This is a genomic window from Pseudomonas sp. EpS/L25 (assembly GCF_001512295.1).
In the GTDB taxonomy this organism is placed as follows: domain Bacteria; phylum Pseudomonadota; class Gammaproteobacteria; order Pseudomonadales; family Pseudomonadaceae; genus Chryseomonas.
In genome coordinates this window covers 746,263-802,942 of the sequence record NZ_LNUP01000002.1, presented here as the reverse complement: position 1 = coordinate 802,942, position 56,680 = coordinate 746,263, and the positions used below count along the sequence as shown (strand labels likewise).

Sequence of the window (56,680 nt, the reverse complement as noted above, 5' to 3'; positions counted from 1 at the left end):
TACCTGGAAGGCGGCAAGCGCGTGTCCTACGGTGCCCGCGCCCTGGTCAAGGGTGGCCTGAATTCCCTGCCGAAAATGGTCTTCCCCGGTGGCGCCCTGATCGGCTGCGACCTGGGCACCCTCAATCCGGCCAAGATCAAGGGCAGCCACACGGCGATGAAGTCCGGCATGCTCGCCGCCGACGCCATCGTCGCCGCCCTGGCGGCCGGGCGCGAAGGTGACGAACTCCAGGGCTACGTCGATGGCTTCAAGGGCAGTTGGCTGCAGGAAGAACTCCATGCCAGCCGCAACTTCGGCCCGGCCATGCACAAGTTCGGTCCGCTGCTCGGCCCGGCCTTCGCCTTCGTCGAACACAACCTGCTGGGTGGCGCCCTGCCCTTCACCCTGCACGACCGGCGCATGGACCATACCTGCCTGAAGAAGGCCGACGAGGCGCCGCGCATCGCCTATCCCAAGCCGGATGGCAAGCTGAGCTTCGACAAGCTGTCCTCGGTGTTCCTCTCCAACACCAACCACGAGGAAGACCAGCCGGTTCACCTGAAGCTCAGGGCCCCTTCGATCCCCATCGCCCAGAACCTGCCGCTGTACGACGAACCCGCCCAGCGCTATTGCCCGGCCGGGGTCTACGAGGTGGTCCGCGACGGCGGCGAGCCGCGCTTCCAGATCAATGCCCAGAACTGCGTGCACTGCAAGACCTGCGACATCAAGGACCCGGCGCAGAACATCACCTGGGTGGCACCCGAGGGCAGCGGCGGACCCAACTACCCCAATATGTAAGCCACCCCAAAGGCCCCTCGAGGTAATGCCGATCAGTCAAGCCTTCACCTGGGATGTCGGAGTGCAACGGTGAAGCAGGGATCTGGCTCAAGGAATGTTATCGCGGCCATGGGCCGCTCCTACACAGGCATGATGTATGTACCTGTAGGAGCGGCCGCATCGGCGGACCGCCATGGCCGCGATATGAGCGCTAAAGGTCCAGCTGGTGTTTCATGAAAAGGGGCCGGCATGCTCCCTCGGGCCTTTTTTCATTCGGCAGGCGCGACGGGAAAGAAGACGCCGCGACTCCAGAGGCCGAGCCAGGCCTGCCCCTCATGGGAACCCTGCTCGACCCTGTCCATCAACCGGTAGAAGACCGCCCGGTTGAGCCGCGCGTCCAGCCCGCCGCGCACCCGCAGATAGGGCGCCGGCTGGTCATCGTGTGTCTCGAAGCGCAGCGGATGCTCGGCACCGGCGGCAATCCGGTCGCCCACATTGGTGAGGAAATCCAGGGTCTGCTCGACACCGCTGCCACGCCATTCGACGTCCACGGCGATGAAGGGCACGTCTTCCACCTGGATGCCCACGCACTCCACTGGCGTCACCAGCACGTAGCGCTCGGGATCACGGCGCAGGATGGTGGAGAACAGTCGCACCATGGCCGGCCGGGTGATGGGCGTACCCTGGTGATACCAGGTTCCGTCGCGGGCGATGCGCATGTCGATGTCGCCACAGAACGGCGGATGCCAGAGCTCCACGGGCGGCAGGCGACCCTCTCCGGTGGCTGGCAATTGCGCCAGCAGATTCCGTGTCACGTCAACCTGGCTCACACTCTTCTCCTCTAGGGTGGTGTTTCAGAAGTTCGCGCAAGAATTGGCGAGTGATTTTTTTGCTCGGGCCAGGCGCCGCGACGAGTCATGGCAGGGCTATGGCGAGGAGTGGCAACGCCGCCCGGGCAAAAAAAGCGCCGCCAAAATTGTGCAGTTAACGTCTGAAACACCACACTAGCGACCGCTCAACCCCAGGAGGCGTTGGGCGTATTCGTTGAACGCTGGTCCGAACAGTTCTTCCGGGCGCTCGTCATAGAACGTCAAGAAGCCGCCACGGCTGCGAATACTGGCCGTATCCACCAGACGGAAGGTGGCGACCTCCACCAACATCATCTGCACCGAACTGCGATCGCGACCTACCCGGCCGATGTCGTCCTGGTCCTCGAACTCTTCCCAGGTACCGATGCGGTCGTCCGCGCCGGCGAAACGGGTATAGAGCAGGTAATGGGCGCCCAGTTGCCGCGCCTTGGCCATGGCGTCGTCGAAGCCCTCGGGCTTGTCCGCCCGTCTCACCCGCGGAAAGTACTCCACGAAGCCCTTGAAGGCCTCCTCTGCCACCACGTTCGGACGGGCGTAGGGGTGCCCGATGGGGACGAAGGCACCTTGGGCTATATAGATGTAGGAGTCGGCCTGCAGCCGAAAGTTGTTCAGCCGCTGGGTCCTGCTGTGATCGAGCAGTCCGGCATCGCGCAGGTGATACTCGACGCCCGACGCCATGTCGCTGACGTTCATGCAGCCGCCCAGACAGGCCAGCACGGTGGAGATGACCAGCAAACGCAGATTAACCATGGAAACAGAGCCCCTGTCCGGCGCCAAGATGCCGTCAATACAGGGGCCTTAGCAGCTTTCGCGCCAGCTATCAGCCACCGATGATCTTCATCACCGTCACCCCACCGGAAAAGGCCACCTCCTGCTTGTCGCCAAGTGCCTTGACCAACAGCCGCTGCAGCGCTGGCAGGGCCAGGTGGCGCGGCTTGTCCAGCAGGTCGCCGACGTAGTGGCGGTTGCTCGACGACAGGCAGCCGTGCAGCCAGCCGGTGGACGACAGGCGCAGCCGCGAGCAGGTACGGCAAAAGGGTACGCTCTCGTTGGCGATGATGCCGAAGTGACCACCGCCTTCCACGCGGTAGCGCAGGGCGGTGGAATCCACGGGCGCATCGGCCTGCACATAGGCATGGCGCGAACCGATGATGTCCAGCAACTCGGCCAGGGGCACCAGCTGGTTGTTGAAGGTCCTGGGATCCTTCGCCAGGTGTCCCATGCGCATCAGCTCGATGAACCTGAGTTCGAAGCCACGTTCCAGGCAATAGTCCAGCAACGGCAGGACCTGGTCGAGATTCTGCCCGCGCAGCGGCACCATGTTGAGCTTGATCTTCAGGCCGGCGGCATGGGCCGCCTCGAGGCCGGCCAGCACCGTCGCCAGATCGCCACCGCGCGCCAGGCGCGGGAAGGCCTCGGCGTCGAGGGTGTCCAAGGACACGTTCAGCCGGCGGATGCCATGGTCGATGAGGAAGTCCAGCTTGCGCGGCAGCAACTGGCCGTTGGTGGTCAGGCTGATGTCCTTGAGACCGAGCTGGGAAACGCGGGCGAGAAAGGGCTCCAGGCGCGGCGTTACCAGGGGCTCGCCGCCGGTGATGCGTAGACGCTCGATGCCCGCGGCATCGATGAGGTATTCCACGCCACGGGCCATGGTTTCGGCGCTGAGTTCGTCCTGCGCGGCCACCAGTCGCTTGCCGTTGGGCACGCAATACGTACAGGCATAGTTGCAGGCCGCCGTGAGGCTGATCCGCAGGTTGCGAAACGCCCTACCCTGGCGGTCGACGATCATCGTTGGGGACTCCACTGCTACGAGAGAAAAGGGATTGATCGGCGTCCCTCGCCTCTATCGGACCCTGGCTCTGCACGAAAAGTGTCTGCGCTCAGTGATGCGTCGTTGAAAAAGGCTTCGGAATGCTCATTTACCGCTTGTAAACCCGAGCGCGGGTCCGATCCGCTTCCTCAGCCTTTTTCGCCTCGCCTGACCTTCGCTCGGCGACTTTTTCGTATAGAGCCTAGTGCGGTGTTTCAGAAGTTATCTACACAATTTTGGCGGCGCTTTTTCGGCCCTGGCGGTGTTGCCACTCCTCGCCATAGCCCTGCTATGACTCGTCTCGGCGCCTAGCCAGGACCCAAAAATCACTCGCCAATTCTTGCGCGAACTTCTGAAACACCACACTAGGATCGGACAGGCGTTTCGACGTCTCGCTTGCGGCGGTTGCCCATGCGCACGCCGATGTCCATGAGGAACTGGAAAAAACCTTCCTGATCCTCCAGCACGTCGCGCCAGAAGGGCGAATGGTAAAGGGCCACGGCGCCGTGCACCAGCGCCCAGGCGGCGCAGTAGTGGAAATAGGGGGGCACGTCTTCCAGCTTGCCTTCGTCGATTCGCCCTTCGATCAGGCTGGTCAGCCGCTGGAAGTTGGAGGTACGGATGCTATGCAGTTGCTCGACCAACTCGGGCACCTGGCGCGTCTTGACCACCTTTTCCTCGAGCCGGTCGAACAGCCGGTAGCGCTGCGGATCGCTCATGCGGAACTCGAAATAGGCGCGGGAGAGCGCCTCGCGATCACGGGCGACGTTGTCCGACTGGAACAGCTCGGCCAGGTCCCTTTCGTAATCCAGCATCAGCCGCAGATAGATCTCGGCCTTCGAGTTGAAGTGCTTGTAGATGGTACCTTTGCCGATGCCGACGGCCTCGGCGATCATTTCGACGGTGACGCTGTCTTCACCTTCACTGAGGAAGAGTTGCAGCGCGGTATCGAGAATTTCCTGCTCACGGCGACGGAACTCGCGGACCTTGCGGGATTCTTTCTGCATAGCAGCCCACTTGTTGTTTTCAAAGGGATAGGGCCTCGAACCACCGGCTACCCCTCGGCTTACCGGCACTTCGTCACACCTTGGGCGAGCTCGACCGACGGGATCGGTGAACAGCGCCGGCGCGCCCCTTATTATGCCCCATCACACCCAGATTGTACGGATCGAGTCAATGTCTTCCTGGAAGCACGAGTTCCCCCAGGCGTATGCCATGCGCTACCTCAATCATGCGGCCGTGGCGCCCTGGCCCAAGCGCGCGGCCCAGGCCGTCACCGAGTTCGCCGCCGAGAACTGCCAGTACGGCGCGCGCAACTATCCGACCTGGCTTGGGCTGGAACAGCGCCTGCGCGAGCGCCTGACACGCCTGCTCAATGCCCCGGCGAGCAGCGACATCGCCCTGGTGAAGAATACCTCCGAAGCGCTCTCCTTCGTCGCCTTCGGCCTGGACTGGCAGAGCGGCGACCAGGTGGTGATCAGCGACGAGGAATTCCCGTCCAACCGGATCGTCTGGGAGGCCCTGGCGCGCTTCGGCGTCGAGGTGGTGGAGGTCACCCTGGGGGAAACGCCCGAAGCCAACCTGCTGGCGGCCTGCGGCCCGCGGACCCGCCTGATGGCCATCAGCGCCGTGCAATACGCCAGCGGCCTGCGCCTGGACCTGCCCGCCCTTGGCCAGGGCTGCGAGGCCAGGGGCGTGCTGCTGTGCGTCGACGCCATCCAGCAGCTGGGTGCCCTGCCCTTCGACGTCCAGGCCTGCAACTGCGCCTTCGCCATGGCCGACGGCCACAAGTGGATGCTCGGCCCGGAAGGGCTGGGCGTCTTCTACTGCCGCGCCGACCTGCGCGAACAACTGCAGTTGCACGAATACGGCTGGCACATGCTGGATAACGCCGGTGACTACAGCCAGCGCGACTGGCAACCGGCGAAGACGGCCATGCGCTTCGAATGCGGCAGCCCCAACATGCTTGGAGCGGTGGCGCTGGAGGCCAGCCTGTCGCTGCTGGAAGATGCCGGCATGACCCAGATAGGCCAGGAGCTACTAGCACGGGTCGAATTGCTGGACAGCGACATCCGCGCACTGCCTGGCGCGGTGCTGCACTCGCCGGTGGACGAAGCACGACGCTCCGGCATCCTCACCTTCTCCCTCGAAGGCTGGGACAACCGCCAGCTGTTCGAGCGCCTGAAGACCGCCGATGTCATCTGCGCCCAGCGCGGACCGGGCATCCGACTGTCGCCGCATTTCTACACCAGCGAGCCTGTACTGGAGCAGACGCTGGACCTGATCCGGGCCCTGGCCCGCTTCTGAACGGGCCGAAAGGCACGAGATAGCCAGTGTCGCGGCAGGGCTATTCCAAAACTGTTTAAAAAATGTCCAGTCAAGACTGGACCTTTGCCCAGGCTGACCAATACTCAGGTGACTGGTCGCGCCGACCCCCGCGGCGCGAGCCAGGGAGGCGGCTCTCCGTCTAGGTGAACCGTTGGTCCGGCCCGGGTATCCCAGGATACCCGGGCCATTTTTTTGCCTAGAGCGACGCGCGGGGAAACAGCCGACGAAAGTTGGCGGTGGTCTGCTCGGCGAGGGTCTCGAGGGTGACGCCGCGGACGTCGGCCAGACACTGGGCCACCTCCACCACGAATTGCGGCAGGTTGGCCTTGCCCCGATGCGGCACGGGCGCCAGGTAAGGTGAATCCGTTTCCACCAGCAGGCGATCGGCCGGCACCTGGCGCGCCACCTCGCGCAACTCGGCGGCGTTGCGGAAGGTCAGGATGCCCGAGAAGGAGATGTAGAAGCCTAGGTCCAGCGCCGCCTTAGCCGTCGCCCAGTCCTCGGTGAAGCAGTGCAGTACCCCGGCGCCAGGTAGCTCGGCGGCGGCCAGCATCGCCAGGGTATCGGCCCGCGCCTCGCGGGTGTGGATCACCAGGGGCAGCGCCGTGCGCCGAGCCGCTTCGAGGTGCAGGGCGAAGGAGCGCTGCTGGATCTCGGCGGTATCCGGTTGGTAGTGGTAGTCGAGTCCGGTCTCGCCGATGGCGGCAACGCGGGGATGAGCCAGTCGCTCCAGCAGCCAGTCGAGATCGATGGGGCTGCCCTGGGCGGCATCCAGCGGGTGGATACCCACCGCGCAATGGACATCGGCATACCGCTCGGCCAGGGCCTGCACGGTGGGCGCGTTGTTGGCATCGACGCCGATGCAGAGGAACTGGCTGACGCCACGGGCGCGCGCTGCGTCCAGCGCTGCGTCCAGGGAGCCATCGTGAAGGGAAAGATCGAGTCGATCCAGGTGACAGTGGGAGTCGACGAAATGCACGGGAAACTAGCCTTGAATCACAGAGAACGTCCCCGCCCCGAACGGGACGGCGGCTGATCACATGGTATGGGTGGGACGGTCCGACTTCAGGGAGCCGGCCAGATAGGTTTCTATCTTGTTGCGTGCCGTGTTGTCGCCATCGTTGAACTGGACGCCGACACCGGCCGCCCGATTGCCCTGAGCGCCCTTGGGCGTGATCCACACCACCTTGCCGGCGACCGGGATCTTGTCCGGTTCGTCCATCAGGTTCAGCAACATGAAGACCTCGTCGCCCAGCTTGTAGGTCTTGCCGGTCGGGATGAACAGGCCACCGTTGCGGATGAAGGGCATGTAGGCGGCGTAGAGCACCGACTTGTCCTTGATGGTGAGCGACAGGATGCCATTACGCGGACTCAGGTTCTGCGGCAAACTCATGAAGTTCTCTCGAGACGGGCGATACGGGCGAGCGGATCGCTAGCGGCCAGGCACCAGGCCAGCCCAGCGGATCAACAGCGACTCCAGCAACAATACGCGGTTGAGGTTGGCTTTGCCCAGCACCTTCTGCCGCTCGGCGTGCAGCCACTCCTGTACGGCCAGGACCTCGGTCGCCGTGGTCTTCTCCGCTAGATAGCCGAGCACCTTGGCCATGTCCGGCGCCGCTTCCGCATCCGCCCCACCCCATTGCTGGCGCAGCACGCCATGGGTCCATTCGCAGAACCAGTCCAGCAGCAGTGGCAGGGGCACGGCGTTCCAGCTCTCGGCCAACTGACTGGGCGCGGCCTGGCGCTTGAGCAGCCGCTTGACCCCGTCCACCACCAGGGCGCGCCGGGCGAGCACCTCTTCGCCATGCAGGCGTAGCGCCGCCAGTGGCGAACCGCCGGCCAGCACGAGCAGTTGCGTGCGTATCTCTTCATCGAGCTCCGGCAGGCGTTCAGCCAGCCAGGCGAGACTCGCCGCCCGCGTCGGAACGGGGCAGGCCTGCTGCACGCAGCGGCTGCGCACGGTGGGCAGCAGCCGGCTCGGCTGGTGACTGACCAGCAGCAGCACGGTGGCGCCCGAGGGCTCCTCCAGACTCTTGAGCAGGGCGTTGGCGGCGTTGAGATTCATCGCCTCGACCGGCTCCAGCAGGATCAGCTTGCGCCCGCCCAGTTGCGCGGTCTGGGTGACGAAGTCCACCAGCGCACGAATCTGGTCGACCCGAATCGGCTTCTCGGCCTCTTCCGGCTGGATCACGCAGTAATCCGGATGGGTGCCGGCCTTGAGCAGTGCGCAGGCCTTGCATTGACCACAGGGCGCTGCGCCCTGCGGTGACTGACACAGCAGCAGTTGGGCCAGGCGTTCAGCCAGGTCGCGCTTGCCGATGCCTCGCGGACCGTGCAACAGATAGGCATGGGGATGCTGGCGCCGGGGCCAGATCCGCGCCCAGAGCTCCTCCTGCCAGGGATAGACGTTAGCCACCGGGCGTCGGCTCCAGGTTCGCCACCAGCGCCCGCAGATCGGCCTGTACCTCGGCCAGGGGGCGGGAGGCATCGATGATGCGATAGCGCTGCGGCACCGCCTGGGCGCGCTCCAGGTAGGTCTGGCGCACGGCCTCGAAGAAGGCCCGCTGCTCCTGCTCGAAGCGGTCCAGGGCGCCACGACGGGCAGCCCGGGCCAGACCGATCTCCACCGGCAGATCGAACACCAGGGTCAGGTCGGGTTGCAGATCGCCGAGCACGAAGGCTTCCAGGGTGGCGATACGGGCCGTGGGGACGCCACGACCACCGCCCTGATAGGCATAGGTCGCATCGACGAAGCGGTCGCACAGCACCAGGGCACCGCGCGCCAACGCCGGACGAACGACCTGGGCCAGGTGCTGGGCCCGCGCGGCGAACATCAGCAGCAGCTCGGTATCCACCGCCATGGGTTCGGCGGCCGGGGCCAGCAGGATCTCGCGGATGCGCTCGGCCAGGGGCGTACCGCCGGGCTCGCGGGTCAGGACCACCTCGCGCCCGGCAGCGCCCAGCAACTCCGCCAGATAGTCGCGGTTGGTACTCTTGCCGGCGCCCTCAGGGCCTTCGAGGGTGATGAACAGGCCGTTTCCCGTCATGGCGTTTCCTTGGTTTCAGGCGTCTGGGGCGCGGGACTGGAGCGGTAATCGGCGCGCCGCTTGAGCTGGAAGTCACGCACCGCCTGATTGTGCTCGTCGAGTGACTTGGAAAAGACGTGGCTGCCATCGCCCCGGGCCACGAAGTAGAGGCTGTCGCCGTCCTTGGGATGCAGGGCGGCATGGATGGCTTCCCGCCCGGGCATGGCGATGGGCGTGGGCGGCAACCCCGCATTCAGATAGGTATTGTAGGGCGACGGTTCGCGCAGGTCGGCGCGGGTGATGCGTCCATTGTAGCGCTCGCCCATGCCATAGATCACGGTGGGATCGGTCTGCAGCAGCATCCCGGCCGCCAGACGGCGAACGAAGACTCCGGCGATCTCGTCGCGCTCCTCGGGTACGCCGGTTTCCTTCTCCACCAGCGAGGCCATGATCAGGGCCTGGTAGGCGTCCTGGTAGGGAACCGCGGGATCACGCTCCTGCCATTCCTTATCGAGCACAGCCTGGAGGCGCTGGTTGGCCTGGCGCAGCAAGTCCGATTCGCGCTGGCCCTTCACGTAGCGATAGGTGTCGGGGAAGAAGCGTCCCTCGGGGTGTTGGCCATCCAGGCCCAGGCGCTTCATCAGGGCGGCATCGTCCAGGTCGGCGGTATCGTGCTCCAGCTTGGGCTGCCGCGCCAGGGCGGCGCGGACCTGGCGGAAATTCCAGCCTTCCACCAGGGTGACGCCGTATTGCACGACCTCGCCCTTGCGCCACAGGGCCAAGAGATCCTGCACCGTCATACCGGGCGTCAGGCGATACTCACCGCTGTGCAGCGTCTGGTCGGCGAGGTTGAAGTTCCAGTATTGGCGTAACCAGAAGGCGCCCTTCAGGACCCCCTCCTGTTCCAGGCGCAGCAGGCTGCCGCCCGGAGTGGCACTCTTGCCGATCTCGAACAATTGCTCGCCTTCGACCTTCAGCGGCTGGACCAGCGCCTGGTGTTGGCGCCAGCCGGCGAGGATCACCAGCAGGCCGCCGACTGCCAGCAACGCCGTCAGCAGAGCTCTCGCCTTGCGCATCGGCTATTCCAGAATCTCGTTTATCGAACCTTGCAGTTTACGGGTCAGCGGCCCCACGGACCAGTTCGCGGCTGCGTACCGGCGCACGGGCCAGATACCGAACTGGCTGTTGCACAGGAAAACTTCATCGGCCTGTACCAGATCGTCCAGGGAGACCGGCAGGATCTCGGCCCCGAGGCCTTCCCGAGCGGCGATGTCCAGGATCAGACCGCGCATCACCCCAGCCACGCCACAGCGGTCGAGCGCCGGAGTCAGCAGCCGGCCGGCGTGGACCAGGAACAGGTTGCTGAACACGCCTTCGATCGGTCGGCCCTCCTGGTCCAGCATCAGACCCTCGGCATAGCCGGTACCGCGCCACTCGGCGCGGGCCAGTACCTGTTCGAGCCGATTGAGGTGCTTGAGCCCGGCCAGCAGCGGCTGATGGGCCAGGCGCGTCGAGCAGGGATAGAGGGCGATGCCTTCGTTCGCATGGGCCGCGGGATAGGCCGGCACGGGCGAGGCCAGCAACAGCCGTCGCACCTCGGGCTCGGCCGGCGGGGCGTAACCACGCAAGCCATCACCGCGGGTGAGCAGCAACTTGGCGACGCCCTCCCCCAGCAGCGCCGCGTAGGCGCGGATCTCGGCGTCCAGTTGGACGATGTCGCAGGGAATACACAGCCGTTGGCATCCCGCGGCCAGCCGCTGCAGATGGCGCTCCAGCAGCCGGGGCTGGCCCCGGCACACAGCGATGGTCTCGAACAGCCCATCGCCATAGGCCAGACCCCGGTCGCGCTGCAGACCGGCACCCAGCGGCTGGCCGTTGAGCCAGTCCTGGATCAAGCGTGGAAACGCCGGAACACCAGACTGCCGTTGGTGCCACCAAAGCCGAACGAGTTGGACAGGGCCACTTCAATGGGCCGCTGCCGCGCCTCATGGGGCACGAAGTCCAGATCGCAGCCGTCGCTGGGATTGTCCAGGTTGATGGTGGGCGGTGCCACCTGGTCGCGCAGGGCGAGCACCGTGAAGATGGCTTCCACCGCACCCGCGGCACCCAGCAGGTGACCGGTCATGGACTTGGTGGAGCTCACGCTCAGGCGTCTGGCCTGGTCGCCGAACACCTGCTTGAGGGCAGCCACTTCGGCCAGGTCACCCGCCGGCGTGGAGGTGCCGTGGGCGTTGACATAGTCGACCGCTTCGGGCGCGATACCGGCATCCTTGAGGGTCGCTCTCATGCAGCGGGCAGCGCCGGCACCGTCTTCCGGCGGTGCAGTCATGTGGAAGGCGTCCGCGCTCATGCCGAAGCCGATCAGCTCGGCATAGATGCGGGCACCACGCGCCTTGGCGTACTCGTACTCTTCCAGCACCAGGGCACCGGCGCCGTCGGACAGCACGAAACCGTCACGGTCGCGATCCCAGGGACGGCTGGCGCGGGTCGGATCGTCATTGCGGGTCGACAGGGCGCGGGCGGCACCGAAGCCCCCCAGCCCCAGCCCCGAGGTCGCCATTTCCGAACCGCCGGCCACCATTACATCGGCTTCACCGTAGGCGATGTTGCGCGCAGCCATGCCGATGCAGTGCGTCGCCGTGGTACAGGCGGTGGCGATGGCATAGTTGGGACCCTGCAGACCCAGGTGGATCGACAGGAAACCGGACACCATGTTGATGATGGAGCCCGGTACGAAAAAGGGAGAAATGCGGCGTGGACCCTGTTCGAGCAGCGACTGGCAATTCGTCTCGATGTTGGTCAGGCCACCGATGCCCGAACCCATGGCGACGCCGATGCGTTCGCGATTGGCTTCGTTGACTTCGATGCCGCTGTCACGCATGGCCTGGAAGCTGGCAGCGAGACCGTATTGGATGAACAGATCCAGCTTGCGGGCTTCCTTCGCGGACAGATACTGCTCCACGTCGAATCCCTTGACCGATCCGCCGATCCGCGTGCTGAAGGCAGAGACGTCCATATGCTCGATCGGCGCAATGCCACTGCGGCCGGCAAGGATGCCTTCCCAGCTGCTGGCTACGTCCGCGCCAAGCGGCGATACCATGCCCATACCCGTGATCACGACACGTCTACGCGACACACCCAACTCCTCTTGTCCTTCCGGGGCGGCCACCCCTCTTGAAAAAAGCCGATTCCAACGAGTTGAACCCTGGACCTAAAGAAAAGCCGCACGCCCTACAGGACGTGCGGCTTTTTATGTCCGAAACTGGCGACTACTTATTGCTGGTGAGCAACGATGTAGTCGATAGCTTCCTGGACGGTGGTGATCTTCTCAGCCTGCTCGTCCGGGATTTCGGTCTCGAATTCCTCTTCCAGAGCCATCACCAGTTCGACGGTGTCAAGGGAGTCGGCGCCCAGATCCTCGACGAAGGAAGCGCTGTTGGTAACTTCCTCTTCCTTCACGCCGAGCTGCTCAGCGACGATCTTCTTAACGCGTTCTTCGATGGTGCTCATACCGTGTTCTCACTCCTAAAGGAAAAATCCGCACAACGGATTGCGCGTAAGTGTATAGAAAGGGATTTCCGTATTTCAAGCTGACGCGACATCAAGACGTATGCGCGGCCATTGCTGGTCCGACAGTTTACCAGCTTAGCGCAATAGCCGCGCGGGGGTAACGCCGGTCAGCTCATGTACATTCCGCCGTTCACGGGGATCGTGGCGCCAGTCACATAGGCCGCCCCCTCACCCGCCAGGAAGCCGACCACCTTGGCGATTTCGTCGGCCTGCCCGAGGCGACCGGCAGGAATCTGGGTCAACAGCGCTTCGCGCTGGGCTTCCGGCAGCTCACGGGTCATGTCGGTGTCGATGAAGCCAGGGGCCACCGCGTTGACGGTGATGTTGCGCGAACCCACCTCGCGGGCCAAGGCCCGGGTGAAGCCCTCGAGACCGGCCTTGGCGGCAGCGTAGTTGGCCTGACCGGCGTTGCCCATGGCCCCAACCACCGAGCCGATGCTGACGATGCGACCCCAGCGGCCCTTGGTCATGCCCTTGAGCACGGCCTTGGACAGGCGGAACAGACTGTTGAGATTGGTATCGATCACATCGAACCACTCATCGTCCTTCATCCGCAGCATCAGGTTGTCGCGGGTGATACCGGCATTGTTGACCAGGATCGACGGCGCGCCGAACTGCGCCTGGACCTGCTCGAGGGCGGCCGCGACGGAGGCGCTGTCGGACACGTTGAGCACCAGCCCGGTGCCTTCGATGCCGTTGGCCTTGAGCGACTCGGCGATGCGCTGGGCGCCCGCCTCGCTGGTCGCGGTGCCGATCACGGTGGCGCCGAGCCGACCCAGTTCCAGGGCGATGGCTTGACCGATACCACGGGTGGCGCCCGTGACCAGGGCGACCTTACCTTGCAGACTCATCTCGTTTTCCTCGATTCAAAAAGCCGCGCGCGCGGCGGCGAAGGCGTCGGGGGTGTCCAGGGCCAGCGTTTCCACGCCCTTGACGCATCTCTTGTTCAGGCCGGCCAGCACCTTGCCAGGGCCACACTCAACCAGGTGGGTGACGCCCTGGGCGGCCAGGTACTGTACGGACTCGACCCAGCGCACCGGGCTGTACAGCTGGGCCAACAGATCCTGTTGCAGGCTGGCCAGGTCGGTGTTCACGCCGGCATTGACGTTCTGCACCACCGGAATCTCCGGTTGAGTCCAGGTACAGCCACGCACGTCCTCGGCGAAGCGCTCGGCCGCCGGACGCATCAGTTCGCAGTGGGAGGGCACGCTCACCGGCAGGGCGACGGCGCGCTTGGCGCCCAGCGCCTTGCAGGCTTCGATGGCACGCTCCACGGCAGCCGCGGCACCGGCAATCACCACCTGACCCGGCGCATTGAAATTGACGGCGCTCACCACTTCGCCCTGCGCGGCTTCGGCGCAGGCCGCCTGGACCTGGGCATCTTCCAGGCCGAGGATGGCGGCCATGCCGCCCTGCCCGGCCGGCACGGCCTGCTGCATCAGCTCACCACGACGCGCCACCAGGCGTACCGCGTCGGCGAACGGCAGGCTGCCCGCCGCGACCAGCGCGGAGTACTCGCCCAGGCTATGGCCGGCGACGTAGGCAGGCTTGGCGCCCCCCTCGGCCAGCCACAGCCGCCACAGCGCGATGGAGGCAGTCAGGATGGCGGGCTGGGTACGGTCGGTCCGATTGAGCGACTCCTGCGGGCCCTGCTGGGTCAGCGCCCAGAGATCGTAGCCGAGCACGGCGGAAGCTTCCGCGAAGGTTTCGCCGATCAGCGCATGGTGCGCGGCCAGTTCGCCCAGCATGCCCAGGGCTTGGGAACCCTGGCCGGGAAAGACGAAAGCGAGAGAGGCAGACATAGGCAGGTCTCTTGTGGGTCCATTGCTGGCGAAAACGCTGTTCCGCCACGGATAGACTGAGATGTCGGTGTCGACCGGTCGGTCACACCGCTTTCAGGGCCGCCAAGTTTAACCGGATACGTCGCGGGAGATCAGTCTCCACATCGCGCAGCGCCCGCTCGATGGCCTGAACGAGACCGACTTCGCTCGCTGCGCCGTGGCTCTTCACCACCACGGCGTTCAAGCCCAGAAAGCTCGCCCCGTTGCGCAGCTCCGGGTCCCAGTGGCGAAAACGCCGGGCCAGCCAAGGCTGCAGCAGCCGACGTTCCAGCCAGGAGGCTCGTCCGGAGCCCTCCACCACCAGGCGCAGCAGGGCCTCGCCGGACTTGAGCACCGCATTGCCGGTGAAACCGTCGCAGACCACCACGTCAGCGACGCCATCATAAAGATCGCTGCCCTCGACGAAGCCGATGAAATCGAAGGCCTGGCTCTGAGCGAGTCGCCGCGCCGCTTCCTGGATCACCGGCGTTCCCTTGCCCGGCTCGCGACCGACATTGAGCAAGGCGACCCGCGGCCTGGCGAGACCGCGCGCCTGGGCCGCGCCGGCGCCCAGGTAGGCGAACTGCACCAGCTGTTCGGCGGAGGTATCGAGATTCGCACCCAGGTCGAGCAGCAGCGACTGGTGAGTTCCCCTGCCAGGTAAGGCCGACATCATGGCGGGTCGATCGATATCCGGCAGCGTTCCCAGGATGAGCCGCGCCAGCGCCATCCAGGCGCCGGTGTTGCCGGCGCTCAGGCAGCCGTGGGCGCGCCCCTGCTGGACGGCTTCCAGGGCGGCATGCATGGAGGTACGGGTACGACTGCGCACGACACTGGCTGGCCGCTCATCGGGACCGACGGCGGAGTCGACGTATTCGAACTGCAGACGAGTGGCGAGTGAAGCGTGAGGGGACCAGGCCGACAGGGCGTCGCGCTGACCACAGAGCAGAAGATTTAACGCGGGGAAACGCTCGAGAGCGCTTATTGCAGCAGGAACAATGCAGCGGGGACCGAAGTCCCCGCCCATTGCATCGATCGCGACGACGGTTTCGATCGAGGATTACTCGTCGGACCCCTTGTCGATCACCTTGCGACCGCGGTAGAAACCGTCGGGCGACACGTGGTGGCGCAGGTGAACTTCACCGGTGCTCTTTTCCACGGACAGAGCGTTCGCTTCGAGGGCGTCGTGCGAACGACGCATGTCGCGAGCGGAACGGGATTTTTTGTTCTGCTGAACAGCCATGATTTAACTCCTAAACGTTTGGGTCACGCTTCAACTGCGCAAGTACACTGAACGGGTTGGGTCGCTTTTCCTCGTCCGCCGGCTCTTCGGGCGCCTCGAAACCTTCCGGATGCTGGCAAGCACCTTCTGGATGCACGGGGATGATCGGCAGAGCGAGCAGCAGCTCCTCTTCGACCAGGCTGTGCAGGTCCAGGGGCTCTTCACCAACCTCCAGGGCATCGTAACCCTGTGGCAAGGCATCGGCCGACTTCCCTTCCCAGAGCACGGCGAAATCGAATTCGCTGCTAATGGGAAGCACTGCCGGCTCCAGACAACGCTGGCAAATCATCTCGACCTTGGTATCCAGGACACCGTGGATGACGAATTGCTTTTGTTGATCACGCCCGAAGTCGAGGACGACGGCAACCGCGCCTTCGGACTTCACGAGCTGCTCGCCGACACGCCGCATGTTCGCGAGAGGCAGCTCACCCTTGAGGGTTACGCCGCGATCCGCCAATTTGCGAGGATCGACCTGAGGTGGAATTGGCCCATTCAACATAAGCGCGCCATTATAGGGACGGCCTTACGGCTGTCAAAGGAAATTAACCCCGAAGCGACTCCGACCGACCTTTGGTCGACCTCGCCCGAGAACAGACTGATGCCTCTTATTCTACTCGCTTCCAGCTCGCCTTACCGCCGCCAATTGCTGGAAAGGCTCGGCCTACCCTTCAGTCATCGGTCGCCTGACATCGATGAAACACCGCTACCCAGTGAGAGCCCCAGAGCGCTGGTGGAGCGCCTGGCTCGGGCCAAGGCCGCCGCCTTGGGCGATCAACCGGAAGCCACTCTCATCATCGGCTCGGATCAGGCCACCGCCATCGACGGCGAAATCCTGGGCAAACCTCTGAGTCACGAGCGCGCCCACCAACAACTGGCCAGGGCGAGCGGTCGCACGCTGGTGTTCCATACCGGACTGGCCGTGCTGGACCGCCGAACGGGCCAATGCCGGAGCGACGTCGTGGATTTCCAGGTGCGCTTTCGCCAACTGGATGGTGCGACCATCGACCGCTACCTGCTGGCGGAACAACCCTATGACTGCGCCGGCAGCTTCAAGGCCGAGGGCCTGGGCATCGCCCTCTTCGAGTCGATGCAGGGGGATGACCCGACCAGCCTGATCGGCCTCCCCCTCATCCGCCTGGCGGCGCTGTTGCGCGAAGCCGGCCTGCAAGTGCCCTAGATCACCTGCAGCGGCATCCGCTCAGCGCAGCGTCGGCCCCTGCCAGCCCATGTAGAGCGCGAGCCGCTCGGCGACGCTGGCCCCGAGGCGCTTGGCGAAGCGATCGAAGGGCGAATCTTCCTGGGTGAAATCCACCAGGCGCTCTTCCTTGACCACATCCCGCGCCACGTAGCTGGCGCTGCCGAGGCCATCGATCAGCCCCAGGGACAGTGCCTGCTCGCCGGACCAGACCAGCCCGGAGAACAGCTCTGGATGCCCCTCGACCTTGAGCCGATCACCACGGCCCTTCTTGACGCTGTCGATGAACTGCTGGTGGGTGGTATCCAGCACCTGTTGCCAGAAGCGGGTTTCCTCGGGCTTCTGCGGCTGGAAGGGATCGAGGAAGGCCTTGTGTTCGCCGGAGGTGTAGACCCGGCGCTCCACGCCCAGCTTCTCCATGGTGCCGACGAAGCCGAAGGAAGCCGCGGTCACGCCGATGGAGCCGACCAGGCTGGCCTTGTCGGCATAGATGGCATCGGCGGCACTGGCCACGTAGTAGGCCCCCGAGGCGCCCAGGTCGGTGATCACCGCGTAGAGCTTGATGTCGGGATGCAGCCCACGCAGCCGCTTGATCTCGTCATAGATGTAGCCGGATTGCACCGGACTGCCGCCCGGACTGTTGATGCGCAGCACCACGCCTCGGGTATTGCTGTCGTCGAAGGCCTTGCGCAACGCCGTCACCACGTTGTCGGCACTGGCCTTTTCGTCGTCGGCGATCACGCCCTTGAGCTCGATGAGCGCGGTGTGGGCGCCCGACTCGGTCACCCCGCCCTTCTTGCCCAGCGACAGCAAGGGCGTGAACAGCACCAGCATGAGAATCAGGTAGGCGAAGGTGAGCAGCTTGAAAAAGATGCCCCAACGCCGCGCCCGCCGCTGCTCCTGCACGCTGGCGAGCACGGTCTTCTCGATCAGGGCCCAGGTCTTGTCGTCAGAGGGACGCACCTGCCCGCGCTCTTCTTTCCATTCATCAGCCATGCCCGACTTCTCTCCTGACCACATCGTTATCACCCAGCCATAGCGCCAGGTCCGCGAAAGCTTCGATCACCAACCGCGGCGCGAAATCCCTCAGCACCTCGGCCGGTTGAGCACCATAGCCGGCACCCACTGCATCGACCCCGGCGCGCCGGGCCATCTCCAGGTCGAACACCGCATCCCCCACCAGCAGGGCCCGCACCGGCGCCACGCGGCAGTGGGCGAGGATTTCCCGCACCATCTGCGGATCGGGCTTGCCGGCGGCCTCGTCGGCACAACGGGTGATGTCGAAGAAATCGCTCAAACCGTGCTGCTGCAGCGAACGAGCGAGGCCCCGCCGACTCTTTCCGGTCGCCACGGCCAGCTGATAGCCCTGGGCGCGAAAACGCTGCAGTCCGCTGAGCACCCCGGGAAACAGCGGCGAGGGCGTCTGCTCACGGCGGACGAATTCGGCACTGTAGGCATCGCGGAAGCCCTCTATCTGTGCCTGGGTCACAAGGTGCGGATAGAGGGTCTGGATCGCCGCGACCAGCTCCAGGCCGATGATGCCCTTGATGGCCACGTCGCTGCGCGGCGGCAGCCCTAGCTGCTCGGCCGCTGCGTGCATCACCTCGACGATGCGGCCGATGGAGTCGGCCAGGGTGCCGTCCCAGTCGAAGATCAGCAGCTGGTAATCAGGCATCCAGACGCTCCAGCGTCTGACTCCAGGTGCTATCGACCGGCGCCTCCAGGCGTAGCTCGCCGCCGTCGGGCAGGGGAATCACCAGGCTCGCCGAATGCAGGAACAGGCGCTTGCCGCCCAGCTCGCGAATCTCCTGGGAGAAGTCTTCGTCGCCATACTTGGGATCGCCGGCGATGGCATGACCGGCATGGCGGGCGTGGACGCGAATCTGGTGGGTCCGCCCGGTCACCGGACGCGCCTCCACCAGGGTGGCGAACTCGCCGTAGCGGCGCAGCACACGGAATTCGGTGAGCGCCTCCTTGCCCTCGTCGTTGACCTCGACCATGCGCTCGCCGGATCTGAGGGTGTTCTTCAGCAGCGGGGCATTGATCTTCTTCTTGGCCGCCGGCCAATGGCCGCGCACCAGGGCGTGATAGCGCTTGTCGACACCGTCGCCGCGCAGGGCTTCGTGCAGGAAGCGCAGCATGCTGCGCTTCTTGGCGATCATCAGCAGCCCGGAGGTATCCCGATCAAGGCGATGGACCAGTTCGATATCCGGCGCCTCGGGCCGCAATTGGCGGAAGACTTCGATGACCCCGCCGGAAAGGCCGCTGCCACCGTGCACGGCGATGCCCGCCGGCTTGTTGATGACGATGAGGGCCTTGTCCTCGTGGACGACGGAGTCCTCCAGGCGCTCGAGCAGCCCCTTGGCCAGGGGTGCCGGCTCGTCGGGCTCGGACAGCCGCAGCGGCGGCACACGGATCCGGTCGCCAGCCTGCAGGCGGTAATCGGGCTTGATGCGCCCCTTGTTCACCCGCACTTCGCCCTTGCGCAGGATGCGATAGATGAGGGTCTTGGGCGCGCCCTTGAGTTGGGTACGCAGGAAGTTGTCGATGCGCTGACCGGCATAGTCGGCGGGCACATCGAGCAGTTGAACGCCAGTGCTGGGAGAAGGAGGCTTAGTCATCGCTGGATGATAGCAATTTTCCCTGATTTGAAGCACTTAAAGCTTGCTGCTATAGTCCGGAGGCGGTTATCAGTCCTGTCTGGATGGCACCGCTCGCGAGGCCGTCGATTCCGCCCGCGGAATAGAAGCTGCAAATGCAATAGTCACTGGACGTCTGGCCGTCCAGCGGATCGCCGATTCTACCCAAGGGGGTGAGTGGCGATCCGCGATCCGCCTGGTAACCAAGGCAGCGGCACCCAGGGTGCCAGCTGTAAAACGACAACCGCTCCGGACCTTGCGGGCGGCACCTGATTACTGAAGATTGTGTGCAGGATGGAGATGCACAACCAGCGTATCGCGTAGCCTGACAGTACGCCTGCAGCCCGCTTCGCGCCCAGCTTCGGCCAAGGTGACGATCGCAGGTGGAAGCCTCAAGGCCAACGGCCGATGCTCCAACCGAGCGACACCTGACACGAATCCAGCGACGACCCGGCTGCCCGAGCCTTTCGGCTGTCACGCCCGCACCATGCCTGGTTGATTCCTCCTCCTGTGGAGCTGCAAAGGCAGTCGCTCGAGCGCCTGCAGGAGACGTAGTCGCGGCACGCCCCCGGGCCTGCTGCTGGACACGAAGGCCGGTTTCACCCGGCTTCGATACGACCCCCGCGCACCCTTCTTTCGAATCCTGTTGCCACCACGCGGACCGAGAGCCTGGAACGTAGTGGTATTACATGAAAAGAATGCTCATCAACGCGACCCAGCCCGAGGAATTGCGGGTTGCCCTGGTCGACGGTCAACGCCTGTTCGACCTGGACATCGAGTCCGGCGCCCGCGAACAGAAGAAGGCCAACATCTACAAAGGTCGCATCACCCGCATCGAACCCAGCCTGGAAGCCGCCTTCGTCGACTTCGGCGCCGATCGCCACGGCTTCCTCCCGCTGAAGGAAATCTCCCGGGAATACTTCAAGAAGAACCCGGAAGGCCGCGTCAACATCAAGGAAGTGCTCTCCGAAGGCCAGGAAGTAGTCGTCCAGGTCGAAAAGGAAGAGCGCGGCAACAAGGGTGCCGCCCTGACCACCTTCATCAGCCTCGCCGGTCGCTACCTGGTGCTGATGCCCAACAATCCCCGCGCGGGCGGCATCTCCCGCCGCATCGAGGGTGAAGAGCGCAACGAACTGCGCGAAGCCCTGAACGGCCTGGACGCTCCCGGCGACATGGGCCTGATCGTACGCACCGCCGGCCTGGGCCGCAGCACCGAGGAACTGCAGTGGGACCTCGATTACCTGCTGCAACTCTGGTCCGCGATCACCGAAGCCTCGGGCGAGCGCAAGGGTCCCTTCCTGATCTATCAGGAAAGCAACGTCATCATTCGCGCCATCCGCGACTACCTGCGCCAGGACATCGGCGAGGTCCTGGTCGACAGCGTCGAAGCACAGGAAGAAGCCCTGAGCTTCATCCGCCAGGTGATGCCGCAGTACGCCAGCAAGATCAAGCTGTACCAGGACAGCGTCCCGCTGTTCAATCGCTTCCAGATCGAAAGCCAGATCGAGACCGCCTTCCAGCGCGAAGTGAAGCTGCCCTCGGGCGGCTCCATCGTCATCGATCCCACCGAAGCCCTGGTGTCCATCGATATCAACTCGGCGCGCGCCACCAAGGGCGGTGACATCGAGGAAACCGCCCTGCAGACCAACCTGGAAGCGGCTGAGGAAATCGCCCGCCAGCTGCGCCTGCGCGACATCGGCGGCCTGATCGTCATCGACTTCATCGACATGACCCCGGTGAAGAACCAGCGCGCCGTGGAAGACCGCGTCCGCGAAGCCCTGGAAGCCGACCGCGCCCGCGTGCAGATCGGCCGCATCTCCCGCTTCGGCCTGCTGGAGATGTCTCGCCAGCGCCTGCGCCCTTCCCTGCGCGAGACCAGCGGCATCGTCTGCCCACGCTGCAACGGCCAGGGCATCATCCGCGACGTGGAATCCCTGTCGCTGGCCATCCTGCGCCTGATCGAAGAAGAAGCCCTGAAGGACCGCACCGCCGAGGTCCGCGCCCACGTGCCGATCCAGGTCGCCTCCTTCCTGCTCAACGAGAAGCGCAACAGCATCACCAAGATCGAACTGCGCACCCGCGTGCGCATCATCATCCTGCCGGACGATCACATCGAGACTCCGCACTTCGAAGTGCAGCGTCTGCGTGATGACAACCCCGAGCTGCTGAACAGCCAGTCCAGCTACGAGATGGCCAACACCGAAGCCGAGGAAGTGCTGCCGGTCAGCTCCACCCGCACCCTGGTCCGCCAGGAAGCCGCGGTGAAGGTAGCGCCCGAGCGCGCCCCGGCGCCCACGCCCGTCACCGCCGACGTGGTGACCCCGGTCGCCCCGGTGGCCGCCAAGCCGGCCGCCGAACCCAATCTGTTCAAGGGCCTGGTGAAGTCCCTGGTCAGCCTGTTCGCCGGCAAGACCGAAGAGCAGCCGCTGGCCGACAAGACTGCCGCCACCCCCGAAGCGACCAAGAGCAGCGACGAGCAGCGCCGCCAGGACGAGCGTCGCAATGGCCGCCAGCAGAATCGCCGCCGCGAAGGCCGTCGCGATGACGAGCGCAAGCCCCGCGAAGAGCGCCAGCCCCGCGCCGACCGTGGCGAGCGCAGCGATCGTCCGGCTCGGGAAGAGCGCAAGCCGCGTGAAGAGCGTCAGCCTCGCGAGGAGCGTCAGCCCCGTGAAGAGCGCCAGCCCCGCGAGGAGCGTCAACCGCGCGAAGAACGCCAGCCGCGTGAAGAGCGCCAGCCCCGCGAGGAACGCGCCAACCGCGAAGAGCGTCAGCCGCGTGAAGAGCGAGCCAGTCGCGAAGAGCGTCAGCCGCGCGAGGAGCGTCAACCACGCGAAGAGCGCGCCGCTCGCGAAGAGCGTCAGCCCCGTGAAGAGCGTCAACCTGGCGAAGAGCGCGTGAGCGCCGAAGAGCGTCCGGTTCGCGAAGAGCGTCAACCCCGCGAAGAGCGCAAGCCGCGCGAAGAGCGTCAGCCCCGTGAAGAGCGCAAGCCACGCGAAGAGCGTCAGGCCGCGGCCAGCGCCGAAGAGCTGAACGAAGAAGAAGTACTGGAAGGTAACGACGAGCTGGAAGAAGGCGAAGAGCGTCCGCGTCGCCGCTCCCGCGGTCAGCGCCGTCGCAGTAACCGTCGCGAGCGTCAGCGCGATGCCAACGGCAACTTCATCGACGACGAAGAGCAGAGCGCCGCAGGCAACGATGCTGCTGTCGCGCCGGCTGCGGTCGCCCTGGGCACCGCGGTCGTGGTCAGCGAGAGCGTGACCGCCGTCGCCACCCAGGAAGAGGTTCGCGAGGCTCGCGAGCAGACGGCACCCACTGTCGATGCCCCGGCTACCCAAGCCCAGGAAGAAACCGCGGCAGCCCAGCCCGCCGTCGACGCGCCTGCCCAGCCGGAAATCCTCACGCCCAGCGCGAGCCAGCTACAGGACGAGCGTGCGCCGCACCAGGACGTGGAGATCACCGCTCCGATCGCCGAACAGATCGCTCCCGTGACGACCACGGCGTCGATCCCGTCGACCCCGGTCGAGACCGAAGCTACCGAATCGGCCGCCGGTCGCGCCTCCAACGACCCGCGCGAGCGTCGTCGCCGTGAGCGCCTGGCTCGTGAAGCCGAAGCTGCACGTGCCAAGCAGGCTGAGCAGGACGCTCAGGCACCCACCCTGGGCGCCATCGCCGAGACCGAGGAAACCTTCGCTACCGCAGCGGTAGGGACCGTGGAGCCGCAAGAAGCGCCTGCAGCTCAAGAGGAAGCGCCTGCTGCTGAAGCGGAATCGGCTCCGGTCGTGATCGAACAGCCCGCTGAAATCGCACCCAGCGCGATCCAGGAAGAAGCTGCCACTGTCGCTCCGCTTGCCGAGGGCGCCACTTCGCAGGAAGAGCCCAAGGCAGACGCATCGACGGAAGAGGAAGCCAAGCAGGCGGAATCCGAGCTCGAGCGCAAGCGCAACGAATCGCGGGAAAACCATCCCAACTGATTCTTGGCGTTAACGGAAAGGGGCGCTCAGGCGTCCCTTTTTTTATTCCTGCGATTTGAGAGGCCTAGCACCGAGGCTGTATACCGGGAACGGGACTCTCGCCCCAGCGCGTCAACGGCAAAGCCGGAGATAGTGGCCCAGCCTCAGGCGCTCAACCTGGTGCGACTGTTCAGGCTTTGCCGATAGCGCCACTCCTCCCACCCAGAGCACTCAGCGACCTGGGGCCCCAAGCGCCTGCCAGCGATGGTTCCGCTTCGCCCCATACCCATCCGCACGCCCCAGACGCGACCTGCCAGCTACGCCTTGGCGATGGCGCCCCAATCCAACCAACAGCGCCTGAACGACTCGACGCCAGTAGGTATCGAGCGCAGCGAGACCCAAGGCCTTGGAGGCACGGCCTGAGCCTTGCCTGGGATTACCAAGGAAAAGATTTCAAACGACACCCCATTCGACGACCACATTCTCCGCGTCAACCGCTCGCCCTGAACATTCAGATTGCAGCTTGGCGAAGCGACCGGAAGACCCTCCAACAGAACCCCTAGGCCAGGACGCCAGCCAAGCCCCCTGTCACCGTCGCCCGAAAGATCCCGGGCATAAAAAAACCCAGCCGTTTGGCTGGGTTTTTCGAGCGCATCCCGAAGGATTAACGCTTGGAGTACTGCGGACGCTTACGCGCTTTGCGCAGACCGACTTTCTTACGCTCGACTTCACGGGCGTCACGAGTGACGTAGCCGGCTTTGCGCAGGGAGCTGCGGTAGCCTTCGTCGTACTCGATCAGGGCGCGGGTGATGCCGTGACGGATGGCACCGGCCTGGCCGCTCACACCACCGCCAGCGACGGTAACGTAAACGTCGAACTTCTCCAGGGTCTCGGTCAGCTCGAGGGGCTGACGGACGACCATGCGCGCGGTTTCGCGGCCGAAGAAGGTATCCAGGGTGCGATCGTTGATGGAGATCTTGCCAGTGCCCGGACGGAGGAAGACACGAGCGGTGGCAGTCTTACGACGGCCGGTACCGTAATTTTGAGTTGCCGACATGTTCTACTATCCCGATTAAAACTTGAGTTCTTGGGGCTGCTGAGCGGTGTGCGGATGGTTCGCACCCTTGTACACCTTGAGCTTGCGATACATGTCGCGGCCCAGCGGGTTCTTCGGCAGCATACCCTTGACGGCGGTCTCGATGACGCGCTCGGGAGCACGGGCGATCAGCTTTTCGAAGTTGATCGACTTGATGCCACCCGGGAAACCGGAGTGATGGTAGTACATTTTGTCGGTAGTCTTGGCACCGGTCACACGAACCTGCTCGGCGTTGATGACGACGATGTAGTCGCCGGTGTCAACGTGAGGGGTGTATTCGGGCTTGTGCTTGCCACGCAGGCGAGTGGCAATTTCAGTAGCCAGACGACCCAGAGTCTGGCCAGCAGCGTCGACGACGTACCAGTCGCGCTTAACGGTTTCCGGTTTTGCGGTGAAAGTTTTCATTCTCTATGGCCTCAGAGGCCGCCCTGGTAAAAAGACGGCAAATTCTACACAACAGTGCAACCCCAGACAAGTCAGGGGCAGCCGGAAACAGACGCTCTTCGGGGGCTCGGGTCGGCGTCCGCTACGGCGATCTCGGCAGGCTTAGGCATCCCCCGCCAAGAAAGCTGCGGCATGATACCCGTTTTGGACAAAAAGGCAATCGCAAATTAGAAAGAAAACAGCGCCTGGGTCGCTACCGAACCCTGGCGACGCGAGGCCAGGTGGTCCGCCAGTCGCGTCGGTTCCGGCAGGCGATGGCGTCTGACGCAGGCCATGACCAGCCTGGGAGCGGTGGCCAGGCTGACGCGGTGACCAGGCGAGACGATCAGCGGCTTCACTCTGTCCTTGCTACGCAGCACCGAACCTATCACCGCCCCTTCGCGATCCAGCAAGTCGACCTGGGCGCCGCTGGTTTCGGCCAGCTCGCCGTGGTGGCCGGTAAGAATCTTCTTGGCGACACCGATGGTCGGTAGGCCGGTGACCACGCCCAGATGGGCGGCGATACCGAGGCGGCGCGGGTGGGCGATGCCATGACCGTCGCAGAACACCAGATCGGGAGTTTCCGGCAGCTCCTCCAGCGCCTGGAGCAGTGCCGGGAGTTCGCGGAAGGACAGCAGCCCCGGCACATAGGGCATCACGGTGGGAATGCGGGCCATGGCATGGGCCAGTGGCTGCAGGGTCTCGGCATCCAGCAGGACGGCCACCGCGCGAGTGATCGCGCCGCCTTCCTCGAAGCCCACGTCGACCCCTGCGTAACGGCGCGGCGCGCCGAAGTCGTCATCCAGGCGGACCTGGGTGGCCAGTTGCTTCTGCAGGATGCGCGCCTGGGCGGCCGAGCCGTCCCAGTCGGCGAAGGGGTTGGAATTCACGAGCTGCTCCCAAGAACCTGAGTCAAAGGATTGATCCTCCAACCCCGACAGGGTTCAGGGCTTGTGCGGACGGGCCAGGTACTCGTGGGACTGCATTTCCAGCAGGCGACTGAGGGTGCGCTGGAATTCGAACTCCAGGCGGCCGCCGGAATAGAGGTCCTTGAGCTCGACCTCGGCGGACAGGATCAGCTTGACCTGGCGATCGTAGAATTCATCGACCAGGTTGATGAAGCGGCGCGCCATGTCGTCCTTGAGCGCATCCATCTGCTCGACATTGCTGACCAGCACCGTCTGGAAGATCTTGCCCAGCTCGATGTAGTCGTTCTGACTGCGCGGACCGTCGCAAAGGGCGCGGAAATCGAACCAGGCGACGTCTTCGCAGGTGCGACGGGCACGGATCTCGCGATTCTCGATCATCAGCGGCACGTCTTCGCAGAGGTCGTTGCACTCGACGGTGAGCGAACGGAAGCTCTTGGCCATCGCCGCCTCGACCTCGTCGCTCAGCGGATAGTGAAACAGCTGGGCCTGCTCCAGGGCGCGCAGGCGATAGTCCACGCCGCTGTCGACGTTGACGATCTCGGTATGCTCCTTGAGCAGCGCGATGGCCGGCAGGAAGCGCGCGCGCTGCAGGCCGTCCTTGTAGAGGCCGTCGGGCACGATGTTCGAGGTGGCGACCAGACTCACGCCGTTCTTGAACAGCTCTTCGAGCAGGGTCGCCAGGATCATGGCGTCGGTGATGTCGGAAACGAAGAATTCGTCGAAGCAGATCACCCGCGCCTCGTCGGCGAAGCGCCGGGCGATGATGGTCAGGGGATTCTTCTCGCCCTTGAGGGTGCGCAGCTCTTCGTGGACACGCTTCATGAAGCGGTGGAAGTGGGTGCGCATCTTCTGCTTGAACGGCAGGGCGTCGTAGAAGGTATCGACCAGGTAGGTCTTGCCGCGCCCTACCCCGCCCCAGAAATACAGGCCCTTGATTGGGGTGACCGTCTTGCGCCCGAGCAGCTTGCCGAACAGACCGCCCTTGGCGGCGGGCTCGGCGAGCAAGTCATCATAGAGCCGTTGCAGGTGGCGGACGGCCTCTTCCTGGGCAGCATCGTAGAAAAACTCCGGGCGCTTGAGGTCGGCCTGGTAACGCTCGAGGGGGGTCATGGCGGCTTCTGGTCGGGTGGAAAAAAGGGTGGTCACTGTAATGGCGGTCCCTGGCGTTGACAACGCCGGGGACCGCGGGTGCCCTTTAGGACTCGGCCAGTTGTGCGAGCGCGGTCCGGGTGCGTTCGATCAGCGCATCGCGCGCGGCGGGAGAATCGATGGCGACGCCCTCGGCTACCACCTGATCGCCCAGCAGCAGCTGGAAGCCGTTGCCCTCAGCCGCCACGACGGTAGCCGGCGCCGTAACCAGCTGCTTGCTGGTGATGCCGGCGGTCTTGGCTTCGGCGAAGGGAAGCGACAGCGCCAGCTCGGTACCGTCGGCATCGAGCAGGCGGAAGCGGAAGCTGCCGTCGCTCTCGCGGAAGCTGACGAAGCGGGCGGTTTTGCTGGCCTTCTTCTTGGTGCTGCCGGTGGCGACCTGGGTCTTGAGCGAGCGCAAGCCCACGGCTTCGCGTAGTTCGCCGAGGAAGGGCGTGGCATAGCGGCGAGCCTTGGCGGCGCCGGCCAGCAGGATTTCTTCCAGATCATCGGGACGGGCGATCAGCGCCGCGTAGCGCTCGCGGGCCTCGCCCAGTTCGGCGTCGAGCAGTTCGAACAGTTGGCCCTTGGCTTCGCCCCAGGCCAGGCCGCCAAGCAGGGCTTCGCGGAAGGCCACGCTCTGTTCGGGGGTGGCGAAGGCCTGGTAGAGGGTGAATAGATGGGCGCTGTCAGGGTCCTTGGGCTCGCCGGGCAAGCGCGAATCGGTAACGATGCGGGCGATGGCGTCCTTGAGTTGCTTGGCGCTGCCGAACAGCGGAATGGTGTTGTCGTAGCTCTTGGACATCTTGCGGCCGTCGAGGCCGGGCAAGGTGGAGACGCTTTCCTCGATGACCGCCTCGGGCAGGGCGAAATAGTCGCGCCCGTTGCCGAACAGGTGGTTGAAGCGCTGACCGATGTCGCGAGCCATTTCCACGTGCTGGATCTGGTCGCGCCCGACCGGCACGCGCAAGGCGTTGAACATGAGGATGTCCGCGGCCATCAGCACCGGGTAGCTATAGAGCCCCATGGTGACCCCGGCATCGGGATCCTCGCCCTGCTCCAGGTTGCGGTCGACCGCGGCCTTGTAGGCATGAGCGCGATTGAGCAGGCCCTTGCCGGCGACGCAGGTGAGCAGCCAGGTCAGTTCGGGGATCTCGGGGATGTCGGACTGGCGATAGAAGGTCACCCGCTCCGGATCCAGGCCGCTGGCCAGCCAGGTGGCGGCGATCTCCAGGCGCGAACGCTGGATGCGTGCGGGGTCGTCGCACTTGATCAGGGCGTGGTAGTCGGCGAGGAAATAGAAGGAGTCGGCATCATCGGCCAGGCTGGCGCGGATGGCGGGACGGATGGCCCCGGCGTAGTTGCCCAGGTGCGGAGTACCGGTGGTGGTGATGCCAGTAAGGATGCGAGTGGTCATGGAAGCGCTGGAAATCCGAGAGACGAGGGCTTGGGCTGAAGAGGTCAGGCCTGCAGGCGCGGCAGGACCAGTTCCTTGAGTTCGACGAGTTTGCCATGGAAGAAGTGGCTGCACTCGGGCACGCGGAGCAGTTCGTGAGGTTGGTCGAGGGCGGCGGACCAGGCGTAGACCCGCGCGGGGGTCACTACCTCGTCGGCCTCGGGCTGGATGACCGTGAGGCGCGCACGCTGCGGCAGACGGCCGTCGACCGCGAAGCGCTCCACGGGCGGCGCCAGCATGAACAGGCGCTCCACCGCCACACCCTCACCCTCCAGATGACCACCCAGGCAGGCGGCGACGCAGGCGCCGAAGGAGAAACCGCAAAGGGTCAGCGGCAGATCGGGATGGCGCTCGCGCAGCCAGGCCACGGCGGCCGCGGCATCGTCGATCTCGCCTTCGCCGCCGGCATGGACGCCGGTGCTGACACCGACGCCACGGAAATTGAATCTGAGGGTGGCCTGCCCCGCGTCACGGGCAATGCGCTGCAGGGTGGCGACCACCTTGTTCTGCAGGGTGCCCCCATGGAGCGGATGGGGATGACAGAGCAGGACCGCACCGAGGGGTTCGACCGGACTCTGGTACAGGGCCTCCAGAGTGCCCGCAGGGCCCTCCAGCAGCCGGGATTCTTCACGGGCTGACACGTTTGACTCCGTGACCTCGGACGCACAGTGCTCATCCAAGGAATTGATTTTGATAGGGTCGATCCTGCGCGATGCCTGAGTGCGGGGTATGATGACGCCCAGCGAATGGCAGAAGACGCAACCCAGTGTACAGGCTCGCCGGTCTGCCGTTACCGTAAAGCAAAGCCGCTCATAGAGGAAGTTTCGTGGAACAGTCGCTCACTACCTGGTTGTTGCCCCTGGTCGCGCTGCTGATCGGGGTCGGGATAGGTTTTCTGCTGGCGCGCCTGGTGCCGGGCGCCGCGCCGAGCCGGGTGCAGCGCCAGCTGGATGACCTGCAGAAGAAGTTCGACGACTACCAGCACGAGGTCACCAGCCACTTCAGCACCACTGCTGGCCTGGTGCGCAAGCTGACCCAGACCTACCAGGACATGCAGTCGCACCTGTCCGAAGGCGCCGAGCGCCTGGCCCAGGACGAGCTGACCCGTCAGCACCTGCTGGCCTCGCTGCACAGCGCCGAGCAGCGCTACCCGTCCAGTCGCGAGCGCATCGACGGCCCGACCGAAGCGCCGCGGGACTACGCGCCCAAGGGCGACGGCGCACCCGGCACCCTGGACGAAACCTACGGCGTGAAAAGCCGCGGTTGATCGCCAAGGCCGGGGACTCCCCCGGCCTTTCGCTTTCCGGCGCCGGCCCTCGTCACTCAAGGCGCGACGCCCGGCCCTTTTCCGGCCCGTCATGGCATAATCCGCGGTTGTTAGAGCCTGTTCAAAGGCTCGCGAGCTGGAGCCAAACAGGGCGCAACGACCAACGGGAGTAACAGCCAACGGCTGGCCCGTAGGGTAAGCGCCAGCGAACCAAAGGGCTGAGGAAGCGGAGTTTACGAGTGGTAAATGAGCATTCCGAAGCCATTTTCAACGCAGTTTGGCCGACGCGCAGCAGACTTTGAACAGGCTCTTAGTCTTTCGCAGGAGAACGCCATGCCCGTAGCGGCCAGTGGCCTGAGCCTCTACGGCATCAAGGCCTGTGACACCATGAAGAAGGCCCGCCAATGGCTCGACGAGCATGGCCAGGCCTATCACTTCCATGACTACAAGCAGAGCGGCATCGACCGCGAACGGCTGGCAGCCTGGTGCGCGGAACATGGCTGGGACAAGGTGCTCAATCGCGCCGGCACCACCTTCCGCAAGCTCGACGAGGCCCAGAAGGCCGACCTGGATACCGCCAGGGCCATCGACCTGATGCTGGCGCAGCCTTCGATGATCAAGCGACCCGTGCTCGATCTCGGCGACCGTACCCTACTGGGCTTCAAGCCCGAGCTCTATGCCGCGGCCCTGAACTGACCCCGCGGCCACCGCCCTCACTACCGCACATTTCGCACCGCCCGGATCGGTGCCTCTGCAAAGGAACAGTCTTATGTCGAATGCCCTCTTCAGTATCGCCTTCGGTGTCGGCACCCAGAATCGCCAGGACGCCTGGCTGGAAGTCTTCTATGCACAGCCCCTGCTGAATCCCGCTCCCGAGCTGGTGGCGGCGGTCGCGCCCCTGCTCGACTACCAGGGCGGCAACCAGGCCATCGCCTTCGCGCCTGCCCAGGCCCGTGGTCTGGCCGAGGCGCTCAAGGGCATCGATGCCGTGCAGTCGGCCCTGCTGACCCGCCTGGCCGAAAGCACCAAGCCGCTGGTGGCCACCCTGCTGGCCGAAGATGCCGCCCCCGCCTCCACCCCCGAGGCCTACCTGAAGCTGCACCTGCTGTCCCATCGTCTGGTGAAGCCCCACGGCCTGAACCTGAGCGGCATCTTCGCCCTGCTGCCCAACGTCGCCTGGACCAACCAGGGTGCGGTGGACCTGGCCGAGCTGCCGGCCGAGCAACTGGAAGCCCGCCTGCGCGGCAAGCTGCTGGAAGTCTTCTCGGTGGACAAATTCCCCAAGATGACCGACTACGTGGTGCCGGCCGGCGTGCGCATCGCCGATACCGCCCGGGTACGCCTGGGCGCCTACGTGGGTGAAGGCACCACGGTGATGCACGAAGGTTTCGTCAACTTCAACGCCGGTACCGCCGGCCCGGGCATGATCGAAGGCCGCGTCTCCGCGGGCGTCTTCGTCGGCAAGGGCTCGGACCTGGGCGGCGGCTGCTCCACCATGGGCACCCTGTCGGGCGGTGGCAACATCATCATCAGCGTCGGCGAAGGCTGCCTGATCGGCGCCAACGCCGGCATCGGCATCCCGCTGGGTGATCGCTGCACCGTGGAGTCCGGTCTCTATGTGACCGCGGGTACCAAGGTTGCCGTGCTGGACGACCAGAACCAGCTGGTGCGGGTGGTCAAGGCGCGCGAGCTGGCCGGTCAGAGCGATCTGCTGCTGCGCCGCAATTCGGAAACCGGCGCGGTCGAATGCAAGACCAACAAGACCGCCATCGAACTCAACGAAGCGCTGCACGCGCACAACTGAGTCCACCACCGGGCAGCCCGCCACGGGCGGGCTACCCCGGAGTTGTCGCCATGTCGCTACCCTCCCCCTGGCGAGCCGAGTTTCCGGCCTTCGCCGCCTTCGCCGCCGACGGCATTACCTACCTCGACAGCGCCGCCACGGCGCAGAAGCCCCAGGTGGTGCTGGATGCCCTGCTGGCCAGCTACCGCCTGGGCGCGGCCAATGTGCACCGCGCCCAGCACTGGGCTGCCGAGCGCGCCACCGCCGCCTACGAAGGCGCCCGGGGGCGGATCGCCGCCTGGCTGGGCGCCGCCTCGCCGCACGAGGTGGTGCTGACCCGCGGCGCGACCGAGGCGCTCAATCTGCTGGCCTACGGTCTTGAAGATGCTTTCGCGGCGGGTGACGAGATCCTCATCAGCGCCCTGGAGCACCATGCCAATCTGCTGCCCTGGCAGCAGTTGGCCCGGCGCCGGGGCCTGCACCTGAAGGTCATCCCCCTGACCCCGAGCGGTCATCTTGACCTGGAGGCCGCCGTGCGGTTGCTGGGTCCCAGGACCCGCGTGGTCGCGGTCAGCCAGCTGTCCAACGTGCTCGGCACCTGGCAACCGCTGGCGGAACTCGCCGAGCTGGTGCGGGCCCGTTCGCCGGCCTGGCTGGTGGTGGACGGCGCCCAGGGTGCCGTCCATGGCCGCCATCGCCCGGGCGACTTCGATGCCGACTTCTATGTCTTCTCCGGCCACAAGCTCTATGCGCCGGAAGCCATCGGCGTGCTCTGGAGCAAGGCCGACTGCCTGGCGCAGCTCAAGCCCTGGCAATTCGGCGGCGAGATGGTGCAGCACACCACCTTCAGCGAGGCCCGGTTCCATGCCGCGCCCATGGGCTTCGAGGCGGGGACGCCACCCATCGGCGCGGCCATCGCCCTGGGCGCGGCGGTGGACTGGCTGCAGGCGCAGGACGAGACGCTCATCCGCGGTCACGAGCAGGCGCTGAGTCTGAAGCTGCTGGCCGGGCTGGCTGCCCGCGACGGCGTCCAGGTGCTGGGTGAACCCCAAATCGCCCTGGCCAGCTTCCAGGTCGCGGGCATCGATGTCGGCGACCTCTCCCACCTGCTGGGTGAACAGGGCATCGCCGTGCGTGCCGGTCAGCACTGCGCCATGCCGCTGTTCCAGACGCTGCAGGCGCCCGGTGCGCTGCGGGTCTCCCTGGGTCTGTACAACGATGCCGGCGACTTGCAGCGCTTCTTTACCGCGCTGGACAATGCCCTGGAGCTGTTGCGATGAATCTGCTTCTTGATGCGGCGGAAGCGCGCCGCGCCTTCGTCATCGCCAAGGGCTGGGAGGCACGCTCGCGCCTGTTGCTGCAATGGGCGGAGCGCTTGCCCGCGGTATTGGAAGAGCGTGACGAAGACCTGGTGCAGGGCTGCGAAAGCCGGGTGCGCCTGACCCATGAAGCCCGGGGCGACCGTCATTTCTTCCGTGCCAGTAGCGAATCCCGGGTGCTCAAGGGGTTGCTCGCCGTGGTGCTGGTGCGCGCCAACGGTCTCACCCGCGAGGAGCTGGCGCGGCTCGATATCCATGGCTGGCTCACCGAGCTGGGTCTGGAGCGACAGCTGTCGCAGTCGCGCAGCAACGGGCTGAATGCCGTGCTGGCGCGGATGCGTGAGTTGGCGGCTTAACCTTCGCCCGACGGCGGAGTGCGCCGTGCCCGGAAGAAGTCGGTCAATACCTGGCCACAGGCCTCCGCCAGCACCCCGCCCTCCACCAGCACCCGGTGATTGAGAAAGTCCTGCTCGAAGAAGCGCCCGCGACTCTGGGCCATGCCGGCGCGCGGCTCGCTGGCGCCGTAGACCAGGCGCTGGATGCGGCTGTGCACGATCAGGCCCGCGCACATGCTGCAGGGCTCCAGGGTGACGTAGAGGGTGGCGCCGGGTAGTCGGTAGTTGGCCAGCTGCGCGGCTGCGGCGCGAATGGCCTCCATTTCGGCGTGGGCACTGGGGTCGTGGGCGCCGATGGGGCGATTGAAGCCGCGGCCGATGATTTCGCCATCCATTACCACTACCGCACCGACCGGCACCTCGCCCTGCTCAGCGCCCTGCTCCGCCAGCACCAGCGCTTCGCGCATGAAGAGGTCGTCCCGACTGCGGTCGATGATGGGTAGCGGACGAAAGCGGGCCATGGCTGAACTCTGGACAAAGGCCAATGATACCGCCCCCGTCGACCAAGACCAGCCACGGCGAAGCGCGAGCGCTGGCGCGCATCTCCTCAAAAAAATGATCGTAAAAATCGTTATCGAAGCAATCATATGAAAGAATGACTAAAAGGCTCCGTGCCATGAGGTGACCTACGTCACACTGGTGCGGATTCGACGCTATGACTTCAACAGGCGCGGCGGCGCGTGGTCACATTCAAGAGTTCATCTGAGACAGTCGCATGATTGCTGCCCCCTCCGGTCAGTCCCTGCAAAGCTGCGAAAGCGAGCCGATCCGCATTCCAGGCGCCATCCAGGCACACGGCTACCTCCTCGCTTTCGATGAGGCGGAGGGGCGGATCAAGCATGTCAGCCGTAATTTGCCCGAGCTGCTCGGCAAGCCGCAGGTCGAGCTGCTGGATCGACCTCTGCAGCAGGTGCTGCCCCTGGAGCTGTTCGAGCAGGTGCGGCAGGCCCTGACCCTGGAGCATCTGGAGGAAGCCAATCCGCTGAGCTGGATACGGCCGGTCCGCGACATGGACGTGATCCTGCATCGCAGCCATGGCCTGGTGTTCCTGGAGTTCGAGCCGGAGGATCATGGCGGCGTCGAACCCGCCGGGTTGGCCCGCGCCCTGGCCCGCCTGCAGCAGGCCCGTACCCTGCCCGAGCTGTGCGAAGGTGCGGTGCGCGAGGTGCGCGCCCTGACCGGCTTCGATCGGGTGGTGGTCTATCGCTTCGATGACGGCGGCGATGGCCAGGTGGTGGCCGAGGATCGAGTCGACGACATCGACAGCTACCTGGGCATGCACTTTCCGGCGAGCGACATTCCCGCCCAGGCCCGGGCGCTCTATCACGAGAACTGGATTCGCAACATCCCCGACGCCCAGTACGAGGCGATCCCGCTGGTACCGGCCTTTCTGCATGGCACCGAGCGCGACCCCATCGATCTGACCCATGCCGTGCTGCGCAGCGTATCGCCCATCCACTGCCAGTATGTGCGCAACCAAGGCCTGCGTGCCTCCATGAGCGTGTCGCTGATCAGCGACGACAAGCTCTGGGGGCTGATCAGCTGTGGCCATCGCGAGCCCCTCTATCTTCCCTATCGCACGCGGATGGCCTGCCGTTCGGTCGGGGTGCTGGTATCGCTGATGATCCGCGCCCTGGAAAATCGCCAGGTGCAATGCGAGATCGATGCCCGCGAGGCGCAACTGGCGGCCTTGATTCAGGGCATGTGCGACAGCCGTGGCGAGATGCTCAGCGGCCTCAGCGAAAGACCCACCGATCTCCTGGAGCTGGTGAATGCCGCCGGTGTGGCGGTGCTGGTGGAGGATGAACTCAGCACCTTGGGCGAATGCCCGAGTGCGGAAGACATCCGTATCCTCGCCGCCTGGGTGACCGCCGAGATGGACGCTTCGGGCATCTATGCGACGCGTTGCCTGGCCGATGAACTGCCCGAAGCCCGCCGCTACAGCGACAGGGCCAGCGGTGTCCTGGCGCTGGCGCTACCCAAGCCAGTGCGCAATCTGGTGCTCTGGTTCCGCCCCGAGATCGTCACCACCGTGGTCTGGAGCGGCAATCCGGCCAAGCTGGAAGCCACGTCGCCCGCGCCGGGCCCGGGGCTCAACTATCCGCATCCGCGACGCTCCTTCGATGCCTGGAAGGAGCTGGTACGCCTGCGCTCCGAACGCTGGCGCCCGGCCGATCTCTTTGCCGCCAAGGATCTACGTCGCTCGGCGATCGAGCTGGATCTGGCGCGTCAGGTCGAGCGCGAGCGCCAGGCCGTGCGACTGCGCGACGAGATCGTCGCGGCGGTTTCCCATGATCTGCGCAGCCCCATCACCATCATCCTGATGAAGGTCGGGATGTTGCAGCGGCAACTGGAAAAGCTGGATCTGGGCGATGACCGGCTGCCCAGTTCCCTGGAGGTCATAGAGACGGCCGCCAATCGCATGAACGCTCTGATCAATGATCTGCTCGACCTGTCGAAGATCGAATCGGATCGACTCGCGCTGGATCTGAAACCCGCGCGCCTGGCGGACGTCTGCGCGCAACCCATCCTGCTGTCGCGACCGCTGGCGGAGATCAAGAACATCAGCCTGGAATACGCCGCCGATCCGGAGCTCCAGGTGCTGGTGGAAGCCGAGCGCATCTTCCAGGTACTGATGAATCTGCTGGGCAACGCCATCAAGTTCACCGCACCGGGTGGCCTGGTGCAGTTGAGCATGCGGCGCCTCGACGACATGGCCGAGATCAGCGTGAGCGACAACGGTCGCGGCATGAGCCAGGCGCAGCAGGCCCGGGTGTTCGAGCGCTTCTGGCACGTCCAGGAAGACAACCCCACCGGCCACGGCCTGGGCCTCTACATCGCCAAGGGTATCGTCGAGGCCCACGGCGGCACCCTGACCGTCACCAGCGCCCTCGGCCAGGGCAGTACCTTCAGCTTCACCCTGCCGCTGGCGAATTAGCCAAGGAAAATCCCCGGTGGCCGACAGCGACGTTGAAACCACCGGGGGAGCGCTGGGCTCGCCACAATGGACGCCCTGGCAGCGCCTTGAATTCCCGCCTTCCGTCGGTCACTGCAGGGTGATTTTCTTCAATACCGCCGCTGACGCGACCGGCTAGCGTTCGAGTCTCCCTTAGCGAGAGACTTCGAGATGACGCTGATCCTGTCCATGGCCGCCTTCGCTCTGGTGGCTTCCCTATCCCCTGGCCCGGTCAACCTGGTGGGCTTCAATACCGGACTCACCCACGGTTGGCGTCCAGCCTTGCGCCACGTCGCCGGGGCGACCCTGGGCTTCGTCGCGCTGTTGCTGGCGGTGGGCTTCGGCCTGCACGAGCTGCTGACGGCCTGGCCACGGCTGCTCGACGTCCTGCGCGTGGCCGGCGCGCTCTTCCTGCTCTACCTGGCCTGGAAGCTGGCCCGGGCGGCGGGCGACCTGGGCAGCCGCCCACGGGATGACTGTCCGGGCTTTCGCGATGGCGCTCTGCTGCAATGGCTCAATCCCAAGGCCTGGCTGGCGGCGGCGGCGGGGGTGGCGCTGTTCGTCGGCGAGGATCGCCTGCGCCTGGCACTGTTCGCCGGGCTCTATCTGGTGATCTGTTTCGCTTCCCTGGCGTGCTGGGCGGTAGCGGGCGAATGGCTGCGCGGGCGCGCCCTGGCGCCGGCACGACTGCGCCTGCTCAATCGCGGGCTCGCCGCCCTGCTGGTGCTCTGCGCCGTCTCACTGCTGTGGGAGGGCTGAACCGCTGCGGTACTGGCCGGGCGTAGCCGCCACCAGGCGCTTGAAGGTGCGCTGCAGATGGGCCTGGTCGGCGAAGCCGGTGGCCAGGGCGACCTCGGCCAGCTCCTCGCCTTGGCGCAGGCGCTGGCGTGCCAGGCGGATGCGCTGGTCGATCAGGTAGGCGTGGGGCGTCAGGCCGTAACGCCGTTTGAAGCTGCGGATCAGATGGGTCGGTGAGAGTCCTACCGCCTGGCTCAGGTCGTCCAGGCTGATGGCTTCGGCGCAGCGGTCGGCCAGATAGTCGGCGGCCAGGCGCAGGCGGGGCGGGTCCGCGGCATCGCTCAGCGGTGGGCGGGGTGCGCCGAGTCGCTCCAGCAGGGTGCTCGCGTAGTCCCAGGCGTGGCTCTGCCGCTCCAAGGGGCCGGTCGCCACATCCAGCAGGCGGCGATAGAGGCGTACCAATCCGCCCGTCAGGCAAGGATCGTGCGCGAGTTGGGCAGCCAACGGCTGGAAGTCGCTGCCCGCCCGGCCTTGCACCGCGGCGAGCCAGCCAGGGTCCAGGTACAGCATGAGATAGCGCCAGGCCTGGTCCGAGCGCGGATTGCAGGCATGCACCTCTCCCGGATTCATCAGCACCAGGGTGCCGCGACCGACCCATTCGCGGGTGGGACCGTTGACGTAACGGCTTTCGCCGCCCAGCACCACGCCTACCGAGAAGGTTTCGTGGGAGTGCGGCGCGTAGCAGAGGCCGCGGCCATCGGCGATGGCTCGTGCCTCCAGGAAGGGTAGCGCGGGATCGCGCCAGAAACGGGGAGTGGTCGGCGACATGCCCTTTCCCTCACGAGGTAAGCAGCGCATGGGGCGAGGATTCGCCGGAATCCGGCCTCCGCCCTGCCGCTGCAGCTTAAAGCAAGGCAGCTGGCGGTGCATGCCGGTAGCGCCGGCCTTTCCGCGCCCATATGAAACCCGTGAAAGGAATCCGACAAACGTCTAAATGCGACAAAATGTCGCATAAAACCTGTAAACAAAGATGTCAATCGACCCTCTTAGAAGGAGTAAACCTCGATTGCAGAGCCTTTCAGGCGCAGCGACAGGCGTTGCGAAGGCTCGGCATGAAGACCACAGCGCTTCCTCAATCGAAGACCCGCACCGGGCAGGCACAGGAGTTTCGGATGTCTAGCAGTTCACTCGACGATCCAACGCCATTCCCCGATTTTCCTGGCGCATCCCCAGCGCTCGCGGGGCCACGGTCATGATCGAGACCATCGGACAGGCGCTCGCCCCCATCGTGTTCGTCACCCTCCTCGGCTGGTGCGCCGGCCGCTGGGGCGTCCTGCCCCAGGCGGCGAGCAAGACCCTCGCGACCTTCGTGGTCATTTTCGCCCTGCCTATCGCCCTGTTCCTCGCCGCCGCCAATACCCGCCCCGAGCAGATCCTCAATCTGCCCTATGTGGCCAGCCTGGCCGCGGGTCTGATCGGGGTCTGGCTGCTGGGGTTGCTGCTCGGTCGCTACCGCGGTGGCCGGACCTGGCGCGAAGGCGCCATGCGGGGCATCACGGTGGCCTTTCCCAACATGGCCTACTGCGGGCCGCCCGTGCTGACCGCCGCCATCGGCCCCTCCGCCGTGCTGGCGGTGATCGTCGGCAATCTGATCTTCACCCTGGTGGTCATCCCGCTGTCGCTGCTGCTGCTCAGTGGCGGGGGCGCCCGCCAGGCGCTGGGCAAGGCGCTGCGCCAGCCGCTGGTGATCCTGCCGCTGCTGGGGTTGATCTGCGCGCTGCTGGGTATCCGACTGCCTCACCTGCTGGTGACGGCGACGGACGAGATCGGCCGCGCGGCCGGTGGCGTCGCCTTGTTCACCCTGGGCCTGATCCTGTCGGGCATCCGGCCGAGCCTGGATCGCGACATCCTGCTCAACGTGGTGCTGAAGAATCTGCTGCAACCCCTGGTGATGCTGGGCGTCGGCCTGGCCGTGGGGCTACAGGGCGAGCTGCTCCGGCAAGTGTTCCTGCTCGGCGTGCTGCCGGCCGCCACGGCGGCACCCACCCTGGCGATGGCTCATGGCGTCTACACCGAGGACGCGGCGCGCAGCGTGTTGTTCAGCACCCTGCTCGCCATCCCGTGCATCGCCCTGGGCATCGTGCTGGCCGCCAGCTTGTAGCGGGCCGGTGCGCTGCAGGGCGTCAGGGCCCGGCGGGTGCCCTGAGTCGTCAGACAAACCCGCCCCCTAGCAACCCCACCGATGTTTCAGGAGACGGAAATGGCCATTCGATGTGTACGGCTCTGGACCGGCAGCGAGGGTGATTCGCTGTTCGAGGAAGGGCACCTGGAATTGGGCGAAGGCCTGCACGGCAAGGCCTCGGGCCTGCCGATCCCGGTCAGCGAGCTGTCCTTCCAGGAAACCACCGCGGGGGGCTCCTTCGCGTGGCACCAGGACCCTCAGCCGCAATTCGTCATCACCCTGAGCGGCACCCTGGAGTTCGAGGTCAAGTCGGGCAAGACCTTCGTGCTGCGACCCGGCGACGTGCTGCTGGCCCAGGACGACACCGGCTCCGGGCACCGCTGGAAGCTACTCGGCGACGAGCCCTGGCGCCGCGCCTACGTCATCTACGATCCCAGCGCCGACCTGCGCTTCGTCCCCCATACCGCCGCCTGAGTTGGAGCAACCCATCATGTCCCTGTCTTCCACGGCTTCACCCGACGTCGTCCTGATCGGCGCCGGTATCATGAGCGCCACCCTGGGCACCCTGCTCAAGGAACTCGACCCCGGCCTGAGCGTGACCCTGTTCGAGAGCCTGCACGACTGCGCCCAGGAGAGTTCCCAGGGCTGGAACAACGCCGGTACCGGCCACGCCGCCAACTGCGAACTGAACTACACCCCGCAACGGGACGACGGCAGCGTCGACATCGCCAAGGCGCTCAAGGTGAACACCCAGTTCGATCTGTCGCGTCAGCTCTGGGCCTACCTGGTCCGCAAGGGCGCCATCCCGGACCCGCAGGCCTTCATCCATGCCTGCCCCCACCTGAGTTTCGTCTGGGGTGCGGAGAACGTCGCCTTCTTGCGTGAGCGCCATCGCACCATGAGCGCCCACCACTGCTATCACGGCATGGAGTACAGCGAGGACCGCGCGCAGATCGCCCAGTGGGCGCCGCTGGTCATGGAGGGCCGCACCGCTGACGAACCGGTGGCCGCGACGCGCATGGTGACCGGCACCGATGTCGACTACGGCGCCCTCACCCATCTGCTGGTGCGCCAGCTCAGCCAGCAATCGGGTTTCGCCGTGCACTATCACCAGCGGGTGGTGGACCTGGCCCGCACCGACGGCGGTCGCTGGCGGGTGACGGTGGAGGACGTCGAGCACGGCGGGCGGGCGGAGGTCACCACCAAGTTCGTCTTCATCGGCGCGGGCGGTGGCTCGCTGCCGCTGCTGCAGAAATCCGGCATCCCGGAAGGCCATGGCTTCGGCGGCTTTCCCATCTCCGGCATCTGGCTGCGCTGCGACGTCCCGGCCCTGGCCGAACGGCACCAGGCCAAGGTCTATGGCAAGGCGCCCTCGGGCTCGCCGCCCATGTCGGTGCCGCACCTGGATACCCGCATCGTCGGCGGCCAGCGCTCGCTGCTGTTCGGGCCCTATGCGGGCTTCTCCTCGCGCTTCCTCAAGCACGGCGCCCTGACCGATCTCTTCACCTCGCTGCGCCATGACAACATCCTGCCGCTGCTGAACGTGGCCAAGGACAACCTGGACCTGACCGAGTACCTGATCGGGCAGATCTTCCAGAGCTCCAGCCAGCAATTCGCCATGCTGCAGCAGTTCTTCCCCCTGGCGATGAAACGCGACTGGCAGGAAGCGGTGGCCGGGCAGCGGGTGCAGACCATCAAGCCCACTGGCCAGCATGGCCTGTTGAGCAAGAAGGGCGAACTGGAATTCGGCACCGAACTGGTGAGCGCCGCGGACAGATCCATCGCCGCGCTGCTCGGCGCCTCCCCGGGTGCCTCGACGGCCGCGGCCATCGCCCTGGAGGTGTTGGAAACCTGCTTCCCCGAGCGTCTTACCGACGATGCCTGGCTGCCGGCCTTGCGGCGCATCCTGCCGACCTATGGGGTCGACCTGAAAACCGACGCCGCAGCCTGCCGGCAAAGCCGTAGCGAAACCGCAAAGGTGCTCGGAATCGTCGACGTCTGAGACGTCCTTGGCCGCACGCGTGGGCGTGCGGCCAAGGACATCAGTGGGTGGCAGCGTCTTCGGCTTCTTCCAGCAGGATATCGGCGGTGATGACGTAGTCGGCATCCGGATGCAATTCGGCGCCCAGCGCCAGTTGCTGCGCCGCAGCGGCCAGGGTCGGGGCGCCCTGGTAGGTGGCGTTGAGCTCGGCCAGCAGGAGGCCCATGTCCTTGTGCATCAGCGCCGCCGGGAATTGCGCGGCGAAGTCGCCCTCGCGCAGGGCGGCCAGCTTGCGCTGGTGATGGGGCGAGAGCACCGCCAGGTCGCCAAACACCTCGAACAGCACCTCGGCATCCAGCCCGGCGCGGGTGGCGTAGGCCAGCGCCTCGGCCAGGGCGGCGAGACCGGCGCCCATCAGGCCGTTGATGGCCAGCTTGATGGCCGCGCCCCGCCCGGTCGGACCGACGTGGTGCACGGTCTTGCCCAGGGTTTCGAGGATCGGGCGGGCACGTTCCACGGCCTCGGGTTCGCCGCCGGCCAGGACCACCAGTTGGGCTTGCTCCGCCTCCGGCGTACTGCCGGACACCGGCGCCTCGACCACCGCGATACCGCGGGCGCGACCGGCCGCGTCCAGGCGCAGCGACAGCGCAGGCGAGTTGGTGCTGGTGTTGATGAGCAGACGACCGCTTTCCAGGCGGGCGAGGACGCCCTCGGCGCCGAGCAGCACCTGTTCGAGGATGGCGTCATTGGGCAGGGAAACGATCACCACCTCGGCCTGGGGCAACAGCGTCGCCAGGGGCTCCATGGGGGTGCCATGGCGCTCGCCGTCCTGCTGGTGCTCGGCATAGGCCATGACCGGATAGCCGGCCTCGCGCAGGTTGGCACCCATGCGCTGGGCCATGGCGCCGAAGCCGATGAAACCGATCGAGGGATGGGCGGACATGACGAGACTCCTGGGTAGAGGGTGGGTGGTATCTCGACTATGCCCCTGGGCCGGGGTTCCGCCATCGAAAGCTTAGTCAACGTCTCGCGAGCTAGACCCAGACAAGGCACGACGACCAACGGGAGTAACAGCCAAAGGCTGGCCCGAAGGGTGAGCGCTAGCGAATCAAAGACCTGAGGAAGCGGATCGGACCCGCGCTCGGGTTTACGAGTGGTAAATGAGCATTGCGACGGGGCCGCCTAGGCCGGGCTGGCGACCCAGGGTCTTTTCAACGCAGTTCGGCCGACGCGCAGCAGACGTTGCGCCTAGATCCCGCTGAACCAGTTGTAGCCCTGGTCTTCCCAGTAGCCGCCGGGATAGTCGTTGGTCACGAACAGCGCCTGGATGTGCTTGGGATTCTTGAAGCCAAGCTTGGTGGGTACTCGCAGGCGCAGCGGATAGCCGTAGTCCGGCGGCAGGGCCACCTGGCCGAAGTCCAGCGCCAGCAGGGTCTGGGGGTGCAGCGCCGAGGCCATGTCGATGCTGGAGTAATAGCGGTCGGCGCACTTGAAGCCGACGTACTTGGCGCTGGTGTCGGCGCCGATGCGTTCGAGGAAGGTGCGCAGGGGCACCCCGCCCCACTGGCCGATGGCGCTCCAGCCTTCGATGCAGATGAAGCGGGTGATGTCGGCGCGCTGGGGTAGGCGGCGCAGGTCTTCCAGGGTCCAGGCCTGCTTGTTGGCGACCAGGCCGGAGACCTCCAGGCGATAGTCGCTGAGGTCGACTTCCGGGACGTTGTATTCGGGATAGAAGGCGTTGAAGGGAAAGGGATTGGTGATCTGGCTGGCGGCATAGGTCGGCGCCAGGCGCTCGCGGCCGAACAGCCAGGCCTGCACCCGGTCGTTGAAGCGCGACATCGACCAGAGCACCTTGTCGACGCTGTCGCCGTCCTGCAGGTTGCAGCCGCTGAGCATCGCCAGGGCACCCACGGTCAGGCCCTGCTTGAGCAGCAGCCGCCGTTGCAGATTTTCCACCTGCCGCTGTTGCGCCGGTTCCAGGCGCAGGCGTTCACGCCGACTCATCGTTAACCTCCTCGTGCGCCCGACCGGTGATCATCGGCGGCAGGGTGCGGGGGACCAGGATGACCAGGGCCAGGTGCACGACGACGAAGGCGCCGATGCCGGCCATGGCGAAGAAGTGCACGTAGCGGGCGTTGTCGAAACCGCCGAGCAGAGCGGCCAACCCCTGCAACTGTACGGGTTTCCAGATGGCCAGCCCCGAGAGCATCACCAGCACCCCGAGCGCCAGTACGCCCCAGTAGAGCAGGCGCTGCACGGCGTTGTAGGTACCCAACTGGTGCCCGAGGCGTAGCCGCAAGGCGGCGATGAAATCCCGGCCGAGGGCCCGCGGCGACAGCGGCAGGAAATCCCGCCGGAAGTGGCCGCTGAACAGCCCATAGAGCAGATAGATCAGGCCATTCACCAGCAGCAGCCAGAACACCGCCAGGTGCCAGGCGATGGCGCCGCCCAGCCAGCCGCCGAGGGTCGCCCAGGCGGGAAAGGTGAAGGAGAACAGCGGCGAGGCGTTGTAGATCGCCCAGCCACTCATGAACATGCAGGGCATCGCCAGGGCGTTGAGCCAATGGGTGAGGCGCACCGGCCAGCGGTGCACCAGACGCCGTCGCGAGGTGGTCATGGGGTTCCCCTCCACGGAAAGTTGGACGCGGTCGCCCGGCGACCGCTTAACTACATGGACTATTCAAAGCCTTGCGAGCTAGCGCCAAACAAGGCGGAAGGCCCTGAGGAAGCGGATCGGACTCGCGCTCGAGTTTACGAATGGTAAATGAGCATTCCGAAGGCCTTTTCAACGCCGTTTGGCCGACGCGCAGCTGGCTTTGGGTAGTTCATTACATGGGCGGGGTGAAACCGTCCTTGCCGACGGCTACACCCTTGGCGTGCTTGCCGTCTTCGGCGGGGAACAGCACTACCTTGGCGCCGGGCTTGAGCAGGCTGCGGTCACCCTTCTCGACATAGGCGATGGGCACGTCTTCCGGCACCACCAGCTGCTTCTCGCCGCCCTTGTACTGCACGGTCAGGGTGCGGCCGTTGGCCTTCTTGAGTTCGCCCACGGTGCCGTTGGTCATGGTACCGGTGCTGCCATCGGCGTTTTCCCAACCGTAGTGGCCTTCGCCGGAGCCGCGCAGGCTGGCCTCGAACACTGTCACTTCCAGCGCCTTGAGGGTGCCGTCAGGCTGGGGCGTGGCGGCGGAGCCGATGAAGCTGTTGGCTTCGATGCGATCCAGGTTGGCCTTGGACACGGCGCGGTAGCTGGTCTTGTCATCCAGCATCAGGGTCTGGTGGGCACCATTGCGGGTGGTGAAGGCCAGGGTGTCGCCCTGGACGCTGTCCACCGTGCCACGCATGGGCTTGACGGTGGGCATGGGCGCGGCCTGGGCCAGCAGGGCGCTGCCGGCGAGCAGCAGGGCAAGGGAACCGCGGAGCAGGGTCTGGGTACGCATGAAGCCTCCTGGGGTAGGTAATCGCCCAGCCACCTTGCGCCCCGGCGGGGGTCGCGAAGATGACCGGCGGATGACAAAAATGTCACCCCTGTCTGACAACCAAAGCCCTACCATGGCGTCATGCACATTCTCCTCATCGAAGACGACCAGAAGACCGGCGAGTACCTGAAGAAGGGCCTCGGCGAATCCGGCTACGCGGTCGACTGGACCCAGCACGGCGCCGACGGCCTGCACCTGGCCCTGGATGGCCGTTACGACCTGATCATCCTCGACGTGATGCTGCCCGGCATCGACGGCTGGCAGATCATGGAAGTCCTGCGCAAGAAGCTCGACGTGCCGGTGCTCTTCCTCACCGCTCGCGACGGCCTGCAGGATCGTATCCGCGGCCTGGAGCTGGGCGCCGACGACTACCTGGTCAAGCCCTTCTCCTTCGTCGAGCTGCTGCTGCGCATCCGCACCCTGCTGCGGCGTGGCGTGGTGCGCGAGCCCGAGCAGTTCCACCTGGCCGATCTGCAGCTCGACCTCCTGCGGCGGCGGGTGACCCGCGGCGACGACCTCATCACCCTGACCAACAAGGAATTCGCCCTGCTGCACCTGCTGCTGCGCCGCGAGGGTGAGGTGCTGTCGCGCACCCTGATCGCCGCCGAGGTCTGGGACATGAATTTCGACAGCGACACCAATGTGGTGGACGTGGCCATCAAGCGGCTGCGCGCCAAGGTCGACAACCCCTACCCGGTCAAGCTGATCCATACCGTGCGCGGCATCGGCTACGTCTGCGAGGTGCGGCCTTGAGCGCGCGGTCACCCTCGCTGATCCTGCGCGCCACCCTGGGTTTCGCCCTGGTGGCGCTGCTCGCCGTGGGCGGCGCGGGGGCCTTCCTCTACCACAGCCTGGAACGTACCGTGCTGGAGCGCGCCGACTACGCCCTGCTCGGACGCCTGGCGCATTTTCGCAGCCTGCTCAGTACCGACCTGTCGCTGGAGACCCTCGGTCACAGTCCGCAGCTGTTCGCCAACATGCTGGGCAACGAGCAGGATGTCTTTCTCATCGGCACGCCCGGCGCCAAGCCGGTGATCGCCTCCAATCCGCTGCAGATCGCCCTCCCCGAGCTGGTCGTGGTACCCCAGACGCGGCGACCGACGCGGGCCGATCTGCGCGAAGGCACCCTGGCCGACGGCACCCGCTGGCGTGCGGCCCGGGTCGCGGTGAATACCGCCGAAGGTCCGGTGGAACTGACCGCTGCCCATGTGCTGCGCAGCGAGGACACCACCCTGGCCGATTTCCGTCTGGGCCTGCTCGGCGCCGTGACCCTGGCCTTCCTCGCCACCGCCGGGCTCGGCTATCTGCTGCTGCGGCGCGGGCTGGCACCCCTGCGGCGCATCGCCCGCCATGCCGGTGGCATCACCCCGACCCGGCTGGCCGCGCCCCTGGAGCTGGCCGATGCCCCGCGCGAGTTGCAACCCCTGGTGGAGAACTACAACGCCATGCTGGCGCGCCTGGCCGACGGCTATGGCCGGCTGGTGCAGTTTTCCGCCGACCTCGCCCACGAGATCCGCACCCCGATCAATGCCCTCATGGGCCATACCGAGGTGGCCCTGCGCCAGGTACGCAGCGCCGAGGACTACCAGACGCTGCTGGCGTCCAACCTGGAGGAGCTGGAGCGAATCTCGCGGCTGGTGGAAAGCATCCTCTTCCTCGCCCGCGCCGACGACGCCCAGGCGGTGCTGACCCCGCAGCCGTTGCAGCTGGACGAAGAGCTGGCGCGCATCGCCGACTATTTCGAAGGCCCGGCCGACGAGCGCGGCCTACGCCTGGTGGTGGCCGGTGACGGCCAGGTGGTCGCCGATCCGCTGATGCTGCGCCGCGCCCTGAGCAACCTGGTGGCCAACGCCATTCGCTACGCCGAACCGGATGGCGAGATTCGCCTGCAGGCGGACGGCGGCCGGATAAGCGTCAGCAACACTGGGCCCGCCCTGGCACCGGCGCACCTGCAACGGCTGTTCGACCGCTTCTACCGCGCCGATCCGTCCCGCCATCAACCCCATGATTCCAATGGCCTGGGCCTGGCCATCGTCGCGGCCATCATGCGCCTGCACGGCGGTCGTGCCGAGGTCGAGCAGGACGCGCGGGGCATCCATTTCAGCCTGGTCTTCCCGCATCCGGCAAGCTGAACCGCGACCTACCCCTCAAACCACGCAACCACCCGTCACCAAAGGACTTTTTCCGCTTGCCCAGGCGGGCTATGGGCTGCATCGACCCGCCCACTACTGTACATTCATCTACCTTAGGCAATAAGCAAGGGTGGTAGGCGATGAGCGTGGATGTCGAACTGGTGCTGGCCGGCAAGATCGGCTTCGCGGCGCACCAGAACGCGGTGCCCGTGCTGCGTGAATTGCGCCTCACCCACAGTGGCCCTGTCCCCCTGGCCGATCTCAGCCTGACGGTCACCGCCGAGCCGGCCTTCGTGGTCCCGCGCACCTGGCACCTGGAGCGCCTCGATCCCCAGGGCACCCTCCATCTCGATGATCGCGACCTCGAGTTCGACGCCGTGCTGCTCGGCAGCCTGCAGGAGAGCCTGGTCGCCCAGCTGACCTTCACGGTGCGCCAGGGCGAGACGATCCTGCAGACACGGCGCTATCTGGTCGAGCTGCTGGCGCGCAACCAGTGGGGCGGCGTGGACAGCATGCCCGAGCTGGCCGCGGCCTTCGTCATGCCCAACGATCCGGCGGTGGAGCTCCTGCTGGGCGCGGCCGCCGAGGTCTTGCGCCGCGCCGGCAAGTCCACGGCGCTGGACGGGTACGAGAGCGGCTCGCGGCGGCGCGTCTGGGAACTGGGCTCGGCGCTCTGGTCGGCGCTGTGTGGTCTGCAGCTGACCTATGCGGTGCCGCCCGCCAGCTTCGAGCGCCAGGGCCAGAAGATCCGCACGCCGGGCAGCATCCTCGACGGTGGCCTGGCCACCTGCCTGGATCTCGCCCTGCTCGCCTGCGCGGCGCTGGAACAGGCCGGCCTCAATCCACTGCTGGTCATCACCCGCGGCCATGCCTTCGCCGGGGTCTGGCTGCAACCCCAGGAATTCGCCCAGCTGCTCACCGACGACGCCGAGCCGGTGCGCAAGCGGGTGGCGCTCAAGGACCTGCTGGTCTTCGAGACCACCCAGACCACCGCTTCGCCGCCGCCGTCCTTCAGTCAGGCCATGCAACTGGCCGAGCGCCAGCTGGACGACGAGACCTTCGTACTGGCCCTGGACGTCCGCCGTGCCCGCCTGCAACGCATCCGCCCGCTGGCGGTGCCCGGCCAGCCGGCCAGCAACGCGGACGGTCTGCTGCTGCCGGGCGAGGCCCTGGAAGAAGCCCCGCCGTTGCCGGCGTTCGACGTGGACGTCGAGGCGGCGCCGACCACCCCGGTCGGACGCCTGGCGCTGTGGCAGCGCAAGCTGCTCGACCTCACCACCCGTAATCGCCTGCTGCACGTGCCGGACAACGCCCGCAGCGTGCCCCTGCTCTGCCCCGAGCCGGCGGCGCTGGAAGATCGCCTGGCCGAGGGCCGGGCGCTGCGCCTGGTGCCGCTGCCGGACCTGGCGGTGAGCGGCCGCGACGCCGTGCTGCACGAGGCCCGCGAACGCGTGAATCTCGACGACGAATACGCCCGCGGCGCCCTGGCCCGCGGCGAGGTGGTCGCCCCCCTGGATGCGACCAAACTGGACGCGGCGCTGGTGGAACTCTATCGCCGCGCCCGCAGCGATCTCGACGAGGGCGGCGCCAACACCCTCTACCTGGCGCTGGGCTTCCTGCGCTGGAAAAAGGCCGCTGACGATCCCAAGCACTACCGCGCGCCGCTGATCCTGCTGCCGGTGCGCCTGGAACGGCAGAGCGCCGCCAGCGGCATTACCCTGCACCTGTTCGAGGACGAGCCGCGCTTCAACCTGACCCTGCTGGAGCTCCTGCGCCACGACTTCGACCTGGACATCCCCGGTCTCGACGGCCCGCTGCCCGGCGATGGCAACGGCATCGACGTGGACGGCATCTGGACCAAGGTCCGCCGTGCGGTACGCGACCTGCCCGGCTTCGAGGTCAGCAGCGAATTGCTGCTGGGCCAGTTTTCCTTCGCCAAGTACCTGATGTGGAAGGACCTCACCGAGCGCAGCGACCAGCTCCTGGAAAGCCCGTTGGTGCGCCACCTGCTGGAGCGCACCACGGAATCCGGCGCCTACCTGAGCGGCGGCGGCTTTCCCCGTGAGCGCGAGCTGGATCGCCAGGTCACCCCGGCCGAACTCTTCACCCCGTTGCCGGCGGATTCCTCGCAACTGGCGGCGGTGCTGGCCTCGGCCGGTGGCCAGGATTTCGTCCTCGACGGCCCGCCCGGCACCGGCAAGTCCCAGACCATCGCCAACATGATCGCCCACAACCTGGCGCTCGGTCGGCGGGTCCTGTTCGTCGCCGAGAAGCGCGCCGCCCTGGACGTGGTGTATCGCCGCCTGGAAGCCCAGGGCCTTGGCGAGTTCTGCCTGGAACTGCATTCGAGCAAGGCCTCCAAGGCCGAGGTGCTCAAGCAGCTGGAGCGGGCCTGGGATACCCGCTATGGCCTCGACGAAGAGGAATGGCTGGCCGAGGCCGCCGAGGTGGAACGCCTGCGCGATCGCCTCAATGCCGTGGTGGAGCGCCTGCACCGACGTTGGCCCAACGGCCTGACCCTGCAGCAGAGCATCGGCCGGGTCCTGCGCGACGCCGCCCCTGATACCCCGCGCCTCGCCTGGTCCAACGCCGACGCCCATGACGCCGAGGGCCTGGCCGAGCTGCGCAACGCCGTGCGGCGCCTGGCCCTGCACGCCGAGACCGGCCGCAGCCTGGCGGTCGATTTCGCCCTCCTGCCAGCCCATCCCTGGTCCAACGCCTGGCAGGATGCCCTGGTCAGCGCCGCCGAACGGCTGCGCGACACCCAACACGCCTTGCAGCAGGCGCGGCAACGCCTGCGCGACGTCCTCGGCCTGCCGCTGGCCGACCAGGTCACGCCCCGGCGCCTGCTGGAGTTCACCGAGCTGCTGCAGAGCGCCGCCGGCCAGGACCTGGCCTTCGCCTTCGGGCCTGGCGCCGCCGAGCGCCAGCGGCAGCTGGGGCGCGCCCTGGAGTTGCTGCGCGAATACCAGACGCTGGAGCGCGAGCTGTCGGTGCCCTATGCTGCCGAAGCCTGTCGCCGCGTCGCCCTGACCCAGCTGGAAACCGCCTGGGACGCCGCCGGGCAGCGCTTCTGGATCTTTGCCAGCCGTGCCCAGCGCCAGGTCACCCAGGATCTCGCCCGCCAGGGCGAAACCCAGGGCCAACCCGATGTGGCCGCCGACCTGCCGCGGCTGCGCCGCCAGCGCACCCTGCTCACCGAGCTGGACGATCTGGCGCCCACCCTTGGCAGCATCACCGGCTGGCAGGGCGTCAGCAGCGACCTCGACGCCCTGCTCGCCCGCCGCGCCCTGGCGGAGAAGCTGAGCGCGGCGCTGCCGACCCTGGCGGAAACCCCGGAACAACTGCTGGCCCTGCGCCAGGCGGCAGCGCGCCGGTTGCAGCATCCCGAGGACCAGCCGGTGGACACCACCCTGGCCCCGGCCAGCGGTGCCTTCGCCGAGGCCCTCGACGCGGCCGAAGCCGCCCGCCAGGCATTCGCCGCGCAGGCGGGATTGGCCAGTGACACCGCCGCCGCCGAGCTGGTGCGTACCGCTGCCGCGCTGCTGCGTCAGCCGGGCCGCCTCAAGGCCTGGTGCGACTGGCAGCGGGTCCGCGAGGAAGCCGACGCCCTCGGTCTGGCAACTCTGATCACGCGCGCCACGACCGCCCCGGCCGAGGACCTGGCAGCCCTGTTCGAGACCGCCTATGCCCGCTGGTTCGCCGCCACCGCGCTGGACGCCGAGCCGCTGCTGCGCGACTTCGTCCCGGCCGAGCACGAGAGCGATATCCAGGCCTATCGCCGGCTGGACGACCGCCTGCAGCAGCTCGCCGTGCGCCATATCCGCGCCCGGCTCTGTGGCGAGCTGCCGCCGAAGAACGACGCGGCGCGCCAGGGTGGCGGCTTCGCCGTACTCAAGCACGAACTGCAGAAGCAACGCCGACACAAGCCGCTGCGCCAGTTGGCCCTGGAAATGGGCGACGCCCTGGCGCGGCTGGCGCCCTGCATGCTGATGAGTCCGCTGTCCATCGCCCAGTACCTGCCCCCGGACGGCGGCCTGTTCGACCTGGTGATCTTCGACGAAGCCTCGCAGATCGCCCCCTGGGACGCGGTGGGCGCCATCGCCCGCGGCGTACAGGTGGTGATCGCCGGCGATCCCCGGCAGATGCCGCCGACCCGCTTCTTCGATCGTGCCGCCGGCGAGGACGACACCGCCGAGGACCTGGAAAGCATCCTCGACGAATGCCTGGGCGCCGGCATCTACAGCCACAGTCTCAACTGGCATTACCGCAGTCGCCACGAGAGCCTGATCGCCTTTTCCAACCACCACTACTATGACGGCAAGCTCATCACCTTCCCCGCGCCGGAGATCCGTCCGAGCGCGGTGGAATGGCGGCGGGTCGACGGCGTCTACGCCAAGGGCAAGGGGCGGCACAATGCCCTGGAGGCCCAAGCCATGGTCGCCGAGGCGGTCAAGCGCCTGCTCGATCCGGCCTTTGCCGGCCTCAGCCTGGGCATCATCACCCTCAACAGCGAACAGCAGCGGCTGGTCACCGACCTGCTCGACCGCGCGCGCCAGCAGCACCCGGAGATCGAGGCGCACTTCGCCGAAGACCTGGCCGAGCCGGTGGTGGTGAAGAACCTGGAAACGGTCCAGGGCGACGAGCGCGACCTGATCATGCTCGGCATCGGCTTCGGTCCCACCGAGCCCGGCGCCAATACGATGTCGATGAACTTCGGTCCGTTGAACAAGGACGGTGGCTGGCGCCGCCTCAATGTCGCCGTGACCCGGGCGCGGCGAGAGATGCTGGTGTTCTCCTCCTTCGATCCGGGGCTGATCGACCTCAATCGCACCAATGCCCGCGCGGTACGCGATCTCAAGCTGTTCCTAGAATTCGCCCAGCGCGGTCCCCAGGCCCTGGCCGCGGCGGTCAAGGGGTCGCTGGGTGGCCACGATTCGCCCTTCGAGGAAGCCGTGGCCCAGGCGCTACGAGCCAAGGGCTGGCAGGTGGTACCGCAGATCGGCGTCTCGCGCTTCCGCATCGACCTGGGCATCGTCCATCCCGACCGGCCGGGCGACTATCTGGTGGGCATCGAATGCGACGGCGCCACCTACCACAGCGCCGCCACCGCCCGCGACCGCGACAAGACCCGCAGCGCCATCCTCCAGGGCCTGGGCTGGACGCTGCTGCGCGTCTGGTCCACCGAATGGTGGATCGACCGTGCGGGGGCCACCGAGCGGTTGCATGGGGAGATCGAGCGGCTGCTGGAGGAGTCGCGGGCGGGGGGTTGATATGAGGGGGGTGGGCTTCGCTGTGCTCAGCGCCAACCTCCGGTGTGATGCGTGGATTGGGCGTAGCGAGTCCGATGTCTTGGTGTGTGGTAACCCTCACCCCGGCCCTCTCCCCGCGGGAGAGGGGGCGGTTGGGTCCGGCGTGGGTAGTGGCTTTTTCCCTGGTATCGCGATGCCAAGGCGGGCGTCGCGTGGTACACCGCGCCGCGTTTTCCACTGATGAACTGCACATAGACGTGGATAAGGCTGCGCCGTTATCCACCCTACGCGGCACACCCGCTTTCGTAGGCTGGCGCTGAGGCGGCTCCATCGCCGAAGCCCAACAAAGCCAGGCCTCAAAGGATATTCAACGGATACTCGGTGATCAGCCGCGTCTCGGCCACGGTGCCGCCGGTGCTCTGGCTGCCGGAATGCCAGGCCTGGCGCAGGCGGAAGCTGAGGTCCTTGGCCGGGCCGCTCTGCAGCACGTACTTGGCCTCCAGGTCGGTCTCGTGCTCCTTCTCACCATCGCCATAGAGGCCCGCATAGGCCGAATCGGCGGCCACCTGGGTGCCGTCGATGCCGCTGCCGCGGGTATGCCGCACCATCAGGCTCAAGCCGGGAACGCCGTAGCTTTCCAGGTCCAGGTCGTAGCGCGCCTGCCAGCTGCGCTCGCCCGGGCCATTGAAGTCGGAGAATTGCATCGAGTTGCCGAGCAGGATGGAGTCGCCGAAGGAGCCCGGCACCGGCGCACCGAAGACCGCGTAGTCGAAGGGTTCGTCACCATGGACGCGCTGGTGGATCAGGGTGAAGGTATGGGCGCCGGTCTGGAAGGCGGCGGCCAGCGACCAGGCGGTGTTGTCGATGCTGCCGGCCTTGGCGCTGCCGGCGTCCAGGGTGCGGTAGAGGTTGCCGTCGAAGGTCAGGCTCTGTTCGGCGGCCAGGGGCACCACGTAGTTCAGGTTGCCGTAGTACTGGTCCCAGACATCTTCGAAGTGCCCGGTGTAGAGCGAGGCACTGAGGTGATCGCTGAACTTGTAGACGCCACCGGCGTAGCTCGCGGAGGAGGCTTCGACCCCGGCGTAGCCCGCGTAGATGCCCCCGTCCGAGCTGGTCATGCGTGGCGCCGTGCCGGCGGTGAAATGGCCGCCCTCGAGCATCAGCTGATCGACCTCCTGGCTCACCAGGCTCCAGCCGCGGGCGGTTTGGGGCAGTAGCCAGTTGCCGCCCGCCGCCAGCACCGGCGCCGTCGGCTGCTGGTCACCGTACTTGAGCACGGTGTTGGAGATCCGCAGCTTGACCGCCGCCCCGCCCCGGCTGAATTCATCACGCTGGCTGCCATCGCCATCCACCGGCAGGTTGGGCGTATTGGCGTGACCATCGCCGCCATCCAGCTTGAGGCCCAGGTAGCCGAAGGCGTCCACCCCGACGCCGACGGTGCCCTGGGTGAAGCCCGAGGTGTAGTTGAGCAGGAAGGCCTGGGTCCAGCTGCGCGGATCGCGGCTGTTGCGCGGCTCGGCGCCATGGCCGTCGCCTTCGTTCTGGCGCAGGTAGTAGTAGTTGCGCAGCAGCAGGGTGAGTTCGCTGTCCTCGACGAAGCCCTTGGCGTCGGACTGCTGGCTGGCCAGGGCCGCGCCGGTGAGCAACAGGCCGGGCACGCCCAGCAGCCAGGCCCGGTGGCGAAGGGGACGAAGTGAAGACAGTGACAGGCGATTCATGGGCGTCTCGATAGCGGGTGGATAACGGGGTGGAGACCGCCGTAGGACGACCGAGTTCACCCTTTGCCACGCCAGCCGGGCCTGTCATGCCCTGGTAATACCGATCTGCTGCGCTAGCCTTTACCCATTCTCCCGAGGCCTGCCATGACCACCATCGATCTCGCTTACCGCCCGCGCCTCGCCGACCTGCGCCCCCTGCTCCCGGAGCCCACCGGCCTGCGCGCGGCCGAACCGCGGGTCACCCCGGCCGCCAGCCTGGCGGATCGCCAGGGTTACCAGGCCGCTTTTCTCGGCGATTTCCCAGTGCCCTGGCCGCGGCCGAGCGCAGCCTTGGCCAGCGATGTATACCCCCTGCCCGACTCCGGCGACCGGCTGGACTACACCCATTTCTCGGTCACCCTATCGGCCAGCCGGCGGATGGCGCTCTGGGTCGGGGTCAATATCGACGGCAACCAGCCCGTCGAGGTGCCACGCAGCCGTGACACCTGGGCCTACGATGGCCGGGTGCCGCTGGAGGCCCAACTCGGCGAGGCGCTCTATGCTGACAACCTGCTCGACCGTGGCCACCTGGTGCGGCGCCAGGACCCCAACTGGGGAGCCGCGGCCACCCGGGCCAACGAAGACACCTTCCATTTCACCAACTGCGCGCCGCAGATGGCCGCCTTCAACCAGAAGACCTGGCTGGAGCTGGAGGACTACATCCTCGCCAACACCCGGCGCTGGCAGGCGCGGGTCAGCGTCTTCAGCGGCCCGGTGCTGCGCGCCGATGATCGCCCCTATCGCGACGCCCGGATTCCCGAGGCCTTCTGGAAGGTGGTGGCCTTTCTCGGCGACGATGGCAAACCCTCCGCCAGCGCCTACCTCATCGACCAACGCCGCGAGCTGGACGAACTGTCCATCGCCTTCGGCCGGTTGCGCACCTACCAGTGCAGCGTGCTGCACATCGAGCAACTGACCGGCATCGACTTCGGCTCGTTGAGCGCTTACGACGGCTTTTCCAACGAGGAGCGCGCCACCGGCACCCCCGTCGAGCGGGCCCTTTCCGGTCCAGCCGATATCCTGCTCTAACCCGGCTGCACGCTGGCGCGCGGCAGGCTGTTGCGCACCCCCAGCACCGCCAGCAGGATCACGCCGGACAGGTACAACTCGGCGGCGCCGGTCAGGCCCAGCCGGGGCACCAGGCTGCTCACCGCCAGGGCGGGCAGGCAGAACGCCAGGTAGCTGAGGACATAGAAGGCCGCCAGCAGGCCGGCGCGCTGGGCCGGCTCCGCCAGCGGCAGCAGACTGCGGGTGGCGCCGAGAAAACCGCTGCCGAAGCCGACGCCGGTCACCAGGGTGCCCAGGGCGAAGAGCCCCAGCTGGCCGCTGGCTACCGCCAACCAGAGCACTGCCGGCCCGGCCACCAGGGTACTCGCTCCCAGGCGCAGCAGGCGCGCGGCCGGCCAGTGGCGCAGGCCATGCAGACAGGCCGCGCCGGTGAGCGTGAGGCCGGCCACCACCACCCCGCCGACCAGGATCGACGTCGTACCGGTCGCCGCCTTGACCAGCCCCGGCATCAGCGACAGATAGAAGCCGCCCACTGCCCAGACCGCCAGCTCCAGCGGCAATACCCGCCACAGCATGGCGCGGGCCTGGAGCGGCACTGCCAGTTGGGGACGCAAGGCGGCGAGCAGGCCCGGCCGACGCGGCACGCTGTCGGGCAGGCGCAGCAACGCCAGGCCCTGCAGCACGAAGAGCAGCAGGAACAGCCGATAGACCAGTTGCAACGGCGCCGGTGCGAACTCCACCAGCAGCCCACAACCCAGGGCGCCGGCCGCCATGCCGAGCAGCGGCGTCAGGCTGTTCAGCCAGGGACCACGCTCGGCATCCACGTCGAGCAGCGCCGCGCCCAGGGCGCTGGTGGCGATGCCGGTCGCCAGGCCCTGCAACGTCCGGGCGAGCACCAGGTCCGCCAGCCCCTCGGCCTGGTGGAACAGCAGCATGGCGAGGATCTCCAGCAGCAGGGCCCCCAGGATCACCGGGCGGCGCCCCAGGTGATCGGATAGCCGCCCGCCCACCAGCAAGGCGGCCAGCAGGGCCAGGGCATAGACCGCGAACACCAGGGTCAGCCAGAAGGTGGAAAAGCCCCAGGCCAGCTGGTAGCTGGCGTACAGTGGCGTCGGCGCGCTGGAGGCGGCCAGGAAGGTGAGGAGCACCATTCCAAGCAGGGTCAGGCGGGTGCCGGGAGCAGCGGGCAAGAACGTCATGGTCAAACCCTAAAGCTAATAAATTGCTTTAGAGCCTGAGCCCTTTTCACGGCAAAAGCAATGCGCTTGCGTTAAGGCGCAGGTATTCTGTCGGCATGACCACCAAGCAATCTCGTCCCGGCGGCCGCAGTGCCCGGGTCCAGCAAGCCATCCACGAGGCCGTCCTGGTCTTGCTGCAGGAACAGCCGCGGGAGTCCCTGACGGTGCCGCTGATCGCCGCCCGCGCCGGCGTTACCCCGTCCACCCTCTATCGTCGCTGGGGCAATCTGCCCAGCCTGCTGGCCGACGTCGAACTGCAACGCCTGCGCCCGGATCAGCCGCCGGAGGACACGGGCAGCCTGAGAGGCGATCTCGAACGCTGGCTCGAAGACTATGTCGACGACCTGGCCTCCACGCCTGGCCAGGCCATGCTCCGGGATGCCCTGGCCGCCACCGACCCCGGCTGCGCGGTACGCTGCACCGAGCCGACCCGGGAGCGCCTGGAACTCATGCTCGAACGTGCCCAGGCGCGGGGCGAGTCGCCGCCAACCCTCGAAAGCCTGCTGGACGGCCTGGTCGCCCCGCTGGTCTATCGGACGTTGTTTCGCGCCGAGCGCCCCGATCACCCGCTATGCCAACGCCTGCTCGCCCGAGCGTTGCGTCCGGACGGCTAACGCCAATCCATATCTAAGAGCCTGTTCAAAATCTGCTGCACGTCGGCCAAACGGCGTTGAAAATGGCCTGGGTCGCCAGCCCGGTCGGAATGCTCATTTACCACTCGTAAACTCCGCTTCCTCAGCCATTTTCGCCTTGTTTGGCTCTAGCTCGCGAGATTTTGAACAGGCTCTAGGCTCTGTACGAAAAATACTGGCGCAGACAGCGCAGCGTGCAAGCGAGCGTGACCATCGCCGCGAAACTTTTTGCCAGCTTGTCGTAGCGAGTGCCGATCCTGCGACTCTCCTTCAGCCAGCCGAACATC

Annotated in this window: 53 protein-coding genes and 1 pseudogene (1 of these 54 cut by a window edge); 19 read left to right on the top strand and 35 right to left on the bottom strand. The window is 66.3% G+C overall.

The features are described from left to right. Positions 1-777 carry the 3' portion of an electron transfer flavoprotein-ubiquinone oxidoreductase gene (locus AR540_RS04780; protein ID WP_059226685.1) on the top strand. It extends 873 nt beyond the left edge of the window, so 777 of the gene's 1,650 nt are visible here — the last part of the coding sequence; its start codon lies beyond the left edge, outside the window; the stop codon is at positions 775-777. 248 nt (positions 778-1,025) lie between these two features. On the opposite strand, the gene AR540_RS04775 is transcribed toward AR540_RS04780, so the two are convergent. The 4 genes from AR540_RS04775 to AR540_RS04760 form a co-directional block, all read right to left on the bottom strand. After that, on the bottom strand, positions 1,026-1,586 hold the full coding sequence (locus AR540_RS04775; RefSeq protein ID WP_059226684.1) for a DUF1285 domain-containing protein: 561 nt from the start codon (positions 1,584-1,586) through the stop codon (positions 1,026-1,028). Between the two features lie 174 nt (positions 1,587-1,760). After that, positions 1,761-2,375 carry a DUF4823 domain-containing protein gene (locus AR540_RS04770; protein ID WP_153014167.1) on the bottom strand — a complete coding sequence of 205 codons (615 nt, stop codon included), beginning with the start codon at positions 2,373-2,375 and terminating at the stop codon, positions 1,761-1,763. 70 nt (positions 2,376-2,445) lie between these two features. After that, positions 2,446-3,414, bottom strand: a complete 969-nt coding sequence (locus tag AR540_RS04765) for a GTP 3',8-cyclase MoaA (RefSeq protein WP_059226683.1) — start codon at positions 3,412-3,414, stop codon at positions 2,446-2,448. Between the two features lie 386 nt (positions 3,415-3,800). Continuing rightward, positions 3,801-4,442, bottom strand: coding sequence for a TetR/AcrR family transcriptional regulator (locus AR540_RS04760; RefSeq protein WP_058764584.1), 642 nt, complete (start codon positions 4,440-4,442; stop codon positions 3,801-3,803). 169 nt (positions 4,443-4,611) lie between these two features. On the opposite strand from AR540_RS04760, the gene AR540_RS04755 reads away from it, so the two are divergent. Next, complete coding sequence (locus AR540_RS04755; RefSeq protein ID WP_059226682.1) at positions 4,612-5,742, top strand: aminotransferase class V-fold PLP-dependent enzyme; 1,131 nt, start codon at positions 4,612-4,614, stop codon at positions 5,740-5,742. 217 nt (positions 5,743-5,959) lie between these two features. Here AR540_RS04755 and AR540_RS04750 read toward each other — a convergent pair whose 3' ends face one another. The 13 genes from AR540_RS04750 to AR540_RS04690 form a co-directional block, all read right to left on the bottom strand. Next, positions 5,960-6,742 carry a TatD family hydrolase gene (locus AR540_RS04750; protein ID WP_059226681.1) on the bottom strand — a complete coding sequence of 261 codons (783 nt, stop codon included), beginning with the start codon at positions 6,740-6,742 and terminating at the stop codon, positions 5,960-5,962. A 57-nt stretch (positions 6,743-6,799) separates the two neighbouring features. Continuing rightward, positions 6,800-7,156, bottom strand: a complete 357-nt coding sequence (locus AR540_RS04745) for a PilZ domain-containing protein (RefSeq protein ID WP_059226680.1) — start codon at positions 7,154-7,156, stop codon at positions 6,800-6,802. Positions 7,157-7,195: 39 nt separating this feature from the next. Then, entirely contained in the window at positions 7,196-8,179 is a 984-nt protein-coding gene (locus AR540_RS04740; protein WP_059226679.1) for a DNA polymerase III subunit delta', read from the bottom strand. Then, positions 8,172-8,810, bottom strand: coding sequence for a dTMP kinase (tmk, locus tag AR540_RS04735; RefSeq protein ID WP_059226678.1), 639 nt, complete (start codon positions 8,808-8,810; stop codon positions 8,172-8,174). Before tmk ends, AR540_RS04740 begins: the two co-directional genes overlap by 8 nt. Then, positions 8,807-9,865 (bottom strand): endolytic transglycosylase MltG, encoded by a 1,059-nt coding sequence (mltG, locus tag AR540_RS04730; RefSeq protein ID WP_059226677.1) that lies wholly within the window; start codon positions 9,863-9,865, stop codon positions 8,807-8,809. Before mltG ends, tmk begins: the two co-directional genes overlap by 4 nt. Positions 9,866-9,868: 3 nt before the next feature. Further along, a complete protein-coding gene (gene pabC, locus AR540_RS04725; RefSeq protein WP_177339202.1) occupies positions 9,869-10,681 on the bottom strand; it encodes an aminodeoxychorismate lyase in 813 nt (270 codons plus the stop codon). Beyond that, positions 10,681-11,925 (bottom strand): beta-ketoacyl-ACP synthase II, encoded by a 1,245-nt coding sequence (fabF, locus tag AR540_RS04720; RefSeq protein ID WP_082706910.1) that lies wholly within the window; start codon positions 11,923-11,925, stop codon positions 10,681-10,683. Before fabF ends, pabC begins: the two co-directional genes overlap by 1 nt. A gap of 137 nt (positions 11,926-12,062) precedes the next feature. Beyond that, the gene (gene acpP, locus AR540_RS04715) at positions 12,063-12,299 is read right to left on the bottom strand and encodes an acyl carrier protein (RefSeq protein ID WP_007160597.1); all 237 of its coding nucleotides are present in this window, start codon (positions 12,297-12,299) and stop codon (positions 12,063-12,065) included. Between the two features lie 167 nt (positions 12,300-12,466). Beyond that, positions 12,467-13,210 carry a 3-oxoacyl-ACP reductase FabG gene (fabG, locus tag AR540_RS04710; RefSeq protein WP_059226675.1) on the bottom strand — a complete coding sequence of 248 codons (744 nt, stop codon included), beginning with the start codon at positions 13,208-13,210 and terminating at the stop codon, positions 12,467-12,469. Between the two features lie 15 nt (positions 13,211-13,225). Continuing rightward, on the bottom strand, positions 13,226-14,161 hold the full coding sequence (fabD, locus tag AR540_RS04705; protein ID WP_059226674.1) for an ACP S-malonyltransferase: 936 nt from the start codon (positions 14,159-14,161) through the stop codon (positions 13,226-13,228). An 82-nt stretch (positions 14,162-14,243) separates the two neighbouring features. Then, positions 14,244-15,233, bottom strand: a complete 990-nt coding sequence (plsX, locus tag AR540_RS04700; protein WP_442963765.1) for a phosphate acyltransferase PlsX — start codon at positions 15,231-15,233, stop codon at positions 14,244-14,246. Between the two features lie 6 nt (positions 15,234-15,239). Then, on the bottom strand, positions 15,240-15,422 hold the full coding sequence (gene rpmF / locus AR540_RS04695; protein ID WP_007160601.1) for a 50S ribosomal protein L32: 183 nt from the start codon (positions 15,420-15,422) through the stop codon (positions 15,240-15,242). 10 nt (positions 15,423-15,432) lie between these two features. Further along, complete coding sequence (locus tag AR540_RS04690; protein ID WP_059226673.1) at positions 15,433-15,960, bottom strand: YceD family protein; 528 nt, start codon at positions 15,958-15,960, stop codon at positions 15,433-15,435. Positions 15,961-16,059: 99 nt separating this feature from the next. Here AR540_RS04690 and AR540_RS04685 point away from each other — a divergent pair, with 99 nt between their 5' ends. Next, positions 16,060-16,638 carry a Maf family protein gene (locus tag AR540_RS04685; RefSeq protein WP_059226672.1) on the top strand — a complete coding sequence of 193 codons (579 nt, stop codon included), beginning with the start codon at positions 16,060-16,062 and terminating at the stop codon, positions 16,636-16,638. Between the two features lie 21 nt (positions 16,639-16,659). Here AR540_RS04685 and sppA read toward each other — a convergent pair whose 3' ends face one another. From sppA to rluC, 3 genes are read right to left on the bottom strand one after another with little or no spacing between them, the layout of a single operon-like run. Next, positions 16,660-17,652: a signal peptide peptidase SppA gene (gene sppA / locus AR540_RS04680; protein ID WP_059226671.1), complete on the bottom strand. Its 993-nt coding sequence runs from the start codon at positions 17,650-17,652 to the stop codon at positions 16,660-16,662. Continuing rightward, entirely contained in the window at positions 17,645-18,331 is a 687-nt protein-coding gene (locus AR540_RS04675; RefSeq protein WP_059226670.1) for an HAD-IA family hydrolase, read from the bottom strand. Before AR540_RS04675 ends, sppA begins: the two co-directional genes overlap by 8 nt. Continuing rightward, positions 18,324-19,277, bottom strand: a complete 954-nt coding sequence (gene rluC, locus AR540_RS04670) for a 23S rRNA pseudouridine(955/2504/2580) synthase RluC (RefSeq protein ID WP_059226669.1) — start codon at positions 19,275-19,277, stop codon at positions 18,324-18,326. The genes AR540_RS04675 and rluC overlap by 8 nt, the downstream gene beginning before the upstream one ends. A gap of 707 nt (positions 19,278-19,984) precedes the next feature. Here rluC and rne point away from each other — a divergent pair. After that, complete coding sequence (gene rne / locus AR540_RS04665; RefSeq protein WP_153014166.1) at positions 19,985-23,263, top strand: ribonuclease E; 3,279 nt, start codon at positions 19,985-19,987, stop codon at positions 23,261-23,263. Between the two features lie 643 nt (positions 23,264-23,906). Here rne and rpsI read toward each other — a convergent pair. The 6 genes from rpsI to AR540_RS04635 all read right to left on the bottom strand — a co-directional run bounded on the left by rpsI (position 23,907) and on the right by AR540_RS04635 (position 28,915). Next, positions 23,907-24,299: a 30S ribosomal protein S9 gene (gene rpsI / locus AR540_RS04660; protein WP_058764621.1), complete on the bottom strand. Its 393-nt coding sequence runs from the start codon at positions 24,297-24,299 to the stop codon at positions 23,907-23,909. 15 nt (positions 24,300-24,314) lie between these two features. Next, positions 24,315-24,743 carry a 50S ribosomal protein L13 gene (gene rplM / locus AR540_RS04655; protein WP_007160609.1) on the bottom strand — a complete coding sequence of 143 codons (429 nt, stop codon included), beginning with the start codon at positions 24,741-24,743 and terminating at the stop codon, positions 24,315-24,317. 206 nt (positions 24,744-24,949) lie between these two features. Continuing rightward, complete coding sequence (gene nfi, locus AR540_RS04650) at positions 24,950-25,651, bottom strand: deoxyribonuclease V (protein WP_059226667.1); 702 nt, start codon at positions 25,649-25,651, stop codon at positions 24,950-24,952. A gap of 54 nt (positions 25,652-25,705) precedes the next feature. Beyond that, the gene (zapE, locus tag AR540_RS04645) at positions 25,706-26,800 is read right to left on the bottom strand and encodes a cell division protein ZapE (protein ID WP_059226666.1); all 1,095 of its coding nucleotides are present in this window, start codon (positions 26,798-26,800) and stop codon (positions 25,706-25,708) included. An 85-nt stretch (positions 26,801-26,885) separates the two neighbouring features. Next, positions 26,886-28,235, bottom strand: coding sequence for a tryptophan--tRNA ligase (locus tag AR540_RS04640; RefSeq protein WP_059226665.1), 1,350 nt, complete (start codon positions 28,233-28,235; stop codon positions 26,886-26,888). A gap of 44 nt (positions 28,236-28,279) precedes the next feature. After that, positions 28,280-28,915, bottom strand: coding sequence for an alpha/beta hydrolase (locus AR540_RS04635; RefSeq protein WP_059226664.1), 636 nt, complete (start codon positions 28,913-28,915; stop codon positions 28,280-28,282). A gap of 185 nt (positions 28,916-29,100) precedes the next feature. Here AR540_RS04635 and AR540_RS04630 point away from each other — a divergent pair, with 185 nt between their 5' ends. The 5 genes from AR540_RS04630 to AR540_RS04610 all read left to right on the top strand — a co-directional run bounded on the left by AR540_RS04630 (position 29,101) and on the right by AR540_RS04610 (position 32,999). After that, entirely contained in the window at positions 29,101-29,541 is a 441-nt protein-coding gene (locus AR540_RS04630; RefSeq protein ID WP_059226663.1) for a YhcB family protein, read from the top strand. A 333-nt stretch (positions 29,542-29,874) separates the two neighbouring features. Beyond that, positions 29,875-30,237, top strand: a complete 363-nt coding sequence (locus tag AR540_RS04625) for an ArsC family reductase (protein ID WP_059226662.1) — start codon at positions 29,875-29,877, stop codon at positions 30,235-30,237. Between the two features lie 73 nt (positions 30,238-30,310). Next, complete coding sequence (gene dapD / locus AR540_RS04620) at positions 30,311-31,345, top strand: 2,3,4,5-tetrahydropyridine-2,6-dicarboxylate N-succinyltransferase (RefSeq protein ID WP_058768620.1); 1,035 nt, start codon at positions 30,311-30,313, stop codon at positions 31,343-31,345. Positions 31,346-31,395: 50 nt separating this feature from the next. Continuing rightward, positions 31,396-32,604, top strand: a complete 1,209-nt coding sequence (locus tag AR540_RS04615) for an aminotransferase class V-fold PLP-dependent enzyme (protein WP_059226661.1) — start codon at positions 31,396-31,398, stop codon at positions 32,602-32,604. After that, complete coding sequence (locus AR540_RS04610; protein WP_059226660.1) at positions 32,601-32,999, top strand: SufE family protein; 399 nt, start codon at positions 32,601-32,603, stop codon at positions 32,997-32,999. The genes AR540_RS04615 and AR540_RS04610 overlap by 4 nt, the downstream gene beginning before the upstream one ends. Here AR540_RS04610 and tadA read toward each other — a convergent pair. Continuing rightward, positions 32,996-33,499: a tRNA adenosine(34) deaminase TadA gene (gene tadA, locus AR540_RS04605; protein ID WP_059226659.1), complete on the bottom strand. Its 504-nt coding sequence runs from the start codon at positions 33,497-33,499 to the stop codon at positions 32,996-32,998. The two genes, AR540_RS04610 and tadA, sit on opposite strands and share 4 nt — an antisense overlap. 254 nt (positions 33,500-33,753) lie before the next feature. Here tadA and AR540_RS04600 point away from each other — a divergent pair, with 254 nt between their 5' ends. Both AR540_RS04600 and AR540_RS04595 read left to right on the top strand, forming a co-directional pair. Next, the gene (locus AR540_RS04600; RefSeq protein ID WP_059226658.1) at positions 33,754-35,976 is read left to right on the top strand and encodes an ATP-binding protein; all 2,223 of its coding nucleotides are present in this window, start codon (positions 33,754-33,756) and stop codon (positions 35,974-35,976) included. A 189-nt stretch (positions 35,977-36,165) separates the two neighbouring features. Beyond that, positions 36,166-36,753 (top strand): LysE family translocator, encoded by a 588-nt coding sequence (locus tag AR540_RS04595; RefSeq protein WP_059226657.1) that lies wholly within the window; start codon positions 36,166-36,168, stop codon positions 36,751-36,753. On the opposite strand, the gene AR540_RS04590 is transcribed toward AR540_RS04595, so the two are convergent. Then, positions 36,733-37,560, bottom strand: coding sequence for an AraC family transcriptional regulator (locus AR540_RS04590; RefSeq protein ID WP_059226656.1), 828 nt, complete (start codon positions 37,558-37,560; stop codon positions 36,733-36,735). The two genes, AR540_RS04595 and AR540_RS04590, sit on opposite strands and share 21 nt — an antisense overlap. Before the next feature lie 424 nt (positions 37,561-37,984). On the opposite strand from AR540_RS04590, the gene AR540_RS04585 reads away from it, so the two are divergent. The 3 genes from AR540_RS04585 (at position 37,985) to mqo (ending at position 40,916) form a co-directional block, all read left to right on the top strand. After that, positions 37,985-38,893, top strand: a complete 909-nt coding sequence (locus AR540_RS04585; protein ID WP_059226655.1) for an AEC family transporter — start codon at positions 37,985-37,987, stop codon at positions 38,891-38,893. Between the two features lie 99 nt (positions 38,894-38,992). Further along, complete coding sequence (locus AR540_RS04580; protein ID WP_059226654.1) at positions 38,993-39,388, top strand: cupin domain-containing protein; 396 nt, start codon at positions 38,993-38,995, stop codon at positions 39,386-39,388. Between the two features lie 22 nt (positions 39,389-39,410). Continuing rightward, positions 39,411-40,916 (top strand): malate dehydrogenase (quinone), encoded by a 1,506-nt coding sequence (gene mqo, locus AR540_RS04575; protein WP_442963764.1) that lies wholly within the window; start codon positions 39,411-39,413, stop codon positions 40,914-40,916. Positions 40,917-40,956: 40 nt separating this feature from the next. Here the strand turns inward: mqo and AR540_RS04570 are convergent, their stop codons facing one another. The 4 genes from AR540_RS04570 to AR540_RS04555 all read right to left on the bottom strand — a co-directional run bounded on the left by AR540_RS04570 (position 40,957) and on the right by AR540_RS04555 (position 44,335). Beyond that, positions 40,957-41,838, bottom strand: coding sequence for an NAD(P)-dependent oxidoreductase (locus AR540_RS04570; RefSeq protein WP_059226652.1), 882 nt, complete (start codon positions 41,836-41,838; stop codon positions 40,957-40,959). Positions 41,839-42,143: 305 nt separating this feature from the next. Continuing rightward, positions 42,144-42,899, bottom strand: a complete 756-nt coding sequence (locus AR540_RS04565) for a molybdopterin-dependent oxidoreductase (RefSeq protein ID WP_059226651.1) — start codon at positions 42,897-42,899, stop codon at positions 42,144-42,146. Continuing rightward, positions 42,886-43,512: a cytochrome b/b6 domain-containing protein gene (locus AR540_RS04560; RefSeq protein ID WP_059226650.1), complete on the bottom strand. Its 627-nt coding sequence runs from the start codon at positions 43,510-43,512 to the stop codon at positions 42,886-42,888. Before AR540_RS04560 ends, AR540_RS04565 begins: the two co-directional genes overlap by 14 nt. Before the next feature lie 211 nt (positions 43,513-43,723). Continuing rightward, a complete protein-coding gene (locus AR540_RS04555) occupies positions 43,724-44,335 on the bottom strand; it encodes a hypothetical protein (RefSeq protein WP_007160626.1) in 612 nt (203 codons plus the stop codon). 120 nt (positions 44,336-44,455) lie between these two features. Between AR540_RS04555 and AR540_RS04550 the strand changes: the two genes are divergently transcribed. From AR540_RS04550 to AR540_RS04540, 3 genes are all read left to right on the top strand, one after another. Continuing rightward, complete coding sequence (locus AR540_RS04550) at positions 44,456-45,127, top strand: heavy metal response regulator transcription factor (protein WP_059226649.1); 672 nt, start codon at positions 44,456-44,458, stop codon at positions 45,125-45,127. Then, complete coding sequence (locus tag AR540_RS04545) at positions 45,124-46,506, top strand: heavy metal sensor histidine kinase (RefSeq protein WP_059226648.1); 1,383 nt, start codon at positions 45,124-45,126, stop codon at positions 46,504-46,506. Before AR540_RS04550 ends, AR540_RS04545 begins: the two co-directional genes overlap by 4 nt. A gap of 140 nt (positions 46,507-46,646) precedes the next feature. Further along, positions 46,647-51,779: a DUF4011 domain-containing protein gene (locus AR540_RS04540; protein ID WP_059226647.1), complete on the top strand. Its 5,133-nt coding sequence runs from the start codon at positions 46,647-46,649 to the stop codon at positions 51,777-51,779. 335 nt (positions 51,780-52,114) lie between these two features. On the opposite strand, the gene AR540_RS04535 is transcribed toward AR540_RS04540, so the two are convergent. Then, positions 52,115-53,476 (bottom strand): OprD family porin, encoded by a 1,362-nt coding sequence (locus AR540_RS04535; protein ID WP_153014165.1) that lies wholly within the window; start codon positions 53,474-53,476, stop codon positions 52,115-52,117. Between the two features lie 144 nt (positions 53,477-53,620). On the opposite strand from AR540_RS04535, the gene AR540_RS04530 reads away from it, so the two are divergent. After that, a complete protein-coding gene (locus AR540_RS04530) occupies positions 53,621-54,544 on the top strand; it encodes a DNA/RNA non-specific endonuclease (RefSeq protein ID WP_059226646.1) in 924 nt (307 codons plus the stop codon). On the opposite strand, the gene AR540_RS04525 is transcribed toward AR540_RS04530, so the two are convergent. Beyond that, the gene (locus AR540_RS04525) at positions 54,541-55,722 is read right to left on the bottom strand and encodes an MFS transporter (protein ID WP_059226645.1); all 1,182 of its coding nucleotides are present in this window, start codon (positions 55,720-55,722) and stop codon (positions 54,541-54,543) included. The genes AR540_RS04530 and AR540_RS04525 overlap by 4 nt on opposite strands. A 95-nt stretch (positions 55,723-55,817) precedes the next feature. Here AR540_RS04525 and AR540_RS04520 point away from each other — a divergent pair, with 95 nt between their 5' ends. Then, positions 55,818-56,375, top strand: a complete 558-nt coding sequence (locus AR540_RS04520) for a TetR/AcrR family transcriptional regulator (protein WP_059226644.1) — start codon at positions 55,818-55,820, stop codon at positions 56,373-56,375. Between the two features lie 172 nt (positions 56,376-56,547). Here the strand turns inward: AR540_RS04520 and AR540_RS25200 are convergent. Beyond that, positions 56,548-56,680 (bottom strand): annotated as a pseudogene (locus tag AR540_RS25200) (IS5/IS1182 family transposase); the annotation flags it as partial.

Bases quoted from the DNA above. Each gene is read 5' to 3' on its own strand.
- AR540_RS04565 (WP_059226651.1), bottom strand. From the start codon at position 42,899: ATGAGTCGGCGTGAACGCCTGCGCCTGGAACCGGCGCAACAGCGGCAG.
- AR540_RS04590 (WP_059226656.1), bottom strand. From the start codon at position 37,560: ATGTCGCCGACCACTCCCCGTTTCTGGCGCGATCCCGCGCTACCCTTC.
- fabD (WP_059226674.1), bottom strand. From the start codon at position 14,161: ATGTCTGCCTCTCTCGCTTTCGTCTTTCCCGGCCAGGGTTCCCAAGCC.
- AR540_RS04755 (WP_059226682.1), top strand. From the start codon at position 4,612: ATGTCTTCCTGGAAGCACGAGTTCCCCCAGGCGTATGCCATGCGCTAC.
- AR540_RS04550 (WP_059226649.1), top strand. From the start codon at position 44,456: ATGCACATTCTCCTCATCGAAGACGACCAGAAGACCGGCGAGTACCTG.
- AR540_RS04770 (WP_153014167.1), bottom strand. From the start codon at position 2,375: ATGGTTAATCTGCGTTTGCTGGTCATCTCCACCGTGCTGGCCTGTCTG.
- AR540_RS04615 (WP_059226661.1), top strand. From the start codon at position 31,396: ATGTCGCTACCCTCCCCCTGGCGAGCCGAGTTTCCGGCCTTCGCCGCC.
- AR540_RS04690 (WP_059226673.1), bottom strand. From the start codon at position 15,960: ATGTTGAATGGGCCAATTCCACCTCAGGTCGATCCTCGCAAATTGGCG.
- mltG (WP_059226677.1), bottom strand. From the start codon at position 9,865: ATGCGCAAGGCGAGAGCTCTGCTGACGGCGTTGCTGGCAGTCGGCGGC.
- AR540_RS04625 (WP_059226662.1), top strand. From the start codon at position 29,875: ATGCCCGTAGCGGCCAGTGGCCTGAGCCTCTACGGCATCAAGGCCTGT.
- AR540_RS04580 (WP_059226654.1), top strand. From the start codon at position 38,993: ATGGCCATTCGATGTGTACGGCTCTGGACCGGCAGCGAGGGTGATTCG.
- acpP (WP_007160597.1), bottom strand. From the start codon at position 12,299: ATGAGCACCATCGAAGAACGCGTTAAGAAGATCGTCGCTGAGCAGCTC.
- AR540_RS04745 (WP_059226680.1), bottom strand. From the start codon at position 7,156: ATGAGTTTGCCGCAGAACCTGAGTCCGCGTAATGGCATCCTGTCGCTC.
- sppA (WP_059226671.1), bottom strand. From the start codon at position 17,652: ATGGCTGATGAATGGAAAGAAGAGCGCGGGCAGGTGCGTCCCTCTGAC.
- rluC (WP_059226669.1), bottom strand. From the start codon at position 19,277: ATGACTAAGCCTCCTTCTCCCAGCACTGGCGTTCAACTGCTCGATGTG.
- AR540_RS04640 (WP_059226665.1), bottom strand. From the start codon at position 28,235: ATGACCACTCGCATCCTTACTGGCATCACCACCACCGGTACTCCGCAC.
- zapE (WP_059226666.1), bottom strand. From the start codon at position 26,800: ATGACCCCCCTCGAGCGTTACCAGGCCGACCTCAAGCGCCCGGAGTTT.
- AR540_RS04555 (WP_007160626.1), bottom strand. From the start codon at position 44,335: ATGCGTACCCAGACCCTGCTCCGCGGTTCCCTTGCCCTGCTGCTCGCC.
- rne (WP_153014166.1), top strand. From the start codon at position 19,985: ATGAAAAGAATGCTCATCAACGCGACCCAGCCCGAGGAATTGCGGGTT.
- AR540_RS04530 (WP_059226646.1), top strand. From the start codon at position 53,621: ATGACCACCATCGATCTCGCTTACCGCCCGCGCCTCGCCGACCTGCGC.
- tmk (WP_059226678.1), bottom strand. From the start codon at position 8,810: ATGACGGGAAACGGCCTGTTCATCACCCTCGAAGGCCCTGAGGGCGCC.
- rplM (WP_007160609.1), bottom strand. From the start codon at position 24,743: ATGAAAACTTTCACCGCAAAACCGGAAACCGTTAAGCGCGACTGGTAC.
- AR540_RS04685 (WP_059226672.1), top strand. From the start codon at position 16,060: ATGCCTCTTATTCTACTCGCTTCCAGCTCGCCTTACCGCCGCCAATTG.
- AR540_RS04600 (WP_059226658.1), top strand. From the start codon at position 33,754: ATGATTGCTGCCCCCTCCGGTCAGTCCCTGCAAAGCTGCGAAAGCGAG.
- tadA (WP_059226659.1), bottom strand. From the start codon at position 33,499: ATGGCCCGCTTTCGTCCGCTACCCATCATCGACCGCAGTCGGGACGAC.
- AR540_RS04610 (WP_059226660.1), top strand. From the start codon at position 32,601: ATGAATCTGCTTCTTGATGCGGCGGAAGCGCGCCGCGCCTTCGTCATC.
- fabG (WP_059226675.1), bottom strand. From the start codon at position 13,210: ATGAGTCTGCAAGGTAAGGTCGCCCTGGTCACGGGCGCCACCCGTGGT.
- AR540_RS04595 (WP_059226657.1), top strand. From the start codon at position 36,166: ATGACGCTGATCCTGTCCATGGCCGCCTTCGCTCTGGTGGCTTCCCTA.
- AR540_RS04570 (WP_059226652.1), bottom strand. From the start codon at position 41,838: ATGTCCGCCCATCCCTCGATCGGTTTCATCGGCTTCGGCGCCATGGCC.
- rpmF (WP_007160601.1), bottom strand. From the start codon at position 15,422: ATGGCTGTTCAGCAGAACAAAAAATCCCGTTCCGCTCGCGACATGCGT.
- dapD (WP_058768620.1), top strand. From the start codon at position 30,311: ATGTCGAATGCCCTCTTCAGTATCGCCTTCGGTGTCGGCACCCAGAAT.
- AR540_RS04535 (WP_153014165.1), bottom strand. From the start codon at position 53,476: ATGAATCGCCTGTCACTGTCTTCACTTCGTCCCCTTCGCCACCGGGCC.
- AR540_RS04765 (WP_059226683.1), bottom strand. From the start codon at position 3,414: ATGATCGTCGACCGCCAGGGTAGGGCGTTTCGCAACCTGCGGATCAGC.
- AR540_RS04760 (WP_058764584.1), bottom strand. From the start codon at position 4,442: ATGCAGAAAGAATCCCGCAAGGTCCGCGAGTTCCGTCGCCGTGAGCAG.
- AR540_RS04525 (WP_059226645.1), bottom strand. From the start codon at position 55,722: ATGACGTTCTTGCCCGCTGCTCCCGGCACCCGCCTGACCCTGCTTGGA.
- AR540_RS04585 (WP_059226655.1), top strand. From the start codon at position 37,985: ATGATCGAGACCATCGGACAGGCGCTCGCCCCCATCGTGTTCGTCACC.
- AR540_RS04675 (WP_059226670.1), bottom strand. From the start codon at position 18,331: ATGCCTGATTACCAGCTGCTGATCTTCGACTGGGACGGCACCCTGGCC.
- AR540_RS04560 (WP_059226650.1), bottom strand. From the start codon at position 43,512: ATGACCACCTCGCGACGGCGTCTGGTGCACCGCTGGCCGGTGCGCCTC.
- AR540_RS04520 (WP_059226644.1), top strand. From the start codon at position 55,818: ATGACCACCAAGCAATCTCGTCCCGGCGGCCGCAGTGCCCGGGTCCAG.
- AR540_RS04540 (WP_059226647.1), top strand. From the start codon at position 46,647: ATGAGCGTGGATGTCGAACTGGTGCTGGCCGGCAAGATCGGCTTCGCG.
- rpsI (WP_058764621.1), bottom strand. From the start codon at position 24,299: ATGTCGGCAACTCAAAATTACGGTACCGGCCGTCGTAAGACTGCCACC.